The 57,553-nt window shown below is 46.6% G+C and carries 55 protein-coding genes, 5 tRNA genes, 1 rRNA gene and 4 pseudogenes (1 of these 65 cut by a window edge); 35 read left to right on the top strand and 30 right to left on the bottom strand.

Features of this window, described 5'->3' with window-relative positions:
• The 6 genes from H8730_RS11345 to H8730_RS11370 all read left to right on the top strand — a co-directional run.
• A 23S ribosomal RNA gene (locus tag H8730_RS11345) occupies positions 1 to 95 on the top strand; the annotation flags it as partial.
• 136 nt (positions 96 to 231) lie between these two features.
• Positions 232 to 305, top strand: a tRNA-Asp gene (locus H8730_RS11350).
• Positions 306 to 347: 42 nt separating this feature from the next.
• A tRNA-Val gene (locus H8730_RS11355) sits at positions 348 to 420 on the top strand.
• A 27-nt stretch (positions 421 to 447) separates the two neighbouring features.
• Positions 448 to 520 (top strand) — tRNA-Thr (locus H8730_RS11360).
• 3 nt (positions 521 to 523) lie between these two features.
• Positions 524 to 605 (top strand) — tRNA-Tyr (locus H8730_RS11365).
• A gap of 26 nt (positions 606 to 631) precedes the next feature.
• A tRNA-Met gene (locus H8730_RS11370) sits at positions 632 to 704 on the top strand.
• Positions 705 to 968: 264 nt separating this feature from the next.
• Here the strand turns inward: H8730_RS11370 and H8730_RS11375 are convergent.
• Complete coding sequence (locus H8730_RS11375) at positions 969 to 1,808, bottom strand: ATP-binding protein (protein ID WP_249289844.1); 840 nt, start codon at positions 1,806 to 1,808, stop codon at positions 969 to 971.
• Positions 1,809 to 1,992: 184 nt separating this feature from the next.
• Here H8730_RS11375 and H8730_RS11380 point away from each other — a divergent pair, with 184 nt between their 5' ends.
• Positions 1,993 to 3,288, top strand: a complete 1,296-nt coding sequence (locus tag H8730_RS11380) for an ATP-binding protein (protein ID WP_249289845.1) — start codon at positions 1,993 to 1,995, stop codon at positions 3,286 to 3,288.
• 310 nt (positions 3,289 to 3,598) lie between these two features.
• On the opposite strand, the pseudogene H8730_RS18070 reads toward H8730_RS11380, so the two are convergent.
• A pseudogene (locus tag H8730_RS18070) lies at positions 3,599 to 4,169 on the bottom strand (ATP-binding protein); the annotation flags it as partial.
• Between the two features lie 204 nt (positions 4,170 to 4,373).
• On the opposite strand from H8730_RS18070, the gene H8730_RS11390 reads away from it, so the two are divergent.
• A complete protein-coding gene (locus H8730_RS11390; protein ID WP_249289846.1) occupies positions 4,374 to 4,898 on the top strand; it encodes a GyrI-like domain-containing protein in 525 nt (174 codons plus the stop codon).
• Positions 4,899 to 5,202: 304 nt separating this feature from the next.
• Here H8730_RS11390 and H8730_RS18075 read toward each other — a convergent pair whose 3' ends face one another.
• On the bottom strand, positions 5,203 to 5,316 hold the full coding sequence (locus tag H8730_RS18075; RefSeq protein WP_430385388.1) for a phosphopantetheine-binding protein: 114 nt from the start codon (positions 5,314 to 5,316) through the stop codon (positions 5,203 to 5,205).
• 411 nt (positions 5,317 to 5,727) lie between these two features.
• On the opposite strand from H8730_RS18075, the pseudogene H8730_RS11395 reads away from it, so the two are divergent.
• A pseudogene (locus H8730_RS11395) lies at positions 5,728 to 5,844 on the top strand (helix-turn-helix transcriptional regulator); the annotation flags it as partial.
• A 131-nt stretch (positions 5,845 to 5,975) separates the two neighbouring features.
• On the opposite strand, the gene H8730_RS11400 reads toward H8730_RS11395, so the two are convergent.
• From H8730_RS11400 to H8730_RS11420, 5 genes are all read right to left on the bottom strand, one after another.
• The gene (locus H8730_RS11400; RefSeq protein WP_249289847.1) at positions 5,976 to 8,552 is read right to left on the bottom strand and encodes an ABC transporter permease; all 2,577 of its coding nucleotides are present in this window, start codon (positions 8,550 to 8,552) and stop codon (positions 5,976 to 5,978) included.
• Positions 8,553 to 8,566: 14 nt separating this feature from the next.
• The gene (locus H8730_RS11405; protein WP_055056216.1) at positions 8,567 to 9,232 is read right to left on the bottom strand and encodes an ABC transporter ATP-binding protein; all 666 of its coding nucleotides are present in this window, start codon (positions 9,230 to 9,232) and stop codon (positions 8,567 to 8,569) included.
• 122 nt (positions 9,233 to 9,354) lie between these two features.
• Complete coding sequence (locus tag H8730_RS11410) at positions 9,355 to 10,386, bottom strand: sensor histidine kinase (RefSeq protein ID WP_055056215.1); 1,032 nt, start codon at positions 10,384 to 10,386, stop codon at positions 9,355 to 9,357.
• Positions 10,383 to 11,066: a response regulator transcription factor gene (locus H8730_RS11415; protein ID WP_117440179.1), complete on the bottom strand. Its 684-nt coding sequence runs from the start codon at positions 11,064 to 11,066 to the stop codon at positions 10,383 to 10,385. Before H8730_RS11415 ends, H8730_RS11410 begins: the two co-directional genes overlap by 4 nt.
• A 69-nt stretch (positions 11,067 to 11,135) precedes the next feature.
• Complete coding sequence (locus tag H8730_RS11420) at positions 11,136 to 12,176, bottom strand: hypothetical protein (protein WP_249289848.1); 1,041 nt, start codon at positions 12,174 to 12,176, stop codon at positions 11,136 to 11,138.
• A gap of 302 nt (positions 12,177 to 12,478) precedes the next feature.
• On the opposite strand from H8730_RS11420, the gene H8730_RS11425 reads away from it, so the two are divergent.
• The 9 genes and pseudogenes from H8730_RS11425 to H8730_RS11465 form a co-directional block, all read left to right on the top strand.
• On the top strand, positions 12,479 to 12,703 hold the full coding sequence (locus tag H8730_RS11425; protein WP_008368839.1) for a helix-turn-helix domain-containing protein: 225 nt from the start codon (positions 12,479 to 12,481) through the stop codon (positions 12,701 to 12,703).
• A 146-nt stretch (positions 12,704 to 12,849) separates the two neighbouring features.
• Positions 12,850 to 13,053, top strand: coding sequence for a hypothetical protein (locus tag H8730_RS11430; RefSeq protein WP_004614949.1), 204 nt, complete (start codon positions 12,850 to 12,852; stop codon positions 13,051 to 13,053).
• Positions 13,054 to 13,339: 286 nt separating this feature from the next.
• A complete protein-coding gene (locus tag H8730_RS11435) occupies positions 13,340 to 13,657 on the top strand; it encodes a DUF3847 domain-containing protein (RefSeq protein WP_024726898.1) in 318 nt (105 codons plus the stop codon).
• Positions 13,658 to 13,659: 2 nt separating this feature from the next.
• The gene (mobQ, locus tag H8730_RS11440; protein ID WP_079746603.1) at positions 13,660 to 15,132 is read left to right on the top strand and encodes a MobQ family relaxase; all 1,473 of its coding nucleotides are present in this window, start codon (positions 13,660 to 13,662) and stop codon (positions 15,130 to 15,132) included.
• Between the two features lie 47 nt (positions 15,133 to 15,179).
• On the top strand, positions 15,180 to 15,920 hold the full coding sequence (locus H8730_RS11445; RefSeq protein WP_179138631.1) for a CHC2 zinc finger domain-containing protein: 741 nt from the start codon (positions 15,180 to 15,182) through the stop codon (positions 15,918 to 15,920).
• A complete protein-coding gene (locus tag H8730_RS11450; protein WP_009321442.1) occupies positions 15,805 to 17,145 on the top strand; it encodes a virulence-associated E family protein in 1,341 nt (446 codons plus the stop codon). The genes H8730_RS11445 and H8730_RS11450 overlap by 116 nt, the downstream gene beginning before the upstream one ends.
• Positions 17,146 to 17,415: 270 nt before the next feature.
• A complete protein-coding gene (locus H8730_RS11455) occupies positions 17,416 to 17,601 on the top strand; it encodes a hypothetical protein (protein WP_004849804.1) in 186 nt (61 codons plus the stop codon).
• A 38-nt stretch (positions 17,602 to 17,639) separates the two neighbouring features.
• Positions 17,640 to 19,331 (top strand): recombinase family protein, encoded by a 1,692-nt coding sequence (locus tag H8730_RS11460; protein WP_004849806.1) that lies wholly within the window; start codon positions 17,640 to 17,642, stop codon positions 19,329 to 19,331.
• A gap of 36 nt (positions 19,332 to 19,367) precedes the next feature.
• Positions 19,368 to 19,775: pseudogene (locus H8730_RS11465) on the top strand (helix-turn-helix domain-containing protein); the annotation flags it as partial.
• Between the two features lie 284 nt (positions 19,776 to 20,059).
• Here the strand turns inward: H8730_RS11465 and H8730_RS11470 are convergent.
• Positions 20,060 to 20,539 (bottom strand): hypothetical protein, encoded by a 480-nt coding sequence (locus H8730_RS11470; protein ID WP_177716688.1) that lies wholly within the window; start codon positions 20,537 to 20,539, stop codon positions 20,060 to 20,062.
• A gap of 421 nt (positions 20,540 to 20,960) precedes the next feature.
• Here H8730_RS11470 and H8730_RS11475 point away from each other — a divergent pair, with 421 nt between their 5' ends.
• Entirely contained in the window at positions 20,961 to 22,253 is a 1,293-nt protein-coding gene (locus H8730_RS11475) for an aspartate aminotransferase type Ic (protein WP_177716690.1), read from the top strand.
• A 98-nt stretch (positions 22,254 to 22,351) separates the two neighbouring features.
• Here the strand turns inward: H8730_RS11475 and serS are convergent, their stop codons facing one another.
• Both serS and H8730_RS11485 read right to left on the bottom strand, forming a co-directional pair.
• Entirely contained in the window at positions 22,352 to 23,638 is a 1,287-nt protein-coding gene (gene serS / locus H8730_RS11480; protein ID WP_177718565.1) for a serine--tRNA ligase, read from the bottom strand.
• Positions 23,639 to 23,978: 340 nt separating this feature from the next.
• On the bottom strand, positions 23,979 to 24,761 hold the full coding sequence (locus tag H8730_RS11485; protein WP_177718567.1) for a DeoR/GlpR family DNA-binding transcription regulator: 783 nt from the start codon (positions 24,759 to 24,761) through the stop codon (positions 23,979 to 23,981).
• 239 nt (positions 24,762 to 25,000) lie between these two features.
• Here H8730_RS11485 and H8730_RS11490 point away from each other — a divergent pair, with 239 nt between their 5' ends.
• On the top strand, positions 25,001 to 26,383 hold the full coding sequence (locus H8730_RS11490) for a PHP domain-containing protein (protein WP_177718569.1): 1,383 nt from the start codon (positions 25,001 to 25,003) through the stop codon (positions 26,381 to 26,383).
• A 101-nt stretch (positions 26,384 to 26,484) separates the two neighbouring features.
• On the opposite strand, the gene H8730_RS11495 is transcribed toward H8730_RS11490, so the two are convergent.
• From H8730_RS11495 to H8730_RS11535, 9 genes and pseudogenes are all read right to left on the bottom strand, one after another.
• A complete protein-coding gene (locus H8730_RS11495; RefSeq protein ID WP_177718571.1) occupies positions 26,485 to 27,264 on the bottom strand; it encodes a hypothetical protein in 780 nt (259 codons plus the stop codon).
• Between the two features lie 19 nt (positions 27,265 to 27,283).
• Complete coding sequence (locus H8730_RS11500) at positions 27,284 to 27,787, bottom strand: hypothetical protein (protein ID WP_177718573.1); 504 nt, start codon at positions 27,785 to 27,787, stop codon at positions 27,284 to 27,286.
• An 11-nt stretch (positions 27,788 to 27,798) separates the two neighbouring features.
• Positions 27,799 to 28,617 carry a methyltransferase domain-containing protein gene (locus H8730_RS11505; RefSeq protein ID WP_177718575.1) on the bottom strand — a complete coding sequence of 273 codons (819 nt, stop codon included), beginning with the start codon at positions 28,615 to 28,617 and terminating at the stop codon, positions 27,799 to 27,801.
• 227 nt (positions 28,618 to 28,844) lie between these two features.
• The gene (locus H8730_RS11510; RefSeq protein ID WP_177718577.1) at positions 28,845 to 28,952 is read right to left on the bottom strand and encodes a TnpV protein; all 108 of its coding nucleotides are present in this window, start codon (positions 28,950 to 28,952) and stop codon (positions 28,845 to 28,847) included.
• Positions 28,953 to 29,247: 295 nt separating this feature from the next.
• Positions 29,248 to 29,379: pseudogene (locus H8730_RS11515) on the bottom strand (helix-turn-helix domain-containing protein); the annotation flags it as partial.
• Positions 29,369 to 29,590 (bottom strand): RNA polymerase sigma factor, encoded by a 222-nt coding sequence (locus H8730_RS11520; protein ID WP_346726578.1) that lies wholly within the window; start codon positions 29,588 to 29,590, stop codon positions 29,369 to 29,371. The gene H8730_RS11520 and the pseudogene H8730_RS11515, both read right to left, overlap by 11 nt.
• Entirely contained in the window at positions 29,568 to 29,915 is a 348-nt protein-coding gene (locus H8730_RS11525) for a hypothetical protein (protein ID WP_249289849.1), read from the bottom strand. Before H8730_RS11525 ends, H8730_RS11520 begins: the two co-directional genes overlap by 23 nt.
• A gap of 45 nt (positions 29,916 to 29,960) precedes the next feature.
• Complete coding sequence (locus H8730_RS18080) at positions 29,961 to 30,113, bottom strand: helix-turn-helix transcriptional regulator (protein ID WP_249289850.1); 153 nt, start codon at positions 30,111 to 30,113, stop codon at positions 29,961 to 29,963.
• A 69-nt stretch (positions 30,114 to 30,182) separates the two neighbouring features.
• Complete coding sequence (locus tag H8730_RS11535) at positions 30,183 to 30,362, bottom strand: hypothetical protein (RefSeq protein WP_177718563.1); 180 nt, start codon at positions 30,360 to 30,362, stop codon at positions 30,183 to 30,185.
• A gap of 469 nt (positions 30,363 to 30,831) precedes the next feature.
• Between H8730_RS11535 and H8730_RS11540 the strand changes: the two genes are divergently transcribed.
• Both H8730_RS11540 and H8730_RS11545 read left to right on the top strand, forming a co-directional pair.
• A complete protein-coding gene (locus tag H8730_RS11540; RefSeq protein WP_177718579.1) occupies positions 30,832 to 31,032 on the top strand; it encodes a hypothetical protein in 201 nt (66 codons plus the stop codon).
• Between the two features lie 62 nt (positions 31,033 to 31,094).
• A complete protein-coding gene (locus tag H8730_RS11545) occupies positions 31,095 to 32,264 on the top strand; it encodes a recombinase family protein (RefSeq protein WP_346726579.1) in 1,170 nt (389 codons plus the stop codon).
• Positions 32,265 to 32,438: 174 nt separating this feature from the next.
• Here the strand turns inward: H8730_RS11545 and H8730_RS11550 are convergent, their stop codons facing one another.
• Positions 32,439 to 34,121 (bottom strand): exo-alpha-sialidase, encoded by a 1,683-nt coding sequence (locus H8730_RS11550; RefSeq protein ID WP_177718581.1) that lies wholly within the window; start codon positions 34,119 to 34,121, stop codon positions 32,439 to 32,441.
• A gap of 168 nt (positions 34,122 to 34,289) precedes the next feature.
• Between H8730_RS11550 and H8730_RS11555 the strand changes: the two genes are divergently transcribed.
• Positions 34,290 to 35,630 (top strand): Ig-like domain-containing protein, encoded by a 1,341-nt coding sequence (locus tag H8730_RS11555; protein ID WP_177718583.1) that lies wholly within the window; start codon positions 34,290 to 34,292, stop codon positions 35,628 to 35,630.
• A 622-nt stretch (positions 35,631 to 36,252) separates the two neighbouring features.
• Here H8730_RS11555 and H8730_RS11560 read toward each other — a convergent pair.
• The 7 genes from H8730_RS11560 to H8730_RS11590 all read right to left on the bottom strand — a co-directional run bounded on the left by H8730_RS11560 (position 36,253) and on the right by H8730_RS11590 (position 41,420).
• Positions 36,253 to 37,248, bottom strand: a complete 996-nt coding sequence (locus tag H8730_RS11560; protein ID WP_249289851.1) for an ArsR/SmtB family transcription factor — start codon at positions 37,246 to 37,248, stop codon at positions 36,253 to 36,255.
• A gap of 76 nt (positions 37,249 to 37,324) precedes the next feature.
• Positions 37,325 to 38,836, bottom strand: coding sequence for a recombinase family protein (locus tag H8730_RS11565; RefSeq protein ID WP_007215987.1), 1,512 nt, complete (start codon positions 38,834 to 38,836; stop codon positions 37,325 to 37,327).
• A 90-nt stretch (positions 38,837 to 38,926) separates the two neighbouring features.
• On the bottom strand, positions 38,927 to 39,142 hold the full coding sequence (locus tag H8730_RS11570; RefSeq protein WP_007215986.1) for a hypothetical protein: 216 nt from the start codon (positions 39,140 to 39,142) through the stop codon (positions 38,927 to 38,929).
• Complete coding sequence (mobV, locus tag H8730_RS11575; protein ID WP_007215985.1) at positions 39,126 to 40,070, bottom strand: MobV family relaxase; 945 nt, start codon at positions 40,068 to 40,070, stop codon at positions 39,126 to 39,128. The genes H8730_RS11570 and mobV overlap by 17 nt, the downstream gene beginning before the upstream one ends.
• Before the next feature lie 183 nt (positions 40,071 to 40,253).
• Positions 40,254 to 40,649 (bottom strand): replication initiator protein A, encoded by a 396-nt coding sequence (locus tag H8730_RS11580; protein WP_007215984.1) that lies wholly within the window; start codon positions 40,647 to 40,649, stop codon positions 40,254 to 40,256.
• 110 nt (positions 40,650 to 40,759) lie between these two features.
• On the bottom strand, positions 40,760 to 41,173 hold the full coding sequence (locus tag H8730_RS11585; protein WP_007215983.1) for a cysteine-rich VLP domain-containing protein: 414 nt from the start codon (positions 41,171 to 41,173) through the stop codon (positions 40,760 to 40,762).
• Positions 41,163 to 41,420: a hypothetical protein gene (locus H8730_RS11590; RefSeq protein WP_025482056.1), complete on the bottom strand. Its 258-nt coding sequence runs from the start codon at positions 41,418 to 41,420 to the stop codon at positions 41,163 to 41,165. Before H8730_RS11590 ends, H8730_RS11585 begins: the two co-directional genes overlap by 11 nt.
• A 223-nt stretch (positions 41,421 to 41,643) precedes the next feature.
• Between H8730_RS11590 and H8730_RS11595 the strand changes: the two genes are divergently transcribed.
• The 12 genes from H8730_RS11595 to H8730_RS11645 all read left to right on the top strand — a co-directional run bounded on the left by H8730_RS11595 (position 41,644) and on the right by H8730_RS11645 (position 56,561).
• Positions 41,644 to 42,444 (top strand): helix-turn-helix domain-containing protein, encoded by an 801-nt coding sequence (locus tag H8730_RS11595; RefSeq protein ID WP_007834095.1) that lies wholly within the window; start codon positions 41,644 to 41,646, stop codon positions 42,442 to 42,444.
• A 261-nt stretch (positions 42,445 to 42,705) separates the two neighbouring features.
• Positions 42,706 to 43,251 carry a P-loop nucleotide/nucleoside kinase family protein gene (locus H8730_RS11600; protein ID WP_007215980.1) on the top strand — a complete coding sequence of 182 codons (546 nt, stop codon included), beginning with the start codon at positions 42,706 to 42,708 and terminating at the stop codon, positions 43,249 to 43,251.
• Between the two features lie 63 nt (positions 43,252 to 43,314).
• Entirely contained in the window at positions 43,315 to 44,079 is a 765-nt protein-coding gene (locus tag H8730_RS11605) for a class I SAM-dependent methyltransferase (RefSeq protein ID WP_230197147.1), read from the top strand.
• A gap of 44 nt (positions 44,080 to 44,123) precedes the next feature.
• Positions 44,124 to 44,315, top strand: a complete 192-nt coding sequence (locus H8730_RS17920; RefSeq protein ID WP_370751961.1) for an aspartate/glutamate racemase family protein — start codon at positions 44,124 to 44,126, stop codon at positions 44,313 to 44,315.
• Between the two features lie 156 nt (positions 44,316 to 44,471).
• Entirely contained in the window at positions 44,472 to 45,338 is an 867-nt protein-coding gene (locus tag H8730_RS11610) for an aminoglycoside 6-adenylyltransferase AadE (RefSeq protein ID WP_001255868.1), read from the top strand.
• An 889-nt stretch (positions 45,339 to 46,227) separates the two neighbouring features.
• Positions 46,228 to 46,320 carry a potassium-transporting ATPase subunit F gene (locus H8730_RS11615; RefSeq protein ID WP_177718587.1) on the top strand — a complete coding sequence of 31 codons (93 nt, stop codon included), beginning with the start codon at positions 46,228 to 46,230 and terminating at the stop codon, positions 46,318 to 46,320.
• Complete coding sequence (kdpA, locus tag H8730_RS11620) at positions 46,317 to 48,053, top strand: potassium-transporting ATPase subunit KdpA (RefSeq protein ID WP_177718589.1); 1,737 nt, start codon at positions 46,317 to 46,319, stop codon at positions 48,051 to 48,053. Before H8730_RS11615 ends, kdpA begins: the two co-directional genes overlap by 4 nt.
• Positions 48,054 to 48,084: 31 nt before the next feature.
• The gene (gene kdpB / locus H8730_RS11625) at positions 48,085 to 50,154 is read left to right on the top strand and encodes a potassium-transporting ATPase subunit KdpB (RefSeq protein ID WP_177718591.1); all 2,070 of its coding nucleotides are present in this window, start codon (positions 48,085 to 48,087) and stop codon (positions 50,152 to 50,154) included.
• 28 nt (positions 50,155 to 50,182) lie between these two features.
• A complete protein-coding gene (gene kdpC / locus H8730_RS11630; RefSeq protein ID WP_177718593.1) occupies positions 50,183 to 50,791 on the top strand; it encodes a potassium-transporting ATPase subunit KdpC in 609 nt (202 codons plus the stop codon).
• Positions 50,792 to 50,924: 133 nt separating this feature from the next.
• Positions 50,925 to 53,612 (top strand): DUF4118 domain-containing protein, encoded by a 2,688-nt coding sequence (locus H8730_RS11635; protein ID WP_177718595.1) that lies wholly within the window; start codon positions 50,925 to 50,927, stop codon positions 53,610 to 53,612.
• A complete protein-coding gene (locus H8730_RS11640; RefSeq protein WP_177718597.1) occupies positions 53,605 to 54,309 on the top strand; it encodes a response regulator in 705 nt (234 codons plus the stop codon). The genes H8730_RS11635 and H8730_RS11640 overlap by 8 nt, the downstream gene beginning before the upstream one ends.
• Before the next feature lie 104 nt (positions 54,310 to 54,413).
• Positions 54,414 to 56,561 (top strand): glycoside hydrolase family 3 N-terminal domain-containing protein, encoded by a 2,148-nt coding sequence (locus H8730_RS11645; RefSeq protein WP_177718599.1) that lies wholly within the window; start codon positions 54,414 to 54,416, stop codon positions 56,559 to 56,561.
• An 80-nt stretch (positions 56,562 to 56,641) separates the two neighbouring features.
• Here the strand turns inward: H8730_RS11645 and mscL are convergent, their stop codons facing one another.
• Complete coding sequence (gene mscL, locus H8730_RS11650; protein ID WP_177718601.1) at positions 56,642 to 57,085, bottom strand: large conductance mechanosensitive channel protein MscL; 444 nt, start codon at positions 57,083 to 57,085, stop codon at positions 56,642 to 56,644.
• Between the two features lie 43 nt (positions 57,086 to 57,128).
• On the bottom strand, positions 57,129 to 57,553 hold the 3' portion of the coding sequence (locus H8730_RS11655) for a PHP domain-containing protein (protein ID WP_177718603.1). 451 nt of this gene lie beyond the right edge of the window; 425 of the gene's 876 nt are visible here — the last part of the coding sequence; its start codon lies beyond the right edge, outside the window; it ends in the stop codon at positions 57,129 to 57,131.

Raw genomic sequence — 57,553 nt, forward strand, 5'->3', positions numbered from 1 at the left:
AAGACCCCTTGAAGACGACGAGGAGATAGGCCGGAGGTGGAAGTTCCGAGAGGGATGGAGCTGACCGGTACTAATAGGTCGAGGAGCTTGATCAGGAGAGAGGACGAGTGAAACGTGAAGGCGTGACTCAGAGGACGAGACAGGTCAAGAAAGTGGAGAAGACCTTTGGTTGTTTCTTTTTTCCCTTCAATGTGCAATTTTGAATGTACTTAGCAAACTAAGTATATTTGTGGCTCAGTGGTACAGTTGGTTAGTACGCCGGCCTGTCACGCCGGAGGTCGAGGGTTCGAGCCCCTTCTGAGTCGTTTCTGTTGCCCCTGCGCAAGCTGGGTGATGGTAGAAGTGTTGGGCGCATAGCTCAGCTGGGAGAGCACCTGCCTTACAAGCAGGGGGTCACAGGTTCGAGCCCTGTTGCGCCCACTTCTAAGTAACAATGCACTGGTAAGTGCCAACGTGGCTCAATTGGCAGAGCAGCTGACTTGTAATCAGCAGGTTATCGGTTCGAGTCCGATCGTTGGCTTATGGGGGGATTCCCGAGTGGCCAAAGGGGACAGACTGTAAATCTGCTGGCAGTGCCTTCGGAGGTTCGAATCCTCCTCCCCCCATTCAACGGTTGCGATACCGTTATCATCGCGGGATGGAGCAGTTGGTAGCTCGTTGGGCTCATAACCCAAAGGTCGGAGGTTCAAGTCCTTCTCCCGCAAGTCAAAGACAATCCGCAAGCCCTTTATTTTCAAGGGTTTGCGGTATTTCTTTACCCTTGATTAATATTTTGTATTTACATCGCGCCTTTCGATAGATTTTTAAAGGTACCTTTGGCGGCTTGACACCATTGTATTGGTGTCATTTTTTAGTATGACGGGCCTGTCGTCAGTCTGTGGTGAAAGTCACAAGGGGCGTAATTGCCGCTCCATGGAATACAATGAAGGCTTATAAAGGATATTTTCGCGGAAGGATACAAATATATCTTACAGCAAGTCTTTTGTCTTTCTTGCAAGATATAGCGGGATATTTGTGATATATCCGTCTTTCCGATATCCGCGCTTTGAAAAACGCAGTGCATGTTCCGGTTTGTGCTCAGCGATATATTTCTTAAAAGACAGAGCGGATTTGTCTTCGCCTCCTTTTGCTTCAACAGGTATGATTTCCATTCCGCTCTGAATAACGAAATCAATCTCACTGTTTTTATCTGAATAATAACGGGGGTCAATTTGAAATTGTCCGCGAAGCTGCTGCAGGACATAGTTTTCTGTCAGCGGACCTTTGAATTGATAATCCGTCTTTAAAAGAATGGCGCTGTTGTCGATACCGGCCATATGCTTAAGAAGTCCGGTATCAAATACAAATAGTTTGAACTGCTCCAGCTTATCAAAAGCAGACAGCGGATGTTCCATTTTTGAAACATTATAAATTCGGTTTAGCATACCGGCGGAGACAAGCCATTCGATCGCTTCCTCAAAATCACGAGCTCTCCCGCCTTCCCGGACAGCCCCATACATAAATTTTTCGTTGGGCTTGGCAAGCTGTGAAACGATGCTGCGAAATACCAGTAAAATTCGGCCGCTGTTGACCCTCCCGTTGTGTTTGGAAAAGTCGTTTTCGTAAACCTCAATAAGTTCTCGCTGAATTTGGTATATCTTTGCCGGATCCTTATATTTAATCCACGATGCAACGCATTCCGGCATACCTCCGATAATAAGATAGTTGTTATATTCCTCTGTCTGCGCCTTTGGTTTCAAAGAAGCAATGGGCTCTTTCAGCGATATTTCGGTTGTAGCTCCGTATCTGACTGTTGCCTGTGACGACAACGGAGAGCTCCTGCCATTTTTGGTGTTTATGCATAAAGAACGCATATCCGACTATGCTTACAATAGAAATATGAGTTTGGTTGCATTTTTCTATTCTACAATCTTGACTTTTCAGAGCAAATATGCTATCCTATAATAGAAAAATGTTTTGAGTTGCAAAAAACTATTGTAAGGAAGTGCAGATATGGAAATTAAGAGAGATTTTTATCTGAACAAGTTAATTAACCGTAAACACAACGGTCTGATTAAGGTCATTACGGGTATCCGCCGCTGCGGCAAGTCCTATTTGCTTAATACATTGTTTTATCAGCACCTTTTGGCGAATGGTATAAACGAAAGCCATATTATCAGATTTGCTTTTGATTCTGCTGATGATTTGTATTTGATGGGAGAAAGCCTGATAGAACTGGAAAAAGAGAACAGAAAAGTTGATCCGGAAAAATTTATGGCATATATTCGGTCAAAAATTTCAGATAAGGAAATGTACTACCTTCTTTTGGATGAAGTTCAGCTGCTGGACTGCTTTGAATCTGTGCTGAACGGATATTTGCGGAAAGATAATATGGATATCTATGTCACCGGAAGTAATGCTAAGTTTTTATCATCGGATATTATCACCGAATTTGCGGGACGCGGTGATGAAATCCATATGTATCCACTCAGCTTTTCTGAATTTATGACAGTCTTCCACGGTGATAAGTACGAAGGGCTGTCACAGTATATGCTGTATGGCGGAATACCGCTGGTAGTTCTTCGGGAAGAAGTCGGAGACAAGGCCGCTGCTCTATCTAACTTGTTCAGCGAGATATATGTCAGGGATATATCGAAAAGAAATAAGGTGAAGAATCTGAGTGAACTGGAAGATCTGCTTAATATCCTTTCTTCTGCTATCGGGTCGCTGACAAATCCGGAAAAGCTGAAGGATACCTTCCGCAGTGTAAAAAAATCGAAAATAACCGCTGCCACCATAAAGAAATATCTCGGATATTTTGAAGATTCATTTTTATTGGAAGCAGCTCATCGCTATGATATTAAAGGCAGAGCATATATAGCCACTCCGCAAAAATATTATTTTTCCGATCTTGGACTTCGTAATGCACGAATCAATTTTCGGCAGTTTGAGCAAACCCACGCAATGGAAAATGTAATTTATAATGAACTTCGTATGCGTGGTTATAATGTGGATGTCGGAGTAGTTCCTATTGCAGAAAAAAATAAAGAAGGAAAAGTTATCAGAAAACAGCTTGAGGTTGATTTTATCTGTAATCTCGGTTCGGCCAGGTATTACATTCAATCTGCATATTCCATACCGGACGAGGATAAACTGAATCAAGAAATCAGACCTTTCCGTAAGATTGATGATTCTTTTAAGAAAATTGTTGTGACAAAGGATATTGTTCCGGCTCACTATGATGAAAACGGATTTTTCATTATAAATATTTATGATTTTCTGCTCAACCCTAAAAGTTTAGAAGGATAATTCTCAAAGTGCGCAAGATAAAATGCTCCTTTTAACTGAAGAAATTGGCGAATTGGCAAAAGCAGTTCGAAAATCAGCTACGTCAATGGCTATTGATTATGAGAAAATTCAAAACTACGATACAGTCGATGTGAGCGTATCACTCGCATGGTGCAGATGCAAGCCGAGAAGTTTGCTTATATTAAGCGAAAGAGCTTAATGAGCTCCTTTTACCGGAAGCAGACCTTATTTGATATGGGGGTTGACAGCAAAAGAAAAACTCTAATCTTTCTAATTCCATTTTTAGTTGAAATTTATTTTTGGTAAACAGTTAGTTTTCTGCAAGCCAATCTGCAATATCGACTATACGAACACCTTCATATTGGTATTCTTCATTTTGCGTTCTTGCAATAAGCATTTTAGGATAGGCGTCCCTGATTTCTAACAACGGAGAAACTTCACGCTTGAATGTTGTATCTTCGCTAATGGTATCCGAAACCTGAATATAGATTTTTTCACTGCGTTTTATGGCAACAAAATCTATTTCTTTTTTGTATAAGACGCCTACATATACTTCATATCCCCGTCTCAGTAATTCAATTGCAACAATATTTTCAAGAACTCTTCCTGTATCCAGATTTTTGGTCCCAAGTTTGGCATACCTGAAAGTATGGTCGCTGAGTAGAGTTTATCGAGGATAGATATTTTTTTCCTTGAATATCATATCTGCGGAAACGATAAAATGCAAATGCATTACAAAGATATTCGATATACTTGCCAACTGTTTTATGGTTGATTTTATCCTTATTATTCGTCAGTGCCTCAGCAATATTTCTGGCAGATGTCTAATTGGATATGTTATCCATCATGTAATCAACGATTCGATCCATCAGAACCGTATTATGAATATGAGCAGCCACAAGTTGCCAGATTGCTTAATGTCAGGTCGTTATATTTCGTTATATTTAAAACATGTAGCTTTTATATTCAAAAGATTACGATATAATAATAAAATAGGAATTTTCTCCAATTTTCTATAATAGCTTTGGTATTGCATCATTTCATTATGTTTTTATAAAAATATTTATAAAGGAGTGTGAAACATTATGAAAAAAGATTATCCCACAATGGAGCAAAAACTTACTGTAGAATCAATCGAAAAAGAAGTACGGATTGTTAAACTGCCACGCATGCGTATGATTCGTTCACCTATTGGAAATCCTGAGGAACCGAATGGAAAACTGCAAGAATTTTATAAATGGGCGCTTTGTGAATTATTTAATAATGAAGAGGAGTATCCTTATGGCGGAGGAACACCGCTCTTTTCCGTTGATAATAATGGATTTCAATTTTTAGTCAAAGTAAATGACGACTTTGTCAATACACCCGGTTGGGAAGAATTCAATTTTACCGGAGGATTATACGCTGTTTTTTCTGCCTGGATGCCCGAAATGCTTACAAAGTATGAACAGTTTAATATATGGTTAGAGAACAGCAGTATTTATAAGGCTGACAAAGATGCTGAAAAAGAAGGACGTTTGGTTATGAGTCATATTGTAACCCCTCCTGCATTACAAGAAAAATTACAAAATGAACAGCATGATATATTTGTGCCTATTCAGTTGAAATGACCTTTTCATAAATTCAATATTGCATATGAGAGGATCTGCAATTGCAAGTTCTTGTTCACATGCAATCAACAAATATACACAAACGGTTTTTGATTAATTCATATTTTCTGCCACGCGACTTTTAGACAAAGAGGCGAGCATTTTTGAATGCCCGCCTCTTCAACGTTTTGACAAAACTTAACGAAAAAATTACACAATGATTATTAAATTAAATTCTTGTTAAGATGTATTCGCTCAACTCTCTGATGCTTTTAAATCGATCCATTACTAGATCACTATCATAAAATTCGAAATCGAATTCATTTTAAACTCCTACAATAATTTTAATAAAATTTACCGAGTTAATCCCTAAATCAGAAAAATTAGAATCTGCATCAACTTGATCATTTATATTTATATATTCTTTTATTATATCAATTACATTTTAAATAATAACATCAACATATTTTATAGTTTCCATTTGTTCTATGTGTCCTTTCTGCAGCTGGCTAAATATTTAATTTAAAGTGGTTTTCACAACATAGGTCTCTATCTTTACACAAGCTTCGTTTTCGCGTTGAATTATAGACGAAAGCAATGTATTGCAGGAATTAAACAATCTACTGCTATATTGAATAAACAACTTCATATACATATTAAACAGCTTCATTTATGTATCAAAGCATGCCAATCTTTAGAACATTGACTTAATGTCGTTAAACCGAAATGTAGCATATTCCGTAACACAAAGGGAAAGTTGCTATTTTTCTGAAAATGTTAAATTGCGTTGCTTGTGGCAACGGGCAATTTAGTCTACAATAAGGGTGCAATCGAAAGGAGGCTATCCCTAATGCTCAATGAAAATATTAAAGCAATCAGAAAATCAAAGGGACTTTCACAACAAGAGCTTGCTGTCAAGCTGAACATCGTGCGACAGACAGTTTCTAAATGGGAGCAAGGAGTTTCCCATAGTTAAAGATACCACACCCAATATCACAAACTCACGCTTAAACAATATTCCTTAGTCAACCACATACAATAGCAAATACAAAAAAGCTGGAAGCAGACTTAATTTTGCTTCCAGCTTTTCTATATTATTTAGTTTTGATGAAGCCGTTCTATAATACTTGTTTTTGCGTTCTTTCGATATATGATTGCCGGAATAATAACCGTTAGCGCAATCAAAAATGGATAGATAACAAACATAGGGAAAATAACAAATTTATAAGTGAAAAACCAAATGCTATTTGAAATTGCTCTTACAATGATAACCGATACCAGAGAACCAAATACGATTGACGCAACAACTGTTCCCGCAGCATAGTATAAGCCCTCAAATGACAGCATTTTCTTTAGCTGTTTTCCTGTCATACCAATACTTTGAAGCATGGCAAGTTCTTTTCTTCGTGTAATAATGCTGGTAAGAACAGAGTTTACAAAATTTGTAATTCCTATTAAGCCAATGATAATGCTTAACGCTCCCCCTATGGTAATAATCAGAGAGGTTAAATCATTAAAGGAATTGATATACGTTTGTTTAGAGTCGTAATTCATACTCGGCTCAATGTCCTCAACATAGCTGCTCAAAAATTCCTCCATATCAGCTTCCATACCGTCAACTACATTGAATGGGAAGCTAACCAAATGAGGTTGCTCGCAAAGAGGTAAGAAAACATCCGTCGGCATATAGAACTTTGCAAATCCGGTACTTCTTATCGTATCGGTGTTTTCATTGATTAGCACCTTTGCCATAACCTTGCAGTCAAAGTTATTATCTATACTACTGGAAAGTCCGTTCATTTGTACATGATTGAAGTGAAGTGTATCGCCAACATGAATATTAGGGTCATCAATAATGTTTCCATTGTCATCAGCGGTCAGGGCATACAGTACATAGTTCCCGGATTTTAATGCTTCCCAATCAATCGTTCCCTCTATAACATCCATTGAGTTCAGTAAAAAATCATCTGCTCCATATAATTGAACCAAAGGATTTCCCTCAGCGTCTTTGTTATAATTTGAGGTAACTCCATTCTCGACAGAAAATGCTTCTTCCAAAATCTTTGTAGTATATAACTCGCCACCCTCATCAAATGCCGGATTTTGCTTAACTGCTTCAATAAAAGAAGTGGAAAGGTCATTTTTGCTGTCGCTATTTCCAAACTTAAAATTGAAGTAATCCGCAGTAGAGATGATGAAATCCTTGTTTACAAATTTCTCTACATATTTTTCCACATCAAAGCCGCTTGCAAGTGTGAATACAGTGTTGAACAATACCAAACTCAAAGTCATAGAAATAATAACCAAAATTGTACGTTTCTTGTTCCGACCAAGATTTGATAATGCCATGCGATGAATTTTGGCTCCATGTATAGACTTTTTATTAGACGTCTTTTTGCCTTGAAATGCTGTTGCGTCATTTTCGGTATAGCGGATTGCTTCAATAGGCGATACTGAACCTGCTATTTTGGCAGGCTTATTTACGCTAATAATCACTGTAACAAGTGCAAATAAAGCAGCTCCGATAAAAATAATTGGATTAGCAGTTACTTTTACTCCTGCGTCCGAAGCATAAACTGTGCCGTTCATTAAAAATGGTACTAATGCTCGTCCAACAAAGAAACCAATTAGCAAGCCGAATGGAATACCGATAAAGGAAAGTAACATAGCCTGTTTGCTGATAAGTTTCTTTATTTGTCGTTTTGTTGTGCCTAAAGTTTTAAGCTGTCCGTAGGATTGAATATCTTGAATGACAGAGATTTGGAAAATATTATATATAATCAAATACCCTGTTATCATAATTAAAAGTATGCCAACAATCCCCGAAATCAATAAAGCTGGATTTTCTAAAAAGTTACTGCCTTGATATGCAGGACTAACACGAGCGATCACATAATTGTCATCTGATGGACTTCCGCCCATAGTATCACAAGTATAGCCCGTTTCAGCAAGAAGCTGATGTAATTTTGATTCGATAGCTCCGTTTCCATGAAACATAACATAAGCGGCGACTACGCCGGAATAGTCATTATCTTCGGGATAGGTGTATGTTAAAAGTTCAGAATTATTGTCAACAAAGGCTTTAGAAACAATAAGTCGTCCAATATTACTTAGGCTGTCTGTTTCCCAAAATCCGCATAGTACAAAATTCTTTGAATATGAAATCCCTTTAATTTGATAGTCCAAAGTTACGGTTGCTCCGATTTCAGCAGGAATACCAAGTGCGTCCAGCGTTTTGGTATCAGCCATAATTTCATTCTCTGCTTCAGGACGGTGTCCCGTTGTTGGCTCATACCGTGCAAACTTCAAAGCAGTATCGTCCATAAACCACATATCAGCACGCCATTTTTCCAGTCCGGGATTATTGATATGATAAGACACTGCCTTTGTATAGGCAATCTGTTCAATCATCTCATTGCCTTTTATATTATCAAAAACCTCATCGCTTATATAATTCAAAACCGCTTGACCGTCGCCACCTTGTTTTCTGATATTTTGGTCGTGAACGGTATCTATCAAACCAGAGCCTAATGTAAAAATGGTTGTAAAGAGTATAGTAGTTAGAGCGATTGCAATAATTGCAATGATATTTCTACTCTTTCCTGCTTTGAAATAACGGTTGGATAATTTTTTGATAACAGGGCGATTGCTATTTCCAAATAAAATATCATTCATAGTTTTTGCCCCCCTTATTCTGCAATTTTCCCGTCCTCAATGCGGACAATACGGTCTGCAAGCTGGGCGATCTCGCTATTGTGGGTAATCATCACAATCGTTTGATGAAATTTCTGGCTTGTTACTTTCAACAGTCCCAATACATCGCTGCTTGTTTTACTGTCAAGATTGCCCGTTGGTTCATCGGCTAATATAATGGCAGGCTTTGAGACAAGGGCGCGAGCAATCGCTACACGCTGTTGCTGACCGCCGGATAAGTTGTTCGGCATATTTTGCAGCTTATCGCCGAGTGCCAGCATTTGCACAACTTCGTCCATGAAATTTTTATCTACTGTATCGCCATCCAATTCTACGGGCAAAACAATGTTTTCATATACATTGAGAACGGGAACAAGGTTATAGTTCTGGAAAATAAAACCGATATTGCGTCTGCGGAAAATCGTAAGCTGTTCATCGTTCAGCCCTGACAAATCTTTTCCCTTGACCTTTACATTACCGGAAGTGGGAACATCCAAGCCCCCCATCATATTGAGCAATGTGGATTTTCCGCTGCCGGAAGTTCCCACAATGGCAACAAATTCTCCCTGTTCGACAGTGAGAGTTACACCATCCAGAGCTTTTGTGATATTCGGCTCGGTGCCATAGTATTTTTTCAAGTTTTTTGTTTCTAAAATGCTCATAGAGAACACCATCCTTTCTTGTGATGGCTTCATTATAAAGGGCAATCCTCACAGAAATGTCACAGCCGACATAATAAATTGCCCTGAAATGTCACAATCCTGTGACATTTCAAAAAAACAGGTTATTCATGGGGAAGAAAAACGGAGAATGTTGAGCCTGTTCCTACTTGAGAAGTTACTTGTATATAACCGTTCTGCAAGCTAATAATTTCCCTTGCGAGATACAGCCCAATGCCGATTCCCTCTATATCGTGGACATTTTCTTCCCGATAAAAGCGCCTAAAAATTGCTCCCTGTTGGTTTTCGGGAATACCTTTGCCGGTATCAGTGATGCTGACTTTCAGGTGCATTTCCCAGCTTTCAACGCAAACACGGATAGAACCGTACTCCGGCGTGTACTTAACTGCATTATCCAATATGTTAAATAGGGCTTCTGCCGTCCATTTGCGGTCATGGGAAACAACCAATGTTTCCGGGCAGTTTACTTCAACTTGTATGTGCTTCCTTTCAGCGTTCAGAAAGATACCACCCAGAGCCATAGCAAGAGTATCATAAATGGGCTGCTGTTTCTTTTCAAGTGAGATAACACCCGTTTCAAGCCGGGATGTTTTTATCATAGCCTGCATTAAGAAATCCAGTTTATCAAGCTGTGTGCCACTGGCAAGCAGAAATTCCCGCTGTTTATCCGATGGCACTTCTTGTTCTAATAAGGTGGCATTTACCATTTTTAAGTTTGCTATCGGTGTCTTTACCTGATGAGAAATATCGGAAATCAATTCCTGTAAGTCAGCTCGTTCACTGGCAACGCTGTTTTTGCTTTCCTGCATAACCTCATAAAGACGCACCAGCCGATGATTGATTTTATAAAATAGGTTTTCTTCTTCGGCAACCTGTGATATATCTATTTTTCCATTCATCATTTCGTCTAAGGTGCAGCAAAGTATTTCAGAAAACAAAGTCAGCTTTCGCCGTATCAGTATCACAAAAACAGTAACACAAAGCAGAAAAAGCAGACAGAACGCCATGCTACAAAATACCACAGACATTTCTTTTGTCAGGATATATAGAACCGAAAACATGACCACGGATAAAAGTAAAATGGTAGTTGCCAGTATTATGCAGACTTTATTTAAGGAGAGTTTTTTTGAAATCATTTTTGCGCTCCTCCAATCCACATATAGCCCATACCGTAAACGGTTTTGATGTAGGAATGCTGGTTCGTTTCAATTTTACTGCGGATGCGGCTGATCGTTGTGGTAAGTGCGTGTTCATCCACATAATTTTCATCTATATCCCACAGCTTTTCAAGCAATACCTGCCGGGTCAGGACAGTTTGAGAATTTCTTGTCAGCACTTTTAGTAAACGATATTCCAATGATGTAAGGGTAATCGGCTGTCCTGCAAGACACGCTGATAATTCGGAAAAATTGATATACAAATTCCCATCATCGTAGAAATCTCCGCCGGATTGTGCTGAAATGCGGTTCAGTAAAGCAGATACTTTCTTTTGGAACACGCTGATAGGAAAGGGCTTTGTTACATAATCATCTGCGCCCAATTCAAATCCTTTCAGCATATCGCTTTCCATATCATTTGCGGTTAGAAAAATCACGGCGGTATCAGGACGGCGTTCTTTTACCTCACGGCATATATCAAACCCGTTCCCATCTGGCAGATTGACATCCAAAACGATTAAATCATAATCCTGTTTTTCAAGAAATCTTATGGCAACAGCCTTTGACATAGCCCCATCCACGGAATATCCGACAGCCGACAGATTATAGCTTAATGTCTTATTCAAAAGCTGGTCATCTTCAACAACCAGTATTCGCATAGTATCACATCCTTTTTCTTTTTATAGTATCAGCAAAATGTCACAGAAACCTCACAACGAGAAAAAAATTTAGTATTCTGTCAGTTCCACAATTACATTACTTTGCAGATACAGCCAGTCCGTAAATTCTTTCGGGCTGGCTGTTCCTGTTTTTACAGCCTTTTTTCTCTGCAAGGCTTCTTTCTTAAAGTCGGAAAAGGCAACCTGTATTTTTTCCAGACGGTCAGCCGGAAAGCCTGCGGTATTTTTTACTCGGTTTATTTTGTTGCGCCAGTTCTGGCATTCATTTTTATAAAGCAGGTCATAGTTGTTTTCTCTTGCCCTCTCGTCAAATTCCCGCTTGTTTTGAAGCGCCTGTACTTTTCGGCACTTGTCGCTGCACAGCTCATACCGCTGGCTCTTTGCCAGAAAATATTTCCAGCAGACCTTGCACTGCCGGAAGCAAAGCCCCCAGTCATTCAGCCTGTTCAGATAATAGGTAATCAAGGGGTAGAGGGACGCATAGGCAGACACACATTCTTCTGTGCGCCGGTTGTCCGGGAACCAGAGGTCAAGCCGGGTATCTTCTGACGGTGCGCCTTTGAAATAAAGGCTGCCAGTTTGAAAATGTTTCGGTTTTCCTGTTTCTCTGTCAAAGCTCATGGTTTCGTTATGGAATACCCCGGTCAGGCTGCTCATTTTATCCATGAAGCGGTCACAGGCAGCGTTACGGTCACGAGGTTCTCTGGCAAGCAGATAGCTGTTCCAGATACGGAACGCCACATACATTTTCAGAGGGTCGTTGCTAAGATATTTCTCCCAAAGAAATTCGCTTGCCGCCTGCTCCAGCTCCGGCTGTTTCCATCGGTTGGAGTGGAGAGCTTGCCGCAGCGGAGAAAGCCCGTATAAGTTCCAGTCTCTGTCCGTGTCACGCTCAAAGTTTATCAAAAAAGTTCCCAGTGGGCGTGTCATATCACAAAGCACCTCTGCGTTTTGGCTCCCGTTCAGACGGAAGCGGATCTGCTGTTCTTCCCCAATCAAAATCCGCTCTTTCATTTTCTTCCTGTCCAGCGTCAGGACAAACAAAATCCTCTCAAAACATGGCTCATGCCGTATAAACTGATTCTCCATCCCTATCCCCTGCCTTTGTTTATGGTAATTATATAATTTAGTTATATCCGTTACACTCATGGTATCGCAGAAGTATTGTTTTGTCAAGGATAGTCCGCTATGATGATTGCAGTTGGTAATTTCGTGCCACACAGTACCTTGACAAGTGAATGACCGTCCAAAAGGGATATGACCGGCAGGAGAAGTGACGCATTCGGCGCACCAATGCAGGGAAACACCGCAGGAATGGGGCAGGAAAACGGCTTTTGGGGAGAACGGCAACAGGAAGCATTTTAACCTATTTGATTTATGGGAGGAACAGAATGAACGATAAAAAGAGATTGAACAGCTACGAGGATTTACCGCTGGTTCTGGATGTGGCGGACATTCAGCGGATTATGGGAATTTCAAGAGCGAGCGCCTATGAGCTGGTACACACCCCCGGCTTTCCGGCGTTCCGCAGGGGGAGGCTTATCAAGGTCAGCAAAATTGCTTTCTTTGAATGGATGGCAAAAGGCTCCGAAACCGTACCGAGAAGCGACAAATAAGCGTGAGGTATCATTCCCTGACTGCAATACTGCCGCACTTTCCAAAGGGGCATACAGAGGGAAAAAACCTTAAAAATGATACCGAGACGCTACATCAAAACAGCCTATCTGCGTACATCAGATAGAAACGGAGAAAGGAGCCGGTTATGGCAAGAATGAGTAACAAGCGGCGGTTGGAATGGTCTTTCTTCTTAAATGACCGCAGCCGTATCACTTACAACGAACTGTGCCGGAAATGCCAGCACGAATGTAAACAGAGCTTCCGGGCGGTTGTGGTTGACTGCCCGAAGTATCTTTCCAAGCGTTCCAAGAAAAAGGACAAGACTGCCGGAAACGGCAAAATCCCTTAGGAACTAAGGGCGCACTTCTATACATAGTCTAAAGACCATGTATCGTGCGTCCTGCGGAGCTTACCTCTGCCGCTGATAAAATCAGCAATCCGAGGTCTGCGTTCGCTTCGCTCCGACAAGGTGGCTACACCCCCTTGCGCCGCTAAAGCGGCTATCCCCTGTGTACCCGCCGAAAAGAGAAATCCGCTCTGCGTTTTTCCCTTTTCATCGGGTTTTATAGAAGCACTGACACACAGACTGTCTGCGGATGGTCTTTCTTTATCTTATAAGCAAAGGATGTGAGAACATGGAAAAATCTTTGGAACAGTTAAAGCAGGAATATGAAAAAACCACTGTCCTGCTGGAACGGGAAAAACGGAAAATGCAGCGTTTGAAAAACCGGCAGGCGTATCTGGAAAGCGGTTCCCGGAAACAGAGGACGCACCGGCTGATTACCCGTGGGGCAGCTATTGAGAGCATTGCGCCACAGACAAAGGAGCTGACCGAAACGGAATTTTATTCCCTCATGGAAAGCATTTTGAATCTGCCGCAGGCGGAGCATTTCATCCGGTCTGCCACAGAGAACCACGCCCGTATTTCCGGGCAGGAGAAAGGCGGTGACTAAGGATAGCACTTTATCATTTTTCAATCGCACAGATAAAGCGCAGCGCCGGTCAGAGCGCCATTGCCAGCGCAGCCTACCGAGCCGGGGAGCGCCTTTACAGCAGCTACTATGGAGAAGTCAGCGACTACACCAAAAAGGGCGGCGTGATCGCTTCGGAAATCATGCTGCCGCCCCATGCGCCGGAAATATATCTTGACCGGGCGACCCTCTGGAATGCTGTGGAGAGCTGCGAGAAACATCCAAAAGCACAGCTTGCCTATTCATTTGATATTGCCATGCAGAATGAATTGACGCTGGAAGAAAACATGGAGCTGGCGAGGAAGTTCGTGCAGGAGCAGTTTGTGGCAAAAGGCATGATTGCTGACCTCGCTTTTCACAGCCCGGAGAAAGAGGACGGCGGTATCCCAAACCCGCATTTCCATGTGATGACAACAATGCGCCCTTTGAACCCGGATGGCACATGGGGACAAAAACAGCGGCGGGAATATCTTCTTGATGAAGATGGAAACCGAATCCGGGATAAAAACGGCGATTATATGTTTAACGCTGTCCATACAACAGACTGGCATGAGCCGGAAACGCTGGAACACTGGCGGGAGCAGTGGGCGGCTGCCGTTAATACAAAATTTGAGGAAAAAGGGCTGGATGTGCGTATCGACCACCGTTCCTATGTGCGGCAGGGGCTTGACCTGATACCTACTGTCCACGAGGGAGCTAATGTCCGGCAGATGGAAGCAAAGGGCATCCGCACCGAAAAAGGGGAACTGAACCGCTGGATTAAAGCCACCAACCGGCTCATGCAGGATGTGAGGAAGAAGATCAAAGCCCTGTTTGTCTGGATGGCAGAGGTAAAAGAAGAACTTTCCAAACCGCAGACACCGAGCCTTGCCGACCTGCTGATCGCTTATTACAACCAGCGCAACGCAGGGGCATGGAGCAATAAAGCCAGAACCGGAAACTTAAAGCAGTTTGCCGAAGCCGTCAATTATCTGACGGAAAACAAGCTGCTCACATTAGAGGATTTGCAGGAGCGTCTTTCCTCTGTCAGTGAAGAATTTGAAGCATTAAGCGGCTCCATGAAAAAGAAATCTGCCCGGATAAAGGAATTGCAGGAATTGATACGGGAGGGCGAGAATTACCAGCGGCTAAAACCTGTCCATACGGAATTGAACAATATCAAGTTTAAGAAACAGAGGGAGAAATTTGAAACATCCCACGATGCGGAGTTACGGCTGTTTTATGCCGCCCGCCGTATTCTGAAAGAAAAACTGGACGGAAAACCCATTGCCCTGAAAGCATGGAAACAGGAATATGCACAGTTAAAAACAGAGTATGCCGAACTGTCTCCGCAGCACAAGCCACTCCGGGAGGAAGTCATACGGCTGCGGCAGGTGCAGAACGCCGTAGATACCGCACTGCGCCGGAGGGAGCAGCCACAGGAAGTACAGAGAAAGAAACATGAGATGGAGCTATGATATAACCGGCAGCTTTACCGCTACCGGTATTTTTATGGAGGGAGCATTTGAATGTATTTGAAGCGGTGAAACAGTCTGTTACCACCCGGCAGGCTGCTTCATTCTATGGAATCCGGGTGGGGAGAAATGGCATGGTCTGCTGTCCATTCCACAATGACCGCACGCCCAGCATGAAAGTGGACAGCCGCTTTTACTGCTTCGGTTGCGGGGCTTCCGGGGATGTGATCGACTTTGCCGCTTTGCTGTATGGATTGGGGAAACGGGAAGCTGCGGTCAGGCTTGCGGAGGACTTCGGCGTATCCTATGAGAAATCCGGCAATGCGTCGCCAGATAGGAAGCGTCACAACAGGTCACAGCCCCGACAAAAATCAGCGGAGCAGAGATTTCAGGAAACGGAACGGTATTGTTTACGGGTGCTATGCGATTATCTGCGCCTGCTGGAGCATTGGAAAACAGCACACGCCCCACAGCCGCAGGATGCCATCTGGCATCCTCTTTTTGTGGAAGCGTTGCAGAGGATAAGCTACACAGAATACCTTTTGGATATTTTGTTATACGGAGAAATAGAAGAAAAAGCGGCATTGATCGCCGCACAGGGAAAGGAGGTGTTGCGGCTTGAACAGCGAATTTCAGAGCTTGCCGCCGGAAACGCAGGAAGCGGTCAAAAGGACGATGGACACAATGGAACCGGCGCAGACACCGGCAGAAATCCGGGAAACATTAGAGGGGACGCAGAAAGGCGGCGTGAAGAACAGCATCCGAAACTGCCTGACGGTGTTCCAGCGTGACCCTCTGTTTCGCGGGGCGCTGCGCCTGAACCTTTTGACGGAGCAGATTGACATTGTGAAGCCGCTGGGCTGGGAGCGCACCAGTACCACGCTGACCGACATGGACATGAACTACCTGCTTTTGTATCTGGAAGAAAATTACGGGCTTACCAGCGAGAAAAAGGTGCAGAGCGCCATCAAGATTGTTGCCAATGAAAACCGCTACCATCCAGTCAGGGATTACCTGAACAGCCTGCAATGGGACGGCACAGAGCGCATCCGTTACGCCCTGCATCACTTTCTGGGAGCCGATACGGACGAATACACCTATGAAGCCTTGAAACTGTTCCTGATGGGAGCCATCCGGCGGGTATTCAGACCGGGGAGCAAGTTTGAGGTCATGCTCTGTCTGGTTGGTGGTCAGGGAGCCGGGAAATCTACCTTTTTCCGGCTGCTGGCAGGCAGGGACGAATGGTTTTCAGACGATTTGAAGAAGCTGGACGATGAAAATGTGTACCGCAAGCTGCAAGGGCATTGGATTATCGAGATGTCGGAGATGATTGCCACAGCCAACGCCAAGAGTATTGAGGAAATCAAGTCATTCTTAAGCCGCCAGAAAGAAACCTACAAGGTGCCGTATGAGACACACCCGGCAGACCGGCTGCGGCAATGTGTATTCGGAGGGACGACCAACCGGCAGGACTTTTTACCCCGTGACCGCACCGGCAACCGGCGCTTTCTCCCCGTGACGGTGTACCCGGAACGGGCGGAGGTTCACATACTGGATGATGAAGCGGCGGCGAGGGCGTATATCGAACAGATGTGGGCGGAAGCCATGACGGTTTACCGCAGTGGGAAGTATAAGCTGTCATTCAGTATGGAAATGAACCGATACCTGAACGCCCACCAGCAGGACTTTATGCAGGAAGACACACAAGCTGGCATGATCTACGCCTATTTGGAGGACTACACCGGCGACAGGGTATGCTCCAAGCAGCTTTATGAGGAAGCACTGGGGAACTTAAATTCCCCGGCAGACTGGGAGACACGGGCAATCTGCGAGATTATGAATACCGGCATTGCGGGCGGCATCATACAGGGCTGGGTAGCCTACAAAAGCCCGAAGCGGTATAAGAAATACGGTTCTCAAAAAGGCTGGGAGCGTGTCAACCAAGCTCCGCCGGAGGGGGACGGTTTTCAGGAAATCACGGAAGAAGAAGCCCGGCAAATGGAACTGCCATTCTGAAAAGCCACCGGTTGACAGTTTGGTTGACGCTTTGGTTGACAGCCGGTTGACGGGGAAAAGCCTGATATTTGGGGCATTTCTCTCCTTTGTCAACCATGTCAACCAAGAAATCAAAGAAAAAGTAAAAAGTAATAATAGAGCGCCTATGGATTGTTTTCAAAGTCTTTTCTGCCGGTTGACACGGTTTGGTTGACACGGAGACAGTCTGCGGCTGTACACCTGCCTGACATTCCCTTGTCGGGCATATTTCATTTATGGAGGTAACTGCCTATGGCAAAAAGCAAAAACGAGAGCAATAACAAAAACAGCGGCACCCTGCTTACCGAAAAAGACGGCACCCAGTATTTTGTCATGGGGAAAGTCCGTATCAAGGTATCGGAGCATTTCGCACAGGATGGGAAGCCGCTTGACAGCCTGCTGGAAGATGTGATCCAGCACGCTGCCGCCGCTTCCTGAAAAAATACGGAATAACGACTGTCAATCAGCCCACGCTTATGATATACTTGTACCAGCGAGTATTGTATAAGCGTGGGTTGTTTCTTTTAGAAGGAGGATTTTTAACCGTGAAACAACCATACAATACAACGATTTATAACACTGCACTATATTTGAGATTGAGCCGTGACGATGAATTACAGGGGGAAAGCGGCAGTATCCAGACCCAGCGCATGATGCTTAGGCAGTATGCCGCAGAGCATGGGCTGACCGTTGTAGACGAGTATATTGACGACGGATGGAGCGGGACAAATTTCGAGCGTCCAAGTTTCCAAAGGATGATTGATGACATCGAGGACGGGAAAATCAACTGCGTTGTCACAAAGGACTTATCCCGTCTGGGAAGAAACTATATCCTGACCGGTCAGTACACGGAAATCTATTTCCCCAGCAAGGGAGTACGCTACATTGCCATCAATGACAATGTGGACACCATCAACGGAGAAAGCGAGCTTGCCCCGTTCTTAAACATCCTGAATGAAATGCACGCCCGACAGACCAGCAAAAAGGTCAAGGCTGCCATGCACACAAGATTTGCCAATGGCGCACACTATGGAGCCTATGCACCGCTGGGCTATGTAAAAGACCCGGACAAAAAAGGTCATCTTCTGATCGACCCGGAAACACGCTGGATTGTAGAGAAGATTTTTGACCTTGCCGTACACGGGAGGGGTGCCGCCAGCATTACACGGATTCTGGTGGAAGAAAAAGTACCTACCCCCGGCTGGCTGAACTATGAAAGATATGGGACTTTCGCCAATATCTACGCCGGTGCGCCCGCAGAAAAAGCCTATGCGTGGACGATAGCACAGGTCAAGAGCATTTTGAAAGAGGAAACCTACATCGGTCACAGCGTTCACAACAAGCAGAGCAACATTTCATTCAAGAACAAGAAAAAGGTGCGGAAGCCGCAGGAAGAATGGTATCGTGTGGAAAATACCCACGAAGCCATCATTTCCGAAGAAGTGTTCCAAAAAGTTCAGGAGCTGATTGCAAGCAGACGCAGACGACAGAAGAATGGCACAACGCAGATATTTTCCGGGCTGGTAAAATGTGCGGACTGCGGATGGTCATTGGCTTATGGTGTAAACAGCCAGAACAAAAATCCCTATGCACACTACCATTGCAGTAAGTACGGACAGGGATTACGCCAGTGTTCCATGCACTATATCCGCTATGATGTACTGTATGCCTATGTGCTTGCAAGACTGCAATACTGGTCTATGATGGTACAGAAAGACGAGGACAAGCTGCTGAAACGGCTACTCAATGCCAGCGACAGGGAAAGAAACTCTGCGAAGAAAAAGCAGGCTGCGGAGCTGAAAAAGGCAGAGAAGCGTAAAGCCGAGGTTGACGGGCTGTTTGCTAAAATGTATGAGGACTGGTCTGCCGGACGCATAACCGAGTATAACTTCAATATGCTGTCCGAGAAGTACCAGAACGAGCAAAAGGAACTTGAAACAAAAATAAGACAGCTTCACGAAACGATGGAAGCCGCCGTACAGACCGCAGCGGATGCTGAAAAGTGGATTGCCCTAATGAAACAGTATGTCAACCCTGTGGAGCTGACCGCCGAACTTCTGAACACTCTAATTGAAAAAATAACCGTCCACGAAGCTGTCAAGGGCGAGGACGGAAGTCGTGAGCAGGAAGTAGAAATCTACTACCGCTTCATCGGCAAAATCGACTGACCTTTCTTTTTTACCCAACAATATCTTTAATTAAGGGAAACGGGACTGTCAGTTCCTGATTCTGATATGTTAATCTCCTTATCGGAAGTGCTTGAAGTACCTGTAAGCACACTGCTGGGAGAAATTGTTATTGAAACGGAAGTTGATACTTTAAAAGCCATTTCCGAAAAATTGGAGGTGATAAACTTGCAACTGGCACGAAGGAAAACCACGAGAAGGAAAATGATTCATTGGTCGCTTATTTCGTTATGTGCCATCATAGTAATAGTTTTTGCAATTTTATTGGCATTAGAAAGTCCATATTTGGGGTGGAATTATAGTAACCCCGAAACCGCTGTTCTCGGAGTGGCATTTCACTCATTTGAATGGCTGTTTGTCAGAGTAGCATCGATTATCCTTATTGGTTCAATCATTGGAATTATCTTAACACAAAAGAAAGAATAAAGCCATCTTGCTTTTGCAGATAGGCAGCTAAGGGGCGACAGCAAAAAGTGCTGCCGCCCCTTACTATCATAAATCAATCCACAGCCCTTTGTGGAGGAAAGGGGGATTTCCATGACCTGTACAGACGGGAATACCCGCTTACCCTCTGCGGCGATATCGCTCATTTTGCCCCTGCGGGAATCTTGTTTGGGAGTGCCTTCCCCAAATCCTGCCAGCCCAGCGTAAACAGCAATCCCTTGGCATCATCAAGGGTAAAGAAATTCCGCAAACTGTATGGCAACCTCTTACAAATCAATGCCAAGTGTCTGTCGGTCCACAAAAGTAAGCACCTTTTCAGCATCCGATTTTGATTTATAGAATGTAATCTCATGGTATGGCTTTAGATGATCTTTCCATGCGGATACGCTTTCCAAAAAGGCAGCGCCGTTATTGGCTACTAAATAGCAATTTCGATTCTTGTCAATATAACATATTGGGGCGGCGCTTTCTAAATCGCTCTGTTGACCTACTGTTCCGATATATCCTCCGTTACTGTCAACTGCCAGAATATCAACCTGTGGAACCGTATAAAAATCGATATGCGGAAGAGCATTGTCAAATATGAAATGAATATCATATTCGTCGGCATATCTCTGATATTCCTCATTCCAATCCTTAATAGGCATAGCGTAGACAGTAGTACCTGCGGAGACAATTTCGGCCTGCGGTGAAAATATAGCAATACATTCATTTTTCTCTGTTGCATCGAAATATAATTTTTTCATTTTAATCTCCATTCTGGAGCGCGAGCGACGAGGAAAATTCTTCCACAAGTGCTATTTGTGACGCTCCGGCACAAATACCGTGTGAAAAATAAGCGATCGCGTTTATTTTTTCAACCTAACCTCCAACGCAGCCCACCCTCAGTCTATGGGGCTGATTATACCATAGTATATTTGGGAATGCAATTGCCATATAGAAAGGGAGAAAAACTTCCCTTCGCTCACAGCGCATCCCAGCAGATCACCATGATGTGACTAAAGATGAATAAGCATATCTAAAAAATTGCATATAATCTGCTAAAAATGAAAATATTATAAAATAAATGCAGGAAAGGCTTGACAAAAAATCAAAAATGGGATTACAATAGTAAGGATAGAAACTATAGATACAGGATATGACAGATTAGGGAATAGGAGGCTAGTCATGGCAGCGTATGAGCAGATGAGCAATGAAGAGCTTTTGACTCTGAAGCAGGATCTGGAAGCCCGTTTTCAGGAAGTCAAGAGAAAAGGGTATAAATTGGATATGTCTCGGGGAAAACCCTCCGCAGCGCAGCTGGACTTAGCCATGAAAATGATGGACGTCCTCAACAGTGAGACGGACTTAAAGTGCAAGGAAGGAATTGATTGCCGTAATTATGGTGTCCTGGATGGGATCAAAGAGGCGAAGGAACTGCTGGCGGATATGACGGAAGTGCCTGCGGAAAATATCATCATCTTTGGAAATTCTAGCCTTAACATTATGTTTGACACCATATCCCGGTGTATGACCCACGGCGTTCTGGGGTCCACCCCATGGTGTAAACTGGATAAGGTTAAATTTTTGTGCCCAGTTCCCGGTTATGACCGCCATTTCGCCATAACGGAATATTTTGGAATTGAGATGATCAACGTCCCTATGACCGTGGAGGGACCCGATATGGACATGGTGGAGCGGCTTGTGAGGGAGGATGAGAGCGTTAAGGGAATCTGGTGCGTACCAAAGTATTCCAACCCACAAGGGATTACGTACTCGGATGAAACGGTCCGCCGTTTTGCCAGATTGCAGCCCGCAGCGCCGGACTTCCGTATTTTTTGGGATAACGCTTACGGGATCCATCATCTATATGAGGATAAACAGGATAATTTAATTGAGATTTTAATGGAATGTGAACGGGCGGGGAATCCGGATATGGTATTCAAATTCTGCTCCACATCGAAGGTCAGTTTTCCCGGGTCTGGCGTGGCCGCCATCGCAGCCTCAAAGGCGAACCTGGCGGAGATTAAGCGCTATATGACCATCCAAACCATCGGCCATGATAAACTCAATCAGCTGCGGCATGTGCGATTTTTTAAGGACATCCATGGCATGGTGGAACATATGAAAAAACACGCAGACATCCTGCGGCCAAAGTTTGAGGCCGTTCTGCAAGGTTTGGAGACGGAGCTGGGCGGTTTGGAAATTGGTTCCTGGATTAAGCCGCGGGGTGGATATTTTATTTCTTTCGATGCCATGGAGGGATGCGCTAAGGCCATTGTGGCGAAGGCGAAGGAAGCGGGCCTGGTGATGACCGATGCCGGTGCGACATACCCGTACGGAAAGGATCCGAAGGATAGCAATATCCGAATTGCCCCCTCCTACCCCACACAGGAGGAATTGTCCATCGCCACGGATATTTTCGTGCTGAGTGTGAAGCTGGTCAGCATCGACAAAATTTTGGCGGACCGAAGAGCATAATATGGATCAAGAGGGCGGCGGTGAGAGTTGCCGCCGTTTTTTTGTCCTTAAAAGGCCGGTGACGGATCGATCCGTCACCGGCCTTCGCATTCAAATCTTTATTTTACACAGGATAAATGGTCTTTGCCGCCCATATACATTCGAAGAGGCTCCGGAATGCGGACGGATCCATCCGCATTCAAATTATTTTCCAGATAGGCAATTAGCATTCGGGGAGGGGCAACCACGGTGTTATTCAGCGTATGGGGGAAATAGTTTCCATCCTCACCGCGAACGCGAATGCCCAGGCGGCGGGCCTGCGCATCACCTAAATTGGAGCAGCTGCCGACCTCGAAATATTTCTGTTGGCGCGGGGACCAAGCTTCCACATCGATGCTCTTCACCTTCAGATCGGCTAAGTCTCCGGAGCAGCACTCCAGTGTCCGCACCGGGATATCCAGAGAGCGAAAGAAATTTACGGTGTTGGTATACAGCTTCTGGAACCAATCCATGCTATCCTCAGGTTTACATACGACGATCATCTCTTGCTTTTCAAACTGGTGAATGCGGTAAACACCGCGCTCTTCAATTCCATGCGCGCCGACTTCCTTGCGAAAACACGGGGAATAGCTGGTCAGCGCCTGAGGCAGATCCGACTCGCTCAGAATGGTGTCAATGAACTTGCCAATCATGGAGTGCTCGCTTGTCCCGATGAGGTACAGATCCTCCCCCTCAATTTTATACATCATATTTTCCATCTCAGAAAAGCTCATAACGCCGGTGACCACATCGCCGCGAATCATAAACGGAGGGATATAGTAGGTGAAGCCGCGGTCGATCATGAAGTCCCGGGCATAGGAGAGGATGGAGGAGTGAAGCCGCGCGATATCGCCCCTTAAATAGTAGAAGCCATTGCCGCTGGTGCGCCGGGCGCTGTCCAGATCCACACCGTTTAGCCCTTCCATAATGTCAATGTGGTAGGGGATTTCGAAATCTGGAACTGTGGGCTCCCCAAAGCGCTCCACCTCCACGTTCTCCTGATCATCCTTTCCGATGGGAACGGAGGGATCGATGATATTGGGGATGACAAGCATTCGCTCCCGGATGGCGGCGGTCAGCTCATTTTCCAGCGTTTCCAGCGCCTCCAGCTCCCTTGCGATGGAGGCCACTTCTGCCTTAGCGGCTTCCGCTTCCTCTTTCAGTCCCTTTCCCATAAGGCCACCGATTTTTTTGCTGATGACCTTGCGCTGATTGCGCAGTGTATCGCCCTTGGCCTTGGCCTCGCGGAACTGCTTGTCCATGTCGACGACCTCATCCACCAACGGCAGCTTTTCGTCCTGAAATTTTTTCCGGATGTTGTCTTTGATTCGCTCCGGGTCCGTTCGAAATAACATGATATCTAGCATAGTCTGCCTCCTTTTTGTCGATGGGGGCAATAAAAAAGAACCTTCTCCCCTATGTCCATGGGACGAAGATTCCGCGTTGCCACCCAAATTACCGATTTTGCTCGGTCACTCATGGGTACGATAAAGGGTACCACCCTTCCGGCTCGTCGCCGGCTGCTTGGAAAGTGGAAGGACAGACTCCGCCGCCGGTTTACACCGCGCACCGGCTCTCTGAAGACTTTGTACTGTCGTAGCTCTCCTTAGTTGCTTTGAATGGTCTTATTATAGTATATTCCGCCGCGTTTTGCAAGAAATATTTTGTAAGGAAAGGTGCCGCAGCCAAAGCGGATAGGGCGATTGATCATTCCACCACGTGGAGCTGAATTCCCGCCTGGGAGAGAGCCTTTTTCATTGAGAGGGTCAGCGGGATATCGCCGTCGGTGATTAGGTGATGGACGGCATCCAGATCACAGATTTTGTACAATGTTTTTTTCCCAAATTTTGAGCTCTCACCCAGAATGTACACTTGCGCTGATCGCCGTATGGCAGTTTCGCAAAAGATTCCGTCGTCAAGATTGTAGAGGTGGACGCCCTCGCAGCTGATGGAGGTGGCGCTGATAAAACATTTATCCACGGAGAATGTTTCCAGGAGCTGATTTGTCATAGTCCCCATGGCACAGCTGTATTCGGGGTCGATCTGCCCTCCCAGAAAGATAATCTGCCCAGTAAAATGTCCGTCCAGCTGTTTTTGCAGTAAAGTCGTCAGCGCGGAGACGGAGGTGATGAGCAAAGTGACATTGGACACATTCCGGATTGCGGAGAGGATCTCGTCCGTTGTCACGCCGGCGCCGAAGACCACACTGTCATTGTCCTGAATCAAGGAGGCGGCATAAACACCGAGCTTGCGCTTTGTATCGCGGTTGGTCACGGCCCGCACTTTGTAGGAAGGCTCAGGATGGTTGTCCTTCACGGGGATGGCCCCGCCGTGTACCTTCCGCAGGCGATTGGCGTCATTCAGGGCGTTGATATCCCGGCGGATGGTCTCGTCGGAAACATGAAATTCCACAGCCAGTTCACTGACCAGAACTTGCCCGTCCCGCTGAAGTTTTTCACAGATCAATCGCTGCCGTTCACTTGCAAGCATGGCGGAATACCCTCCTCTATCTCTGAAAACTCTTTCTTTTATCTTATAGCATAACGCCGCGGATGTCAAGACGGCCGGCTATAAAATAGGACAGAGGGTCATGAGAAAGCCTTCTAAAATTTATCTTATGAATCCAGTGAAAATCCACAAATAGCTGTGTGATTATGTTGACGTGAGACCGTAAATGTGGTATCATTTGCCTTAATCTACCAGAACGTGCCAAGAGAGGATGGATCAGTATGCGAAAAATGAATTTTCAGTCAGCGAATTATGAGGTGCGGCCGGGGGTTGTCCTCAGCGGTCAGACAACCACGGTGCGAATCGTTCCCAGGGGCCGGCACGCGCGATTTGACGATAAGCTTCACCGCTTGACTTGGAGCGAGAGGCGTAACCCTCACCAACACGCGCCGGAGATTTTGGCACCGGATTCCGAGACCGGCTATCGGATCTATTTCCTGCCAATGCAGGAGAGCCGTGATCCTCGGGGATTGGAAGCCTATGAGTCTGTGACGGTGAAACCGGAGCGCGATGGCTCCTTACAGTTTCAGCACATGTTTACTGGGGAGCAGGAGTATGGATTGGTTATCACGGCCGAACAGGAGAAAAAAGAAGTGTTGAAGCTTTCCATCTACTCCCTATTGCCAGACTTATATGGAAGGCGTGTCTATCGCGGAGATCAGCATGCGCATTCCTTCTTTTCTGATGGCAAGGAGGATCCCTGCGTTGTGGCGGCCAACTATCGAAAGTACGGATATGATTATATGGCGCTGACGGATCATCATAAAATATACCCCTCACGGTTGCTGCTCCAAGCGTATGAGAAGGTTCCTCTAGAGCTTGCCGTATTCACAGGCGAGGAGGTTCACGTACCCTATCCAAGCGATATTCACGCCGTTAACTTCGGTGGAAAGGCCAGTGTGAATGAATACTATGTGGACCATCAGACGGAGTGCAATGAAGAAATCGCCAAAATGGCAGAGACGCTGTCTAAGACGGAGGAGGCCGTCTCCTTCGATGCGCTACAGGTGGCGCAGCGTATCTGGGTGGCGCAGAAAATTAGGGAATTTGGCGGCATGCCTATTTTGGTACATCCCCATTGGATTAACAACAATACGTATAATATGCCGGACGTGATGACCGACTATCTGCTCAAAAATCAGGTTTATGATGCCTTTGAGCTTCTGGGAGGCCTGTCAGTACACGAAAATAACCTACAGACAGCCTTTTATCACGAGGAAAGGGCTAAGGGGTGCAGGATTCCTGTGGTGGGATCCACGGATTCTCACGGGACGGAGCCGCCTCGGTGTTTTAATGACATTAGCACTCTGGTGTATGCCTTTGATCCGTCCTTCGAATCTCTGACGGCCGCCATCAAAGATTGCTATAGTGTTGCAGTTGAAGAGTATCAGGAGGAGAATCAATACCGGCTGCATGGGCCGTACCGTATGGTGAAGTATGGCCGCTATCTGATGGAGACGTATTTTCCGCGGCACGATGAGATGTGCTGGGAGCAGGGGCGACTGATGAAGGACTATGCCCTGGGCGATCCGGACGCGGAAGAGATGCTAAGACTTGTCTACGGGCGCGTTGAGCGGTATGCTCAGGAGTTTTTCGGCTATTGATGGTGGGGCGACGGGAAAGTGAAAGGGACCTTTGCAAAATAGAGAATTCGTCTATTTGGCAACGCCAGATACGAAAGTTTTTATGTAGGGTACGGTGTAACTCAGTAAAATGGGTTACACCGCATCCTTTTTCTTATACTACAAAGCGGAAGTCCTGCGGGTTTGCCCGTATTTCCTCCATCATAGCAAGAATTTCCTGTTCGGTTGGAATATCTATCATACCAACCGCAGTAAAGTAAATATCGACCTTTACATAGCAATGACCGCTTGGTCTGCGGCGGTGTTTGCGAAGTTCCTGCACCCTCAGCCATTGTTCTTCTCATAAACACAGTAAGTTCGGCGGCAATTTGCTCAACAATCGTTCCCATATCATTATTGAAATCAAAAGAAAGATTATAGAAGTCCATAACATTCTTTCTGTCAATCACGATAATTTTGGGTTCGATGATATTTCCATTCTTGCGAAGATAGCCGTACTCAAGAGCTTTGGCAGCTATTTCTTTTTCCGTTTCGGACAGTTCATCAACCGCAATTCCTCCAATGGCTCTGAGTACCATTAAGAGCTTGGGATCATGAGATAGGTTGTGTCCACAATGAAAGTGTTTATCAATACGCTTACCATAAATATTAGACGCGAACACCGATTTATACCCGCCGATTGAAGTTGCATCAATACCTTCACTACCATAGAAATCAAATTCAGGATATTGTTCATCTGTATATGCAACTGCAACACAAGAAAAAGTCCTATTAACCGGAACAATGCCAGAAAAGTATTTTTCTGCAAGTACTACCAAACGGATGCCCGCTTGTTGCCGAACAGCCACCACAGTTTTCTTTAAAACTACATCCACTACAATCAATTCCACATATTGTTTCACTCATACTAACCCTCCTTGCTTACTTGGTTACAAAATAACAGTAATCAAGAATTACATTCCCATTTTCATCGGGAGTGGTGTAACGAGGACACAAACAATTCTCAAACGACCAAACTGCACCATTTTCATCTTGCCATATTTCCATACCGTTCTCTGCAAGTTTTTGTTTGCAGGCACTTGTATCGTGAACTTCATTCTCTTTTCCGTAGATCCAACAAGTTCCCAAACTCAAATCTTTGAAATCAATGCTGACGAATCCGTCAGGAACGGGCGTGTTTTCAGGAGAGAGCATACCTATGTAATATTCAAAAGGTTCTCCATCGGCTCGTCTTTCAACGCCAATATAACCGCCGCCATTTTCCCAAATGGCAAGGATTTTGTCTGTACCGCCCATAGTTTGTTCAAGAAGATCAAACCATCCGTTTTGCCACCATTCGCCCCAATGTCCAAAGTTATCGTATTTCTTTCCGATAAATCTCATTGTAGGAATGTTTTCTTTGAATACCTTAATAATTTCAGCCATAATTAGCCCTCCTAAATTTGGTTGCATTTATTTACATATTTTATTTGATAGTCCTTGAGCATAGCGCAAGGATATTCGGGACACAGATTGCAAGAGCTGATGTTTCGCTCAATACAACATTTTCTAAAAGGACAGTCCTGACAGAGTTCAAATACTTTATCCGTTCTACCACCCCAACAGTTGAGTTTTTCTAAAGGAATATCTATTCCAAACTGTTCTTTATAAAATCTCTGTGACTGTTCTCGCAAAGAATCATCATCGGTTTGGGTTGCAATGTATGTAACACATCTTGAGCAATCGTGACCGCAATAACATTTACACTCTTTCTTGGCTACAAAGATGTGTGCAAATTCAGTTTCATAGTGTTCGATTAGGAATAAGCCTGAATTTGCGATATAAGTTTTCATTTTCTCAGGTGTATCAGGAAATACTGTGATTTTTCTCGTTCCGGTGTCGATAAATACATCTTGGTTTTTGTCGATTGACAGAACGAATTTTCCACCGTCTTTTAGCAAGGCTGCCGCTTTGTTTATTGCTTTCTGCTTTTCCTCAACGTGCATAAAGGTTAAAGAGGAATATATAACATCGAAAGAATGAGAAATATCGAGTGTTAGAAAATCTCCGCAAAGCAACTTCACATCGTTCTGCTGAGAGAGATTTTCTTTTGCTCGCTCTATGGTTTTAGGAGAAATATCAACACCATAAAACTTACCACATAAGGGAGCGACACGAACCGCAAGACGACCTGTTCCCACACCGATTTCAAGAACAGATTTATCTTTATCAAGTTCCATTTTGTCGATAAAGGCTTTTCCGTCCCATTTATCCATATAATCTCGTAACGGCTTAGGATCGTGTACTGGATCGTTGTTTTCATCTATAAGTAAGTCGTAGTGTTGGACAACATCGTTTTTTAAAATTAGAATTCACCCTCTCAAAACATTATTTGTTTTTCAAACAGTGTTTTCATAATTATACTACATAATTGTGACTTTTTCTACCGTTACAGTAGAAAACGGCAACAGAGGAAAATTAATCTCCCTGCCACCGCTGTCGGTTAGTTGTAAATCACATCATTATTTACGATTTCTATAGCTCTGCTACGAATGTTATTCATCCGAGCAACCCACAGTATTTGATTCTCTGCTTTGAGTTGTTCGGTCATTGCTCAGACTGTCGATAATAATGCAGTACTCATAATCATCAATCGCTAAGTAATATTTTTGCTTTCGCATACGCTCGACCTCCTTTGTACCTTTATTGTATCAAGAGAAATTCAAGATGACGAATGTGCGATTTTTTCCGTATAAGAAAAGACAGCATAAAAAGCATTTCTGCCTTCTACGCTGTCTTTCGCCTTTGCAACGCCCATAAAGTTTTGAATTTACGTTGATAAGGAAGTATTTACAACAACTTATTACTAACGCTGACAAACAGAGTGCAACCAAAAACAGAGAGTAAATGTGCCCCTTATACATAGACAGATATTTGATGTGCGCTGTATAATGCCGCAATACTGCTTCTACCGCTTCCGGTTCTCCGGCTACCGCTTTTTCAATTACCTCAAAAGGTATCAGTTTCTTATTCCTCATGTTTCAATTTCTCCCATTCTTTTCTCAACCGTTTCAATGCCATACTTCTTCTGTGGTTTATGGTACTTCTGCAACGCCCGTACAGTCTGCCGATTGCTTCATCACGATAACCAAGAAAGTAATAAAGCAACAGGACTTCACGATACAATTTTGGCAATTTCAATAACGCTTTTGTCAACCGCTCATTGTCAACGATAACTTCCTTTCCCAATACGGGAAATATCCGATTTGAACACTAATTTCAACGGCTCAACAATCTGATGAGTTACCGTCAATTCGGCGTTAAAATAAGTAAATATAATCACATATTTGTTGATTATCGCACGTTCCAAAGCTGTAATGTTATTTCGTTCTTTTTCGGGACTGCCCCAATAGGAGAAGTCAATTTCCAACCATTCAGATTGTAAATTATGACTAAACAGTCCGGCAACCTTGTTTAATGATTTGTCTGCGTCGGGGTAATTTGACGATTTTAAAATCTGCAACGCCTGTACAATATTGTTTTGCTCCTCCTGTGTGAAATAAGATTTATCCAATGAGAAGCCCTGTAATAAGGACAGCCCTCCGCCATATCCCTTTTGTTACGTAATTGGTATGCCTGCAACCGAAAGTATATTGATGTCCCTGTATATTGTGCGGGTAGAAACACAAAGTTCTTCTGCCAGTTGTTTCGCTGTTATATTTTCATGCCTTAACAGGAGAAACACAATTTGAATCAGTCTGTCTATCTGCATATCATCACTCTTCTTTTTTGTATTCAGCGGCAAGCTGTCTTAGCCTGTTCAGATTGTCTAAATTATCATCTAAATTGGAAGCCCCTCTTTAATTTGTTCCATGTCTATGTGATACCCTCTTTTGACAAGCCGGAGCAGAGTCAATCCCTCCTGTTTTTCCAAAAGGCTTTTAGCTTCAAGCATTAGTGCTTCAAATTCCTCCACCTTTTGCGGCTTGACTTGATAAATACATATTTCTGTAAACGACATATTCATATCCTCCTTGTGTGTATTTTAGCATTAGGAATATGACAGCAAGTGTGTCGCATTCCTCTGTTTATTTTGAGGGAAATAGCAAAAATATGGCTGTTCCCATTTTATGACACGAAATCTCTTTTCTTGCACGCCATAATTATATACGGACTTCTGAATAATTACAACGACAGTGAAATATTTTGAAATTACATAATTTGTTGTTTGGCATTTTTCAAATTTCCCCGTAGTAGGACATAAGGAAAACTTTTTTTGAAGAATTTCTCTCAAAACTCCGTCAAAACCGCCCTGTGCGGTGTTGTAGGTAGTGAGAGGGCTTTTCAGAGGGTTTAGGACACTTCCCAACAAGCAAAATCTGTTCGGCAAGCTATAGCGCGGACGGGCAGATTTACGGAAATGGATACCCGTTTCCTATGCTTGCTCCGAAACTTCTCACTTTAACAAATACGGAAAGGAAGGGAAAAGAATGGAATGGGAACTGGAAATCAAGGATAGTAGCTTTCTACCAAAAAAAGGGAAGCCGACAGAGGAAACCGTCTGCTACAAAATCGGCGGCACATACTATGAAGTGTCTACCTCCTGTGGCGGCTCGGAACGGCTCCGCGACAAGATGGTACGGCTCATAAAAGCAGAAACCGTCAAACCGCCCTGTGACAAACAGGGATAAGTACGCTATAATAGGATTAGCACTTCTGTTTGTCGGGCGTTCATTGCAGGAGGAATGAACACATGACAGCAAATGCATATAAGCCCGGACAGATAACAGCATTATACGCCCGTCTTTCGCAGGAAGATACGTTAGAGGGCGACAGCAACAGCATTGTGAACCGGAAAGCAGTCCTCTCCAAATATGCGGCGAACAACGGATTTTCCAATCCCGTTTTCTTCATTGATGACGGTGTATCGGGTGTGACGTTTGACAGACCGAATTTTAACCGTATGATTGCAGAGCTTGAAGCCGGAAACGTGGCGACGGTCATTGTCAAAGACATGTCAAGGTTGGGACGTGATTATCTGAAAGTCGGCTACTATACGGAAATCTTTTTCGTGGAGCGCGATGTTAGATATATCGCAATCAATGACGGTGTTGATAGCGCAAAGGGGGATAACGATTTTACCCCGTTCCGCAACCTGTTTAACGATTTTTACGCCAAAGACACAAGCAAAAAGGTACGGGCAATTAAGCGGGCGCAAGGACAGGCGGGGGAACATCTGACAAAGCCGCCTTACGGCTACATGGTAAGCCCTACCGACAAGAAGCAATGGATTGTTGACGAAGAAGCCGCCGCTGTGGTGAAACGGATTTTTGATTTATGTATCGCCGGAAAAGGACCTATGCAGATAGCGAAAATCCTCAAAGAAGATAAGGTACTAACTGCCAAAGCCTACTACGCAAAGAAAAAAGGAAATCCATTTCCCGAAAGTCCCTATGATTGGAGAGATAGTACTATTGTTGGTATTTTGGAACGCATGGACTACTGCGGGCATACGGTGAACTTCAAAAGCTATTCCAAATCCCACAAGTTAAAAAAGCGGATTCCAACCACAAAGGAACAGCAGGCTACCTTCTTCAATACCCATGAAGCCATTGTCGAGGACGCTGTATTTGAACGGGTGCAGGAATTAAGGGAAAACAAACGTCGCCCCACAAAGGCAGAACGGCAGGGCTTATTTTCCGGCTTGGTATATTGTGCTGATTGTGGGAGTAAATTACATTTTGCCACTTGCAAAAGTTGGGGCGGCTCACAAGGCCATTACCGCTGTGCAAAATACAAAAGCAATATGGGAAGCTGTACGGCTCATTTTATCCGCGAGGAAGCGTTGAAGCAGATAGTATGGAGCAGGATATTCGATGTGACTGCCCTTTTCTTTGATGACATCATAGCATTAAGGAAATGATGTATCAACAACGCTCTGCTGAAACGGAAAAGGAAATGAAGCGCAGGAAGCGGGAAGTCGGACAGGCGCTTATGTGGCGTTAGCATTGAGCAAGGCCCCCTTATTTATCCTATAGGAAAGTCCGCCGATCGAAAAACTGAAAGACCTTCCAAAGTTCGCGGAACGCGAGCTTTTTTATTTGGATTGTTCCATGGATTCCCGGTATTGGGACGGACTGACGCCAGTCATATCCTTAAATAATTTTGCAAAATAGGCGGCACTGTTGTAGCCAACCCGTACACTGATTTCCGTGACACTGTAGCGTGTCGTGGATAGTAGCTGTTTTGCTGTGGTGATTCTTCGGTTCAACACATACTGCATAAGGGTAATTCCAGTTTTCCGCTTGAAGATATGGCACAGATAAAACTTGCTAATATGAAGTGCGGAGGCCATGGCATCCAAGGTGATCTCCTGTGGCAAATGCATCCGAACGTATTCAAAAACCTCTTCCATCAGCATATCGACAGGGGCGGAGGGGGCCTTCTCATTAGCCAACAGGATGGTGATCAACTGTTGAATCGTTGCAGATTTGGCATATATATCATCCGCCATGGAGCGTTCAAGGAGCTTTGCGATACAGGCATCTACAGTATCGGTATCCTGATGGTGCAGATTGACGCAGCAGCGGCCATAGTCCCGGAGGATAGCGGAGACGATGGCTTCCCCAGAGGTTTCCCGCGCAAGGACCGAGACGTAGCGTGGAATCTTGCAGTTTAGCTCTTGAAGCCGGGGATCAGGGCCATCGTAGTCTCCCAGTTTGCTGATGATCCTCTTTAGAAAACTTCCCGTGTGGACCAGGGAGCCAGCCAGAATGTCGGCCTCTGTGATTTTGGCAAAGAGGATTTCTCTGGCCGAAGTTTCCGGAGAGATGGTGGGGTTGTAGGCAGCTCCGCGCTCACGATCATAGGTAATATATAGATATCCGTCCCGTTCTGTTACATCGGGATAGGAAACACTGGACCGTTCATCTAGCAGTAGATGGCTATCCCAGGTCTTCCCGTCATCTTGAGATAACAGGGCTGTGAGATTGTTGCGGCCCTGGAAGTGATGGTGGTTCACCAGCAGGAGATTGCCGGAGGTGAGCCTTCGAATTTGAAAACGGGAACAGGGGCCTCCGAGGCCGCTGTCCTCACCGGGTGTCCAGGTGCACCCTCCGTCGTAGGAATAACTCTGTCCGATACCGTATCGGGTCCGCACTAGCATCCATAGAGCGCCATCATATTTTTCCAAAAGCATGTGTTCATCAAAGGAGCGCTCCTTGACATCCGCTCCCCCAATTTTTTGAAAGCTTTGTCCCTGGTCATAAGACCGATAGACAAAAGAGCCTCTTTCCTGCTGCGGGGTCGGACATTCCGAGATCACCAGGACCCCTTCATCCCATACGGCCATGGGAAAAAGCCACTCGCCGGTGGAGGCAATGATTGGTTTATTCATCATCACATCATGTCCGATGATACGAGGAGGGGACCAGTGAAGATCATCAGCATCGGGATGATCACAAAGGGAAGCCCATACGGCGTGGTCCGGCATGACAGCCCAGATAAACCAGAGGCGCCCCAGAGGATCGATCCATAGACAGGGATCATAACAGCGATAGGATCCCCCCGCGTCAGCGGCTGCGATAGGCTCGCTCCAGGTGTCGCCTCCGTCATCGCTCTTGAGCAAAACGCAGTAGTTTCCGAGCTGCTCAGTTGTCCCGCCGCTGTAGAAAGCAGAGAAAAGGCGGCCCTTCTCTGTACATTCGATACTGGGGATCCCCTGCCATAGCCGGTGGCAGGCGCTATATTGGTGTAGTATTTCAAAGTCGGTTTGCAGCAATGATACGTCCTCCTTGACTAAAGTAATACTAGTATAGCGATTTCCATTGGGAAATGCAATTACGATCTTGCGCTATTTTTTGCCAAACTAGAAACATGTTAAAAAATGATTGAATATTTCGGCAATTATTGATATACTAAATATGTAATTATCATAGGAGGTGGAGAAATGAAAAGGAAACTATGGCTGTGGGTAGCCATCCTATGTATGGCTGTACTAATCCTGCCATGCCAGGTGATGGCGCATTCAGGAAGGACGGATGCAAATGGAGGACACAAAGACAACCAAAACAAGAGCGGACTTGGCGGCTACCATTATCATTGTGGAGGGCATCCGGCCCACTTGCACCCCGACGGAGTCTGTCCTTACAACAGCACCACAACATCAAGCCAGACCCAACCAAAGAAGGATACGATCACTATCAATAACGCACCGGCAGAATTACAAGTGGGCGACTTCTATGAGCTGGAGTATACCATTACGTTCACGGATCAAGAGCAGGTCGCAATCGGTTCCAACAATGAAGACGTCGTCAAGGTCCAGGATAACAGGCTCCAAGCGGTGGGGGAGGGCGAGGCGACGATTACGATTCAAACGTACAACAATTCGCAATCCTTTTCCATTAAGGTTAAGGCGATTCCTGTAGAGGCAATACAGGCAAGTCAGGACACAGTGTCCTTGCAGGCCGGCCAAGAATTTACCATAGGTGCCAAGGCTGTGCCGGATACAGCTACATATAAAGAATTGGCATATCGTTCGTCCGACGAGTCCATCGCGACAGTGGATGAGGAAGGAATCATAACAGCCATAGCCCCAGGAGAAGCAGAAATCGTCATAACGGCTCACGGCAATGTAACCCTCTCCATACCAGTGACTGTCACGGAGGTCCGTCCCGAAGGCATCCTGACGAACAAAGATGTGTTCCAGATTGAGATCACAGAGGAAGATGCCCTCCAGGTTGAGATTGTACCTGTAAACGCGGCAAACAAGGCATACGAGATAGAATCTCTGGATCCATCGATTGTTCTGATTGAGAATGGCACGCTTAAACCTGTGAAAGAAGGAGAAACGGCTCTTCGGATTACAACGTGGAACGATGTTGTGAGAGAGATTCCTGTATCGATTTATCACATTCCAGCGGAATCATTAAGCATTGATGATCATTCGCAACAATATGTCTTTGGCGGACATGTTGACGTTGACGCGGTTCTTTCTTTGGAGACCGTATTGTCACCTGATACATGCACATATAAAGAAGTTACATGGACCTCGGGAGAATCATCTGTCATCGAAATAAAGGATACCGTTCCCGTTATCCGCGGAACGGGGAAGACAACACTGACCGCTCATGGTCCAGATGGTACAAGCGCTTCCATCACGATCACAGTCATCGACTGGGGGTTGGTGAAGGGCGTCGCCGTGACCAGCATCGGTGTGGTATGGATTATCCTAGCCACAATTAGTATACTCTATCTAAAAAAGCGCAGGGGTCGGAGAAAACCCTCTTAAACAGGAAAACCAGAACCGATGGGCCATGAGAAATCATCGAGGCTCATCGGTTTTTTGTGGTGCTGTCTGCAAGAAGATCCATCTACAATTGGATGACTGTCGGCGTTTGCTCGCAAGAGACCGCATGACAGGCAGAAAACAAAAACGCATAAGGGGGGATGGTGCCATTGACTTAGAATAAAAGAAAAGGACTGCTTCTCGCGGTCAATGAAAGAACATTTTCAGGAATCTTTCTAAGGATACGTTTCAAAAACTTCTCTTAAAAATAAAAGTGTAAGTTCTGAACAATCATTTTATGTCAGAACAGGAGACAAGAAAGAAGAATCGCGTAATAATGCTCGGCCAATTGAATGGTATGGCAGGACAGCTTGTTTAAATAGGCAAGACATAAAAATCCCCCTTAAGTAGATTGGGGTATTTATCCTGCCTACATAAGAGGAATCATATCGAGAAACATTGGGCTTATTTTGTTAGGCAATATCCTGTTATCTATAATCAGTAACCGCACAGGTGCGCCCAGCAGCCAAAATATGGTTAAATAAATTTATGCTTTCTATAGACTGAATTTGTGGTCTGCACCAGATCATGTGTAATCACCTCCAATATTTTTGTCTCCATTTTATCATAATAACTTATCAATATCAAGGAGTGTATCGTCAAGGTATTTGCTGATTGTATCTTTGGCATATTGAAAATAGATCGCGTTCAGTCGATAATAAATTTCCGCCCCAGATTTGCGTGCTTTTATTATAACCAGTTCGTCTAATAGGTCCTCTATGTATCGTGAAATGGAAGTACGGGCTAATTGTAAGCGCCGGGCTAGCTGAGATATTGTAAGCTCCCTTTTCCGTAGTTCGTTAATAATCTCAATCTTTGTTGGATGTCCTAATGAAATCATGAGGGATTTCATGGTTACATGTCGATAGTCAATAGCATTAGATACGTAGGCAGCCCAATCGCATCCAAGAACAAAGAAGTGTTTTCGACCTTGGGAAGTGCTTTTAATGATACTTTGATTCAGATAACATACGGAAAATGTTTGCCGGTCAAGAGATATAAGAGTTTCTTCATCAGGGATTATAACGCTCTTCCTAATTAGGCATTGATTTTCTTTGGAGATAAATCTCTGTAGGATATCCAAAGTCTCGGTCTTGTGGGCAGTATGATAAGATGTTATTATAGGTATAAGTTCTTTTAAATGGTCTATCATATTATCTACTAACTGGTTGAAATGATAGAACATATCAATAAAATACTTTATAGAAAGAGTTTCGCTTAAAATAGACATAGCCCTTGCGACTGTCTCACCTTCGGCTAAACATAGTTTTTGGAGTTCTTTTTCATTAAAAGAACTTCCAAAATAATATGTGATAGCGAACTTTTTAAAATTTGATTTATCTAGGAACAGAGATAAGAAGTTTTTCGTGTTAAGTTGAAACAAATTACAATGCTTGTTGACGTAAGCAGTAACCACACTGCTTCGGAGACCGTCAGTATGAAAAAACGGAAACAGGGATTCTGGAGGAGTGGGACAGTTTTTAGAAGATATCAGAGCATCATAATGAGGTAATTGAATGGCTTGTTGATAGAAATCAAGACCTACGGGATGTGCAAACATGTTTTTTCTACTGAAATAAAGTACAGTTTACAAGGGACTACACAGGGTAACGGTCTGACGGGAGGATTACCGCCCGTCAGATTTTCCATGTAATGTTCAAGCTGTCGCTTGTGGCGGCAACGGTGGTAATCATCAAATCCACCACCCGCCGCTTGTCGTCAAAGGATACATCGTCCCATGTGTCGAGGTAGCCGGAAATCTGGTTGACCTGTCCCGGGCTGATGGTTTCCACCGTCAGCTCGGCTATCTGCTTCACAAGTTCCTGCTTGCGCCCGTCCAGTTCCGCTATCTTCACATTCACATAGGAGAGCAGGACATTGTTCGCGCCCGTCAGACTGTCCACCAGCTTTTCAATCTCGCTGTCCACATGGAGAAGCTCTACTTGCAGGGCGGCGATTTTGGGATTGGCCTTTGCCGCTTTCTTCCTGCCCGTCAGCGTCTTGTGCTTTTCCAGCTTCTTCACCATCTGCTGGTAAACCACCGCTTCCAGTTCGGAAGTGATGATTTTCCCACAGCCCGGACAGCTTTTATTGTCCAGCCGTTTCGTACAGCGGAGATATTGCCTGCCGGACGGATTGAAGATACTCATAAGCGCATATCCGCAGTTCCCGCACTTGATTTTCCCCGCCAGCCATGTGTGGGTGGCTTTTCGGGCGGACTGGATTTTCATGTTGTTCATCAGCTTCTTGCGGCAAGCCAGCCATATATCCGCCGGAACAATGCCCTCATGGGGAGCCAGCACCAGCATTTGGTCTTTCAAGTCGTTTTTCTTGCTGGGCTTCACATCCCGCCCCTGATACAGATAACAGCCGTTTGTCCCCGTAAAGTCGGCGGCGTCATTGACGATAACCGTACCCTGGCTTTTGAAAAATTCGTACACATCCAAGTCCGCCTGCACATAGACGGGATTGCGTAACATCTGCGCCAGTGTGGGGCGTATCAGTTCCTTGCCGTAGAACAAAATCCCCTGTTCGGCAAAGTACCGGGTAATGTCCCCGTAAGAGGTTGTGGGCTGGGCGTACATCTCAAATATCAGCCGGATATTGGCCGCTTCGTCCGGGTTTACCACCAGCTTCTTTGTGTTGATACCGTCCATTTTGATAGGCTCGGTGTGGAAGCCGTAAGGGGCTTTCCCGCCCATCTTGAAGCCCCGCTGACTGCGGGAGTAGTAAGCGTCTGTCACCCGCTTCTGTATCGTTTCCCGTTCAAGCTGGGCGAACACGATACAGATATTCAGCATAGCCCGCCCCATCGGGGTGGAGGTATCAAACTTCTCCGTAGAGGACACAAACTCCACATCGTACTGCTGGAACAGTTCCATCATGTTGGCAAAGTCCAGAATGGAACGGCTGATACGGTCAAGTTTGTAAACAATGACCTTTGCAATCAAGCCCCGCTTAATATCCCGCACCAGTTCCTGAAACTTCGGGCGGTCTGTGTTCTTGCCGCTGTACCCTTTGTCTGTGTATTCCTTACAGTTCCCGCCTTTCAATTCGTATTTGCAAAACTCAATCTGGCTTTCAATGGAAATGCTGTCCTTTTTGTCTACCGATTGCCTTGCATAGATCGCGTCTATCCTGTTATTCATTTTGTCGCTCCTTTTCTTAAAAAGAAACGGAGCTGCTGACAGTTCTATTATACCGCCAGCAGCCCCGCAAATCAACGATGGCTTCGGGATTTATGCCCCGGCTTCCTCTTTCTGCCGCTTATCGGCATATTTGCGGAACACCTCATAAAGCTGCTGCTCCAGTTCCCGGCGTTTGGTCGCTTCCTGCTCCGGCGTGAACACCGGGGAGAGGTTTTCCAGCGTGATTTCCTTTCCCTGAAAAGTCACGACTTCTGTTTCCTTTTTGTATCTGATATTGTTACTTATAAAATCACCTTTCCTTTCCATACTGCCGCTGCTGCCGTTTCAGTTCCGCCAGTATATCCGGCGGGATACGGTCAACCAGCCTTTGCATATCGTGCAGTTCGCTTTCCAGCTTTGCCCGCTCCATGCGGTCTTTGATTTTGCCGCTCTCGCTGGCTCTGGCTCGTGCTTCCAGCTTCTCATTTTCTGCCAGCAGGTCATTGATTGTGACCTTGTACTTTTTCAACTGCCCGGAGAAATTCTCCATCTGCGGGAACCACTTTTTCAGCATGGAGAGGGCTTCCTCTTTTTTCTTTCCGGCGTTCAGCGGGTTAATGCCGTCCAGTGTGGCTTCAATGGCTCTTGCCTGCCGGGAGAGGGAAACCGCCTGTTTGAAAAGCCGGGTGGGGATATGCTTCCGGCCTGTCTTGCTGGCGCTTTCCCCACGCTCCAAGTCGGGATATTTCTCCACCATGTAGGCGTGAAAATCATCCTGCCACTTCGTCAGGTTTGCCCGGTTGCCGATAATCTCCTTAGCGCACAGGCGGTTGTCCTTTGTCAGCGGAACAAAGGTCAAATGCAGGTGGGGCGTTTTCTCGTCCATGTGTACCACCGCCGACACGATATTTTCCCGCCCTACCCGGTGGGTGAGGAAATCCGCCGCCCTCTGGAAAAACGCCTGTATCTCCTTTGGGGATTTCCCCTTGAAAAACTCCGGGCTGGCGGTTATCAGCGTATCGACAAACCGTGTGCTGTCCTTGCGGGTTCGGCACCCGGCCTGCTCAATCCGGCTCTGAATGAAGTGGTAATAGCGTCCCTCCGGCTTGACGATATGGAAGTTGTATTTGCTCCGGCTGGTGTCAATATCAGGGTTGCTGGCGTATTGGTCTTTCTGCCGTTCGTGATGGGCTTCCAGCGGCCTTGCCGGGTTGCCCTTGTGCTTCTCAAAACGCAAAATTGCGTGCTGTGCCATTCTGCTCCTTTCCCCATTCCTTTCCTATCCGGGGTTTTCCACAGGGAAAATCCCGCAGAAAATAGCTCGGATAGGATTGGAATGGATAGAATATAAATCAATCTTTTTAATCTTTGTATTTCTATATACCGTCCGGTTTTCGTACTTCTCAGGAGTGATTTCCGTACTTCATGGGTACGGTTTTCAGCCCTCCGGCGTACCAGAACGGGATTTCTTGAAGTCGGTGTTCGGAACCGCTTCATAGGATTTTGGGAAAATGCGGTTGGGTTTTCCACAGCCCTGCTTCTGGATCTCCACCAGTCCGGCATATTGCAGTTCCCGCATGGTATTTACCGCTTTCTGCCGCCCACAGCGGAGCAGGTCAACTACCTCGCAGATGGGATAGTACAGGTAAATCCGCCCGTACTCGTCCGCCCACCCATTCTTGCGGGATAACTCTGTCCGGCGCAGGATAAAGGCGTACAACACCTTTGCCTCGTTGGACAGGGGCTTGAATGTAGGGGCTTCAAAGAGAAAATTCGGGAGCCGGGTGAAGCTGAACGCCTGTTCCGGCTGGTGAATGTAAATCGTGTTTGTCATATCGTGTTTTGTGGACGGTTAGAAGCCCGTTTTCCGGGGCGGGCGATACTTTATACCACCTGCCCCGGTTTGGGGCCTGCGAAGCCTTATAAATCAAGGCTTTTCCGCTCCTAACTGTCCACAGCAGACCTCCTTTTCCGTTCACTTTCTGTTTTCTGCCGCCTGTGAACTCTGGCGGCGCAGTCCGGGCAGTATTTAGCCCGGTTGGATTTGGGGACGAACACGCCGCCGCAAACCGCACAGCGTTTCATGTCCTTATCCCGGAAAATCTCCGCTTTCAGCGTCCCGTCCAGCGGCAAGACCGCCCAGCGGAACCACTTACAGCAGACCGAGAAAGAAACCGTCTGCGGGCAGGTGCAGGCGTCCCCATCGTCAAGGACAATGCAGTTGCCGTCCTCACAGCAACAGCACTCCCGGCGTATCAGGCTGGCCGCCTGTTTCTTCTGCGCCGGTGTCATGCGGTAAAGGGAACCGTCCGGCCTGCGTTCCAGCGGCGGCAAGTCTTTATAGGGGTTATCTCTCATGCGTTCCCTCCATTTTGCTTTCCATTGCCGTTCTCCCCGAAAAGGTTTCCTGCCTCGTCGTCGCAAGCTGCGTATCGCTCGTTTCGCCGCAAGCGGCAAAACTCACTCGCTCCGCTGCTCCTCCTCTCCCCACAAAGCCATGCGGCTTTGCGGGGGCCCCGACAATAGCGGCGTATTCCGGCGTTGGCACGCTCCCCGCAGCTTCGGGACGTTTTGTCCCGAAGTGACCTCTGGACAAAGTGTCCAAAAGTCCGGCTCCTGGCGGTGCTTCCCCAGCCGTGGTATTCTCTTTTCGGACGGTCATTCTGTTTTCAAGGTGCTGTCCATCGATGAACTACCCTAAGTCTACACGAAAAAAATGCAAATCCCGGCTTTTTGCGAGAATTGCATTTTGATGAAGTTTACACTTTGGAAATTGCATTTTTGCAATTATCTTGTATAATGGAAGTATGCGGAGGAGGTGCGTGTCTATGGCTTTACCCGGAACACCCGGACAGCGGATTTCCGATTTATGCAACGGGAACCACATCACACAAAAGGAACTTGCGGAGAAGATAGGCGTTTCCGCTTCCCAATTGAGCCGCATTGTCAGCGGCGAAACAAGAACGGTAAGCAGTGATATTCTCATAGGTGTGGCAAAGGAATTTAAGGTATCGACAGACTACATACTGGGCTTGTCTACCGTGAGCGTCCGTAAAAGTTACGATATTTCTGAATTAGGCTTGTCAGAGGGGGCCGTGAGGGGGCTTGTGACGGGTGCTGTTGATGTGCAAATCCTCAACCGTCTGTTGGAACACAGGAATTTTCCCAAGCTGATAGATTTGATACGGATTTATTTTCAGGATACGGCGGCAAAGGGCATAACAGCAAGAAACCAGCTTATCGAGATGGCAACGGCTTCCCTGTCCGACCTGATGAAAGAACACCCGGAACACCGGGCAGAAGCGAAGCAGGATTTACAGCTTTTGAACGCCCAAAAGATGGGGGAACATGAAGCGGAGATTGAAAAAATCAAAAATGTGTTCCTGGCTATCCTGCGGGACATTAAGAAAGACATAGACAACGGGGAACAGCCGGGAGAAGCTGTGACCGCCGCTATGTTCCAAGCCATGCGGGACGCACTGGCGGAACAGAAACAAAAACCGCTTTCCATTGACGATGTAACGGCGATGATAGCCGGACAGATTGGACAGCTTGCGCCGATGGACGAGGAAACCGCCGACCTGTTTCAGCGGTTAGTAAAGAAAATGATTGAACAGGCAGAGAAATAAATGTAGGAGAATATTAGAAAATGGGAAAAAGCAACTCGTACTATATGCAGCTTCATGTAGAAGCACTGTTTACAATGAATGAAAAGAACGAACTTATGACTATAAGGGAACCATGGGACTCCACTTCACAGCCGGCTCCCCGCTTCTATTTGACAAGACCACTTTACGAAAAACCACATACTTATTTTCGTGCTGACGTACCGAAAGAATTATGATATAATGAGTTATCAACAAATCAAAATTTGTGGAGGTAAAATATAGATGAATCAAGGAAGAATTATTGTGATTACAGGCTCACCGGGGACAGGAAAAACAACAACTGCGTCAATTGTCGCAAAGGAATCAGATATGGATAAATCAGTGCATATGCACACCGATGACTTTTTTCATTACTTAAGCAAAGGCGCAATACCACCACATTTGCCAGAATCCAACGAGCAAAATCTGGTTGTCATTGAAGCCTTTTTAGAAGCTGCAAAGCGATATGCTCGTGGCGGATATGATGTAATTGTAGATGGGATTGTCGGGCCATGGTTTTTGGAGCCATGGAAAGCTCTTGTTCGGGAACATTATGAGGTGCATTATATTATTTTAAGGGCAAGTAAGGAAGAAACCTTAAAGCGGGCTGTTGAACGCTCAAAGTTAGACCGAAAAACAAATATCGAATTGGTAGAAACAATGTGGGAGCAATTTTGCAATCTGGGAATATATGAATCGAATGTTGTAGATACGACCAATTATTCCATTCAAGAAACTGTTTCCGCAGTACAAGAAAAAATCGCAAGTAGGGCAGCATTGTTGTCTTAGATTGTTTTGGTGCAATTCCCATTTATCGAGCAGATGAAGTTGGGGAGCCGCCTGGAGGCGGCGGTGCCGAAGGATAAAATAGGAGATGTTAAGGTTATGAATAATGAATACGATAATGAGAAGTTTTTTGAAGAATATGCAAAGATGTCCCGCAGTAAAGAGGGGTTAAAAGCTGCTGGTGAATGGCATCAATTAAAACCTTTGTTTCCTTCGTTAGAAGGAAAATCTGTTCTTGACTTGGGGTGCGGATATGGCTGGCACTGCAAGTTCGCAGAAGAACAAGGAGCTACAAAAATATTAGGGATCGATTTAAGTAAGAAAATGATTGAGGAAGCCCAAAAGCGCAATTCAGGAAATCAAATTGAATATCGTATTAGCGGATTAGAGGAATATGACTATCCAGAAAATGAATGGGATTGTGTTATATCTAATTTAGCTCTGCACTATATAGAGGACATAGTGGAAATATTTCAAAAAGTGTATAGGACATTAAAACCAGGTGGAATTTTTCTTTTTAATATCGAACACCCTGTTTTTACCGCAGGAGTTGGGCAGGATTGGATTTATACAGATGATGGGAAACCGCAATATTGGGCGATTGATAATTACTTTATAACAGGAGAACGAAATACACATTTTTTAGGATGTGATGTAGTAAAACAACATCACACACTTACACAGATTATAATGGGATTGCTGAACAATGGGTTTGAGCTTAAAGTTGTAGAGGAAGCAGAACCGCCTAAAGAGATGATGGATATTCCGGGTATGGAAGATGAACTTCGCCGCCCGATGATGTTACTTGTAAAGGCGATAGCGAAAAAATAATATCTCTATTAGGAAAACTGATATACCCCAATTTAGAGAATGGCATAGTAATTCCTAGTGATAAAGAGAAAATGATTGCACTGGCAAATAAATACATTGAAAAAGAAAATGTAGATGCACTCATTCTCGCCTGTACGGAGCTGCCACTTGCCATAAAGCCCGAAGATGTTAATGTGCCAATCGTGAATACAACCCAAGTACATATCAATGCAATTTACCAATATGCAATTCGATAAAAATAGCAAAGCCAGCCGAGCCAGTCAACGGTCAAGATGAACGGCGCATTTCATGCGCCGCCGTTGACAGCCCCGCCCGTCTTTGCTAAAGGGTAATCAAGGCGGGAAAGCCCTAAAATGGCTTCACACCTATTTCAATAATTGGAGGAGATAAAAATGAGATCAGAAAAGGAAGTTTATGATATTGTTTTGAATTTTGCAAAAACAGACAAACGCATTCGCATGGTTACTTTGGAAGGATCTAGAACAAATACAAATATTCCGCCTGATGATTTTCAGGATTTTGATATTACTTTTTTTGTTACGGATATGGACAGCTTCACAAGTGATGATAAATGGCTAGATATATTTGGTGAAAGGTTGATTCTGCAAAAGCCGGAAGATATGGAATTATTTCCAGCTGTAGAAAAGGGATTTTCATATTTAATGCTGTTTACTGATGATGTTAAGATAGATTTAACTTTGCTGCCGCTGGAACTGATAGACGAGTATTTTACATGGGATAAACTGGTAAAGTTACTGTTGGATAAAGACAACCGTATCGTAAAGCCGCCAATACCAACGGATATAGACTACCACTTGCAGAAGCCTACTCAAAGAATGTTTGACGATTGCTGTAATGAATTTTGGAATACTACAACATATGTAGTAAAGGGCTTATGCCGCAAAGAAATTCTTTTTGCTATTGACCATATGAATGATATAGTACGAAAAGAATTGCTTCGCATGATTTCCTGGCTGATTGGTATCAAACAGGGATTTCATTTCAGTTTGGGAAAAAACTATAAATTTATGAAGCAATATGTCCCAGAGGAATTGTGGGAACGACTTATGTCCACTTATAATATGGATTCCTATCCCCATATGTGGGAATCCTTTGAACAATGTATGGCATTGTTCCGGGAGGTTTCGTCAGAAGTGGCATGCCAGTTGGATTACCAGTATCCACTATATGATGAAAAAATCAGTAATTATGTGATTCGGCAAAAGAAAAAATATGGCATTGAAGATGATAACAAATAAAATTTTTTCAATCGAAAAAATTTATTTTGATTATTCAATTTTGAAAAACTGAATACCTCAAAATCAGAAAGAGCGCGGACAAGCACTTTGAGGGATTGGCCGCCTTGTCCACCCATCCAGCGGGGCGGCGGGCGGCGGTCAAGGCCGGGTGTAACCCCGTTCATTTCAGCCTTGACGGTTGCCCGCTGTCCTGCTACTTTTCCGGGAGTGTGGCCACAACTTCGGGACACTTTGTCCACAAGTCGGAGCGTAGGACGAGGGACGGGGGCTTTCATATACCTGCCGCCGTTCTCTGAAAACAGGCCGATTTTTTGCTCATTCCCATTCGCAAAAATTCAGCCTGTTTTCCTGCCGGAGCAAACGGGGCGCAAGAAGCACCGCACCCCGTTTCCCCCGTCAGCCACGCCAGCAGGTATAACACACTACACTTTGCAAGCAAAGTCGTGTGCCAAAGGGGGCACCCCTTTGGAAACCCCGGACAACAAAACAGGCGGTATGCTGCCCTCTCCGGGAGCATACCGCCGTTTGTTGTCAGCAGCCCGTTTCACGGTCTGCGTGTAGTTCCTTGTAAACTGACCTAAACAACGTTATAAAATATTATATCATGAACAATACCAACGTCTTCGTTAATATTCATCTTATCATCCCTCCAACACATGTATATTATAATTTAGATTATCATAATAATGTGAATAATGCAAGAAGATTTACGAATTTTCTAACAAATAGAAATACATCTTATATAGTTTTGACAGTTACTCAATAAATCCTCTTAGCACAATCTTAACATCTCGCGCCAGCATCCTAACACCAATCTTACTATCTTCGTGCTACACTCATCTCCGTAAAATGAATAGCCACAGGAAAGAGCCTTAGAGGAGGGAGAACCATGGAAGTCGTAACCGGTATCGTTGGCGTCGTAGCACTGTTGGTGCTGGTTTATCTGGGATATGTTCTGTTAAAAGGAGAGGATAGGAGATGAACAGCGTTTTACAATATGGACTCTATATTGCCATCCTTGTGCTGTTGGCAATCCCCCTCGGGGGATACATCGCCAAAGTGATGAGGGGGGAGAAGGTATTTCTTACCAGGGTTTTAGCGCCCTGTGAGAGAGGGGTCTACCGTCTTTTGCGTGTTAAACAAGAAGAAGATATGGGGTGGAAAAAATACGCAGGTTGTGCGCTGCTGTTCAGCGCCATATGTCTAGCCGTGTTGATGGTCCTGCACATGATTCAGAATCTTCTTCCCCTGAATCCGGAGGGATTGCCCGGTACATCCTGGCATCTGGCATTCAACACGGCGGCTAGTTTTGTGACGAACACCAACTGGCAGGCGTATTCTGGGGAGGCCACCCTCAGCTATTTTACACAGATGATGGGGTTGACGGTACAGAACTTTGTATCGGCCGCGGTGGGAATGGCCGTTCTCTTTGCCCTGATCCGTGGGTTGACCCGCGTTAAGCAAAACGGAATCGGAAACTTTTGGACAGATGTGACGCGCAGTATCCTGTACATCCTCATTCCCCTATCCATTCTGGTATCACTGGCGCTTATTTCCCAGGGCGTTGTTCAAAACTTTACGCCCTATGAGACAGTAACCTTAGTGGAGCCCATTGCGCTGGAGAACGGAACGCAGGTTACGCAGCAGATTGTGCCTATGGGACCCGCGGCTAGCCAGGTTGCCATCAAACAGCTGGGAACCAACGGCGGCGGATTCTTCGGCGCGAACTCGGCCCACCCCTTTGAGAATCCGACTCCGCTGTCTAACCTCATGGAGATGATCTCGATCCTCGTGATTCCGGTAGCGCTCTGCTTTACCTTCGGAAAATGCGTCAACGACAAGAAGCAAGGAGTCGCCATATTCTTAGCCATGATGATCATACTGCTTGGGGCCTTGACTGTTACAGCGGTTCAGGAGCAAGGAGGCACGGCCCAATTGGAGCAAGATGGTGCAGTGGACATCCGCGGGGAGAATCAAGCCGGTGGCAATATGGAGGGAAAAGAGGCACGGTTCGGCATCGCCACATCCGTCACATGGACGGTCTTTACCACTTCGGCGTCCAACGGATCTGTCAACTCCATGCTCGATAGCTATACCCCCATAGGGGGGATGATCCCGCTGCTCTTGATGGAGCTGGGGGAAGTGGCCTTCGGAGGCGTCGGCTGTGGCCTGTATGGCATGTTGGCTTTTGCGATTCTTACAGTCTTCATCGCAGGCCTCATGGTTGGGCGGACACCGGAATATCTGGGGAAAAAGATTGAACCCTATGAAATGCGAATGGCAATGCTGATCTGTCTGGCTACGCCGGTTGCAATTCTGATTGGAAGCGGGATTGCCGCGTTCCTACCGCAAACAGCTCAAAGCCTGAACAATAGCGGGGCCCATGGCTTCTCCGAAATGCTGTACGCCTATTCATCCGCCGGCGGAAACAATGGGTCAGCGTTCGCCGGTTTTAATGCGAACACCCCATTCTTCAATGTTTCCCTGGGATTGAGTATGTTGTTTGTACGGTTTGTCCCCATGGTCGCGGCTTTAGCCATCGCCGGAAGTATGGCCCGGAAGAAGAAAGTCGCGGTTAGCGCCGGTACGCTTTCCACAAGCAATGCTATGTTTATCGGTCTATTGATCGGCATTGTACTGCTGGTGGGAGCGCTGAGTTTCTTCCCAGCACTGTCCCTGGGCCCCATCGCAGAATTTGTCCAGGGGATGGCATAACGGTATGGAATTGAAGGAAAGGGTGAGTCAAATGCAAGAAAAGTCAAAGTCAGCCTTTGCCGATGGAAACATGATGGCAAGAGCGATGAAGGATGCTTTTGTCAAACTGGCGCCGAGGACACAGGCAAAGAATCCGGTCATGTTGCTGGTGTATATTTCCGCGATTTTGACCACAGGTTTATATTTCCTTTCGCTATTCGGCATTCGGGATCAACGCCCGGGATATATCATAGGGGTCGCCATCGTGCTTTGGTTCACAGTTCTTTTCGCCAACTTTGCGGAGGCGATCGCTGAAGGGCGCGGAAAGGCACAGGCGGATACGCTCCGCGCGGCAAAGCGCGATGTGGAGGCCCACAAGATCCCATCGGCGGGGCAGAAGGACGCCATCACGGTGATTCCGTCCGCAAAGCTAAAGAAGGGCGATATCGTCATCGTCAAATCCGGCGAGCAAGTGCCCGGCGACGGTGAGGTGATCGAGGGAGCGGCCTCCGTGGACGAGAGCGCCATCACAGGGGAATCCGCCCCCGTGATACGAGAAAGCGGTGGCGACCGAAGTGCGGTCACCGGCGGCACTACGGTCATTTCTGACTGGCTGGTAATTCAGATTACCAGCGAAGCCGGTGAAAGCTTTTTGGATAAGATGATCGCCATGGTGGAGGGGGCGGCGAGGAAAAAAACGCCCAATGAAATTGCCCTGCAAATCCTTCTGGTGGCCCTGTCCATTATCTTTGTGCTGGTGACAGTATCTCTATTTACCTATTCTGACTTCTCCGCCAAACAGGCCGGCATGTCGAATCCCAGTTCCATCACATCCCTAGTGGCGCTGCTGGTTTGCCTGGCGCCCACCACCATCGGAGCACTGTTGTCCGCCATCGGAATTGCGGGTATGAGCAGGCTGAATCAGGCCAATGTTCTAGCCATGAGCGGCCGCGCCATTGAAGCGGCGGGGGATGTGGATATTCTGTTGCTGGACAAAACCGGGACGATAACCCTTGGTAACCGGCAAGCGTCGGAATTTATTCCAGTGGACGGTGTGAGCCCGGAGGAGCTGGCAGATGCAGCACAGCTTTCGTCGCTGGCGGATGAGACGCCCGAAGGGCGTAGCATTGTCGTGCTGGCAAAGGAAAAGTTTGGGATTCGCGGCCGTTCCATGAGCGACTTAAATATAGAGTTTATCCCTTTCACTGCGAAAAGCCGCATGAGCGGCGTCAACTACAATGGCAACGAAATCCGCAAGGGGGCTGCGGACGCGATTCAAGAGTATGTAGCGGAACAGGGGGGATCCTTTAGCGCGCAGTGTGAGGAAGTGGTGAAGGCGATAGCCAATCAAGGAGGAACCCCTTTGGTGGTGGCGAAAAATCGCAAATTGCTAGGCGTCATCTATTTAAAAGATATTATCAAGCAGGGGGTCAAAGAAAAGTTTGCGGACCTGCGGAAGATGGGAATCAAGACCATCATGATCACGGGCGACAATCCATTGACGGCAGCGGCGATTGCGGCGGAAGCCGGGGTCGATGACTTTCTGGCGGAAGCCACACCGGAGGGAAAACTAAAGCTCATCCGCGACTATCAAGCCAAGGGGCATCTGGTCGCCATGACCGGAGATGGAACCAACGACGCGCCGGCGCTAGCGCAAGCGGATGTGGCGGTAGCGATGAACAGCGGCACACAGGCAGCAAAAGAGGCTGGCAATATGGTGGATCTGGATTCATCACCCACAAAGCTCATCGATATCGTTCGAATTGGAAAACAGCTGTTAATGACAAGGGGGAGTTTGACCACCTTTAGCATCGCCAACGATGTGGCAAAGTACTTTGCGATTATACCAGCGCTGTTTATGGCAGTGTATCCGGGGTTATCTGCCCTAAACATTATGGGCCTCCACAGCGCTGAGAGCGCGATTTTTTCCGCGATTCTCTATAATGCGCTGATCATTATTGCGCTGATTCCCCTTGCCCTGAGAGGTGTCAAATACCGGGAGGTTCCCGCTAGCAAATTGCTTTCGAGAAATCTGCTGGTCTATGGGGTCGGAGGTATGGTGATTCCCTTTATTGCCATCAAGCTGATCGATATGATCCTAGTGGGGATCGGGCTTTTTTAACCTGTTAAGTAAAAGAAAGGTGATCGAGATGAAAACCATAAAAGAAGTAGTGCCGAGGGCGATTGCATTTTTCCTCATGATGACGCTCCTCTGCGGTGGCCTGTACACTCTGGTGGTGACCGGCGCCGGCCAATTATTGTTTCACGACAAGGCCAATGGCAGCATTGTCGAGGTCGATGGCAAGAAATATGGATCTGCGCTTTTGGCACAGCAGTTTACGGATACTGGCCATCTCTGGGGGCGCATCATGAATATCGACACGGAGACATTTACAGATGAGGATGGAAATCCTGTCATGTACGCATGGGCCTCCAACCTTAGCCCCGCCAGTGAGGAGTATAAGGAGCTCATCGCAGAAAGGGTCTTGAAAATTCAGGAGGCGCATCCCGACAAGGCTGGCGTACCGATACCGGAGGATCTGGTAACCTGCTCTGGAAGTGGCTTAGATCCCCATATCTCAGTGGCAGCCGCGGAGTACCAGATTCAGCGGATTGCAAGGAACACCGGGCGATCCGTTGACGAGGTGCAGGCCATCATTGACCGGTATACAACAGGACGTTTCTTGGGGATTTTTGGGGAGCCGACCGTCAACGTTCTGAAAGTGAACTTGGCACTGGATGGAATCTTAACAGAATAAGATAGAACTTGAAAGGAATTTGTGATATACTAATCGTGAACGTGATGATAGGCGCCAGCCATGTGCAGCGCTGCGGAGCCATATCATGGCCGGAGGTCATGGTATACTCTGAGAAGAGAAATCAGGTGATGACGTGGAAACCCAGAGGCCCAATCCGGATCTGTTGCTTCAGCAGATTATGGGAGAGGAGCAGAAGCGGCAGGTCAGGGGCAAGCTGAAGATATTTTTCGGATATGCGGCGGGTGTGGGCAAGACCTATGCCATGCTGGAGGCGGCTCATCAGGCGAGCAAAGCGGGGATCGACGTGGCCGTCGGGTATATAGAGCCGCACGCAAGGCCAGACACGTTGGCGCTACTGGATGGACTGGAGCTAATTCCCCCTCTGCTGATGGACCACAAGGGAGTTGCAATCCGCGAATTTGACCTGGATCGGGCATTGGCCAGGAGACCGCAGCTAATCCTCATAGATGAACTGGCCCATACCAATGCGGACAGCTGCCGTCACGCCAAGCGGTACCAGGACGTGGAGGAGCTTCTGAAAGCCGGCATCGACGTCTATACTACCGTCAATGTACAGCATCTGGAAAGCCTCAATGATGTGGTGGCATCCATAACCGGCATCACAGTCCGGGAACGGCTGCCGGATACAGTCTTCGACAATGCGGATCAGGTGGAGCTGGTGGACATTGAGCCAGATGAGCTGATCCAGCGGTTAAGTCAGGGCAAGATCTATCAGAAGCGACAGGCGCGGCAGGCGCTTGCGCATTTCTTTTCTAAAACCAATCTGGTGGCCCTCCGGGAGATTGCGCTCCTGCGCTCGGCAGAGCGGGTCAATAAGACGGCGGAGAAAAGGGATTACTACGCGGGAGAACATATTTTGATCTGTTTATCCGCGTCGCCCAGCAATGCCAAAGTTATTCGGACAGCGGCCAGGATGGCGGATGCCTTTCATGGCAAGTTTACCGCGCTGTTTGTTGAGCGGGAGACCGAGTCCGAGACGGTGGCCCAGAGGGGGCTTACAGAGAATCTGCGCCTTGCGGAGCAGCTGGGGGCCAGAATTGCCACCGTTTACGGGGATGATGTAGCCTACCAGATAGCGGAGTATGCGAAGGCCAGCGGTGTGACGAAGGTTATCATCGGAAGGTCCAACAACGTAAAATATTGGTGGTCGAGCAAAGCCAATTTAGTGGAGCGGTTGACCAGTCTGGCTCCGGCGCTGGATATCTATATCATTCCAGACACACTGTCGCCCTACCGGAATAAGCGCCGTTTGCTGGGCAAAGTCCAGGGAGAGGGATTCTCCTTCGAGGATGTGGCTGTCTCTCTGGCGATTTTGATTTTCACCACACTGCTAGGATTTTGGTTTGACCATCTGAAGTTTGGCGAAGCCAGCATCATTATGTTGTATATCCTGGGAGTTTTAGTGACGGCACTTGTCACGAAAGGCAAGCTATATAGCGCATTCTCCTCCTTAATCAGCGTCTTTGCCTTCAACTATTTTTTTACCGCACCGCAGTTTGCCTTTCAAGTGTTTGACACGGAATACCCGGTTACTTTTTTGTTCCTGCTCATCGTCTCCATCATCGTTAGCACCTTGACGAGCAAAGTCAAAATGCAGGCGAAGCAGGCGGCACAGAAAGCCTACAGGACGGAAGTCCTCCTGGAGACGAGCCAGCATTTTCAGTCGGCCCAGACACAGCAGGAGATCTTGACCGAGCTGGCGCGCCAGATGCTCCGGCTGTTGGACCGCACGGTTTTGATCTATCCCGTCAAGGAGGAGCAGCAAGAACTGAGCGAGCCATTAGTGTTCGCAAAAGATGCGGAACTGGAAAGCGAATTGTATACGACGCCTGATGAGCGGGCAGTGGCTGTATGGGTATATAAAAATAATAAACACGCTGGCGCCACCACCAATACCTTGCCTGGAGCGCGCTGCCTATACATGGCAGTGCGCAGCCATGAAACGGTCTTTGCCGTCGCCGCGATCGCCATTGGGCAGAGGGAGACTCTGGGCGCCTTTGAGAAGAATCTTCTGGTGGCAATGCTAGGTGAGTGTGGTCTAGCTCTAGAAAAAGATTTGGTGACCAAGACAAAGAATCAGATTGCCATTCAAGCCCAGCAGGAACAATTGCGGGCCAATCTGCTGCGGGCCATATCCCATGATCTGCGGACGCCGTTGACCAGCATCTCTGGCAATGCGGGAATCCTCATGGAGAACGGCGATATTCTGAATGAAGAGAAGAAAAAGCAATTGTACTCCGATATCTTGGACGACTCCATTTGGCTGATCAACCTGGTGGAGAATCTCTTATCGGTTACCCGGATCGAAAATGGGACGATGAATCTGACGATGCAGTCAGAACTTGTGGATGAGGTCATACAGGAGGCGCTCCGGCACGTGAACCGCAGAAGCTCCGAGCATGATATCCGCGTGAATCTGGAGGATGATATGTTGATGGCAAAGATGGATTCCCGGCTGATCTTGCAGGTCATCATCAATATTGTGGACAACGCCATACAATACACGGACCCAGGGAGCCACATCACCATCGCCGCCAGAAAGAGCAAAGACATGATTTTATTTGAGATCAGCGATGATGGCGCGGGCATTCCGGATGAGGCAAAGAGCAAGCTCTTCGATATGTTTTACACCGTTGACAAAAACCGGGGGGACGGGAGACGGGGCCTCGGCCTTGGACTTTCCCTGTGCAAGTCCATTATCCACGCACACGGAGGAATCATCGGCGTGAAGGACCATGCGCCCCATGGATTGACGTTCTATTTTACGCTGTATTCAGAGGAGGTGAATTGTGATGTATAAACCGCGAATTCTCGTGGTAGAAGATGACAAAGCAGTGCGCAACCTGATCACGACCACGCTGGAGACGCAGGGCTATCAGTATCATACGGCGAGTACCGGCGGAGAGTCCATCATGGAGGCCATATCCAACCAACCTGACGTGGTGATTCTAGATCTCGGGTTGCCGGATATGGACGGAGTCGACATCATCAAAAAAATTCGCGGCTGGTCCAATATGCCCATCATCGTGGTCAGCGCGCGCAGTGAAGATCGGGATAAGATTGATGCGTTAGACGCAGGCGCGGATGATTTTTTGACAAAACCCTTTAGCGTCGAAGAACTGTTGGCGAGACTCCGCGTCACACTGCGCCGGCTCCGCTATGATGTAGAAAAAGCAGGGAAATCATCCAGCGTCTTCGTCAACGGAGAGCTGAAGATTGACTACGCGGCGGGGTGCGCCTATATCGCGGACGCGGAGGTTCATCTGACGCCCATTGAGTATAGACTGCTCTGCCTTCTGGCCAAAAATGTGGGAAAGGTGCTGACCCACAACTATATTCTAAAGGAAGTGTGGGGGAACGCCCTGCCCGGCGATACACCGTCCCTTCGAGTTTTTATGGCAACGCTGCGCAAAAAAATTGAGAAGAATCCGTCCCAGCCACAATACATTCAGACCCACATTGGAATCGGATATCGAATGCTGCGGATCCCCGAGTGATCCGCAGCCTGTTATAAAATGGTTGCATTTTTGTATGTTCTGCGGTATACTGGATGTGCTCGTGAACGGAGCGAGAAGTGACATAGACAGGAGGAAGGTAAAGGATGCAAACAACACAGAAACGGCAGGAAGCGGAGACATGGGCGCAGGCGCTGCTTGATCAGATGACCATAGAAGAAAAAGCTGGACAGTTGGCGGCCTTTTTCCCCAATGGAAATAAACGTTTGGGAATCCCTCATATGCAGCACGGAGAATGCCTTCACGGTATGGTGGCGGACCGCGCCACGTCCTTTCCCCAGGCGCTGGCACTGGGTTGCATGTGGGATCCAGAGCTGGTAGAGGAAGTCGCATCCATCGTGGCTAAGGAGGCGCGGGCTTTGGGAGTTCATCACTGCTTTGCCCCGATGCTAGGCGTTGTCCGGGATCCGCGGTGGGGAAGAATACAGGAGGCGTACGGTGAGGACACGTATCTAGTGACCAGAACGGGTGTAGCATTCTGCAAGGGATTGCAGGGGATGGGTGAGGAACGGCTAAATCGGGATCACATCATTGCCACATTGAAGCATTTGGTAGCTGACGGGGAGCCGGAGGCGGGGCTGAACGGCGCCGCTATGGAACTGTCCGAACGTAAACTTCGAGAGATCCATCTGCCCCCCTTTGAGGCCTGTATCAAGGAGGCACAAGCGGCATCCATCATGCCAGCGCACCATGCGCTCAATGGAATCCCTTGCCACGCCAATTCTCACCTGATTGAGGATATCTGCCGTCAAGAATTCGGGTTTGAGGGCATGATTGTATCGGACAACGGGGACATTCGGAAGCTGTACACGACCATGAAGGTCTGTTCCTCCCTGGAGGAAAGCGCAAAATTAGCTATGGATGCCGGCGTCGATACGGAGCTGGCATGGTTGATCCCCTGGAATGAAAATCGGATCTATGGTCCCGCGCTGATTCAAGCGGTGAAGGATGGCCTTGTCTCCATGGAGCAGCTGGACACTGCTGTCCGGCGTGTGCTGCTCTTTAAATATGAGATGGACCTGCTCCATGACCCTTGCGCAAAGCCGGAGCAGGAATCTCTGGAAGCCTGCTATCAAAACGTAGAAGGGGATGCGCATGTGTCTCTAGCGGGTAAAACCGTGTATTATGGAACGAAGAGGGACGATGTGGAGGAGGTCCTTCAGAATCCTCAACATGACGCAATAGCGCTAAAGGCAGCGCAAAAAGCGATTGTGTTGCTCAAGAATCAGAATGCACTGTTGCCCCTGAATGTATCGGCGCTACAGACCATTGCGGTTCTCGGTCCCAACAGTGATCGGGTGCTCTTGGGCAATTATGCGACGGCAAAGCCACGCCACTATGTATCCGTACTGGAGGGAATTCGCCGCTACGTTGGCCGCTCCGTTCAGGTCTTGACAAGTCAGGGATGCGACCCGGATACATATCTCGCGGTGGATATCCCGGAGGCAGTAGCCTGCGCGCGCAAGGCGGACGTTGCAATCCTGGTTGTGGGCGGCAATGAGATTACCTGCATGGAAAATCAGGATGTGGATGATCTAAACCTGAAAGGGGATCAGCAACAGTTGATTGAGGCCGTGTACGAGACTGGTACACCGGTGGTCATGGTTCTACTGGACGGACGTCCGTCCTCCATTGAATGGGCCGATCAGCACATCCCAGCAATCCTAGAAGGGTTTTACCTAGGGCAGGAGTGCGGGACCGCGCTGGCGAACGTGCTCTTTGGAGAGTATAATCCTGGGGGTAAATTGTCCGTCACTGTACCACGCAATGTAGGGCAGATTCCCTGCTATTATAATAAACTGATACCGGGCCGCGCGCCGGATTATTATCAGTCGCCTGTCAAACCCTTATATCCCTTTGGATATGGACTCAGCTACACCCGCTTCAGCATCCACGATCTGAGGGTCGTCTCCTGCGATCCCACCGTTGAAGAGGATGTCCAGCTTGCGGTGGAGATCACCAACATTGGAGCGCGCGCCGGAGAGGAAGTTGTCCAGCTGTATGTGCGGGACGAGATTTCGTCCCTCGTGCGGCCGGAGAAGGAGCTTAAAGGATTCCGACGGGTCTTTCTGGAGGCGGGAGAGACAAGGACCCTCTCCTTCACGCTGAAAAACCGCGATCTGGCATTCTGGATGGATGGCAGATGGGTGGTGGAGCCCGGCGAATTCACAGTCACGGCCGGCAACAGCAGCGCGGACGAGCAAGCCCGCTGCACCTTTGCCGTGAGAGGATAGAGGGCTTTCAAGCAATGTAAAAAACAGGAGGGACTCCACCGTCTGGCGGGTGTCTCTCCTGTTTTCCATATGTAGAGAAATCACAGATCCGGCGTCTCGTCAGCGGCGGACTCCGTCTCGCTGAGCATGGATGTGCAGTGGCCACAGCGCGTGGCAGCTATCGGAATCTCGCTGAGACAGTAGGGGCAGACCTTCACTGTCGGGACCACAGGCGCGGCGGGTTTTTTATGGAGAGACGCCAATTTGTTTATGCCCTTGATGAGCAAGAAAATCAAGAAGGCCAACAAAACAAAATTGACAACGGCCGTGATGAAAGCACCGTATCGGACTTCAACGCCGTTGACCGTAAAGGCGAGCATACTAAAATCCGTCTTGACAAATAGGCCCACCAGCGGGGAGAGCACATCCTCAGTCAGGGATTTGACGATGTCCTGGAAGGCGGCGCCGATCATGACGCCCACGGCTAGATCCATGACATTGCCGCGAAGCGCGAAGGTTTTAAACTCCTGAAGAAATTTTTTCATCGGTATCTTCCTTTCAAATTGAGTGGATGCTGTAGATCGAAGGTCACTGTGGAATTTCGATAAAATTGCTCCATACATGCTTGCCATTGGCGTCAATGCCTTCTACGCGCACGTGATGATCTGTGGAGTTAATTTTATATTGGCTGTGGGTGATATGGTCCCCCAGCTGGACCCGATTGCCTGCGAAGAAGGTGTCACTGTAAAAGATGACGGAACAGAGAGGGGAGGAATCCACGTGAAGAGTAAAGGTCGTCTCATCCAATGTAATCTGGTGGAGTTCAGGCCCCTGGGTGGAGTAGTAACGGTTCTCCTCAATGCCTTTGCGAATGGATGCCCAAGTATTATCGGGCGCCTGTACCATGATATACCCTCTAAATGCATCCCGCTCGTACCAATGCGTATCGTCAGTGGCAAACAATCGCTTCATGATCCCATTGGCCGCCAGGACATCGGCGTAATCGCTATAAT

The sequence above is a fragment of the Bianquea renquensis genome (genome assembly GCF_014384895.1).
Classification (GTDB): domain Bacteria; phylum Bacillota; class Clostridia; order Lachnospirales; family Bianqueaceae; genus Bianquea; species Bianquea renquensis.

What these genes read in the sequence shown, in the direction of transcription:
- H8730_RS11380 (WP_249289845.1), top strand. Translation starts at nt 1,993, where the DNA reads ATGGAAATTAAGAGAGATTTTTATCTGAACAAGTTAATTAACCGTAAA.
- H8730_RS11390 (WP_249289846.1), top strand. Translation starts at nt 4,374, where the DNA reads ATGAAAAAAGATTATCCCACAATGGAGCAAAAACTTACTGTAGAATCA.
- H8730_RS11400 (WP_249289847.1), bottom strand. Translation starts at nt 8,552, where the DNA reads ATGAATGATATTTTATTTGGAAATAGCAATCGCCCTGTTATCAAAAAA.
- H8730_RS11405 (WP_055056216.1), bottom strand. Translation starts at nt 9,232, where the DNA reads ATGAGCATTTTAGAAACAAAAAACTTGAAAAAATACTATGGCACCGAG.
- H8730_RS11410 (WP_055056215.1), bottom strand. Translation starts at nt 10,386, where the DNA reads ATGATTTCAAAAAAACTCTCCTTAAATAAAGTCTGCATAATACTGGCA.
- H8730_RS11415 (WP_117440179.1), bottom strand. Translation starts at nt 11,066, where the DNA reads ATGCGAATACTGGTTGTTGAAGATGACCAGCTTTTGAATAAGACATTA.
- H8730_RS11420 (WP_249289848.1), bottom strand. Translation starts at nt 12,176, where the DNA reads ATGGAGAATCAGTTTATACGGCATGAGCCATGTTTTGAGAGGATTTTG.
- H8730_RS11425 (WP_008368839.1), top strand. Translation starts at nt 12,479, where the DNA reads ATGAACGATAAAAAGAGATTGAACAGCTACGAGGATTTACCGCTGGTT.
- H8730_RS11430 (WP_004614949.1), top strand. Translation starts at nt 12,850, where the DNA reads ATGGCAAGAATGAGTAACAAGCGGCGGTTGGAATGGTCTTTCTTCTTA.
- H8730_RS11435 (WP_024726898.1), top strand. Translation starts at nt 13,340, where the DNA reads ATGGAAAAATCTTTGGAACAGTTAAAGCAGGAATATGAAAAAACCACT.
- H8730_RS11450 (WP_009321442.1), top strand. Translation starts at nt 15,805, where the DNA reads ATGGACACAATGGAACCGGCGCAGACACCGGCAGAAATCCGGGAAACA.
- H8730_RS11455 (WP_004849804.1), top strand. Translation starts at nt 17,416, where the DNA reads ATGGCAAAAAGCAAAAACGAGAGCAATAACAAAAACAGCGGCACCCTG.
- H8730_RS11460 (WP_004849806.1), top strand. Translation starts at nt 17,640, where the DNA reads ATGATATACTTGTACCAGCGAGTATTGTATAAGCGTGGGTTGTTTCTT.
- H8730_RS11470 (WP_177716688.1), bottom strand. Translation starts at nt 20,539, where the DNA reads ATGAAAAAATTATATTTCGATGCAACAGAGAAAAATGAATGTATTGCT.
- H8730_RS11475 (WP_177716690.1), top strand. Translation starts at nt 20,961, where the DNA reads ATGGCAGCGTATGAGCAGATGAGCAATGAAGAGCTTTTGACTCTGAAG.
- serS (WP_177718565.1), bottom strand. Translation starts at nt 23,638, where the DNA reads ATGCTAGATATCATGTTATTTCGAACGGACCCGGAGCGAATCAAAGAC.
- H8730_RS11485 (WP_177718567.1), bottom strand. Translation starts at nt 24,761, where the DNA reads ATGCTTGCAAGTGAACGGCAGCGATTGATCTGTGAAAAACTTCAGCGG.
- H8730_RS11490 (WP_177718569.1), top strand. Translation starts at nt 25,001, where the DNA reads ATGCGAAAAATGAATTTTCAGTCAGCGAATTATGAGGTGCGGCCGGGG.
- H8730_RS11500 (WP_177718573.1), bottom strand. Translation starts at nt 27,787, where the DNA reads ATGGCTGAAATTATTAAGGTATTCAAAGAAAACATTCCTACAATGAGA.
- H8730_RS11505 (WP_177718575.1), bottom strand. Translation starts at nt 28,617, where the DNA reads ATGGATAAATGGGACGGAAAAGCCTTTATCGACAAAATGGAACTTGAT.
- H8730_RS11510 (WP_177718577.1), bottom strand. Translation starts at nt 28,952, where the DNA reads ATGACCGAACAACTCAAAGCAGAGAATCAAATACTGTGGGTTGCTCGG.
- H8730_RS18080 (WP_249289850.1), bottom strand. Translation starts at nt 30,113, where the DNA reads ATGCAGATAGACAGACTGATTCAAATTGTGTTTCTCCTGTTAAGGCAT.
- H8730_RS11535 (WP_177718563.1), bottom strand. Translation starts at nt 30,362, where the DNA reads ATGTCGTTTACAGAAATATGTATTTATCAAGTCAAGCCGCAAAAGGTG.
- H8730_RS11540 (WP_177718579.1), top strand. Translation starts at nt 30,832, where the DNA reads ATGGAATGGGAACTGGAAATCAAGGATAGTAGCTTTCTACCAAAAAAA.
- H8730_RS11545 (WP_346726579.1), top strand. Translation starts at nt 31,095, where the DNA reads ATGACAGCAAATGCATATAAGCCCGGACAGATAACAGCATTATACGCC.
- H8730_RS11555 (WP_177718583.1), top strand. Translation starts at nt 34,290, where the DNA reads ATGAAAAGGAAACTATGGCTGTGGGTAGCCATCCTATGTATGGCTGTA.
- H8730_RS11560 (WP_249289851.1), bottom strand. Translation starts at nt 37,248, where the DNA reads ATGTTTGCACATCCCGTAGGTCTTGATTTCTATCAACAAGCCATTCAA.
- H8730_RS11565 (WP_007215987.1), bottom strand. Translation starts at nt 38,836, where the DNA reads ATGAATAACAGGATAGACGCGATCTATGCAAGGCAATCGGTAGACAAA.
- H8730_RS11570 (WP_007215986.1), bottom strand. Translation starts at nt 39,142, where the DNA reads ATGGAAAGGAAAGGTGATTTTATAAGTAACAATATCAGATACAAAAAG.
- mobV (WP_007215985.1), bottom strand. Translation starts at nt 40,070, where the DNA reads ATGGCACAGCACGCAATTTTGCGTTTTGAGAAGCACAAGGGCAACCCG.
- H8730_RS11580 (WP_007215984.1), bottom strand. Translation starts at nt 40,649, where the DNA reads ATGACAAACACGATTTACATTCACCAGCCGGAACAGGCGTTCAGCTTC.
- H8730_RS11585 (WP_007215983.1), bottom strand. Translation starts at nt 41,173, where the DNA reads ATGAGAGATAACCCCTATAAAGACTTGCCGCCGCTGGAACGCAGGCCG.
- H8730_RS11595 (WP_007834095.1), top strand. Translation starts at nt 41,644, where the DNA reads ATGGCTTTACCCGGAACACCCGGACAGCGGATTTCCGATTTATGCAAC.
- H8730_RS11600 (WP_007215980.1), top strand. Translation starts at nt 42,706, where the DNA reads ATGAATCAAGGAAGAATTATTGTGATTACAGGCTCACCGGGGACAGGA.
- H8730_RS11610 (WP_001255868.1), top strand. Translation starts at nt 44,472, where the DNA reads ATGAGATCAGAAAAGGAAGTTTATGATATTGTTTTGAATTTTGCAAAA.
- H8730_RS11615 (WP_177718587.1), top strand. Translation starts at nt 46,228, where the DNA reads ATGGAAGTCGTAACCGGTATCGTTGGCGTCGTAGCACTGTTGGTGCTG.
- kdpA (WP_177718589.1), top strand. Translation starts at nt 46,317, where the DNA reads ATGAACAGCGTTTTACAATATGGACTCTATATTGCCATCCTTGTGCTG.
- kdpB (WP_177718591.1), top strand. Translation starts at nt 48,085, where the DNA reads ATGCAAGAAAAGTCAAAGTCAGCCTTTGCCGATGGAAACATGATGGCA.
- kdpC (WP_177718593.1), top strand. Translation starts at nt 50,183, where the DNA reads ATGAAAACCATAAAAGAAGTAGTGCCGAGGGCGATTGCATTTTTCCTC.
- H8730_RS11640 (WP_177718597.1), top strand. Translation starts at nt 53,605, where the DNA reads ATGTATAAACCGCGAATTCTCGTGGTAGAAGATGACAAAGCAGTGCGC.
- H8730_RS11645 (WP_177718599.1), top strand. Translation starts at nt 54,414, where the DNA reads ATGCAAACAACACAGAAACGGCAGGAAGCGGAGACATGGGCGCAGGCG.
- mscL (WP_177718601.1), bottom strand. Translation starts at nt 57,085, where the DNA reads ATGAAAAAATTTCTTCAGGAGTTTAAAACCTTCGCGCTTCGCGGCAAT.